Raw genomic sequence first — 57671 nt, forward strand, 5'->3', positions numbered from 1 at the left:
TTTTATATGGATTATAAAGATGCCAAAATTTAGGCATATTGATCTTAACCCATATACCTTGCCAGTCCACGCTTGTAACCTTGTTTGTAACACAGGAAAGCGCTTCTGTCTTCTCTTGTATCGCTTCAGCATATTAGACTGACTGCCAGATTACCAGAAATCAGGCAGAAGAGTTGGTTTTATTGATTTTACATTTATATACCTATCGTCTTTCAAGATGTGTTTTATACGCATTAAACTTCAAGCTGCAATTTACAACACGATATGAAACCTGATTTCTCCCCGCTTCGCGGGGGAGAAATTACATGCATCTTGGAGTGAGATTGGTATACAAGGAAAAAATTTTGTCACAAAAAATAACCTGCTTATTTAAATAAAACAGGTAACATTATTTTTTGTTACCTGTTTTATTAAAAATTAAATAGAGATTAAATTACGAGATTTTTTTGCCTTCCAGTAATTGTTTAACAAGCGGTGCCATAATTAATTCCATTGCCAACCCCATTTTTCCACCAGGAACAACGATAGTATTTATGCCGGAAATAAATGAACCCTGAAGCATCGCGAGCAAATAAGGGAAATTAATTTGCGTGAGTCCACGGAAACGGATCACGATAAAACTTTCGTCCAGAGAGGGGATCGCTTTGGCAGAGAAGGGATTGGAGGTATCAACGGTAGGGACACGTTGGAAATTGATATGGGTACGTGAAAACTGAGGAGTGATGTAGCGGATATAGTCATCCATTGAACGAACAACGGAATCCATAACCGCTTCTCTGGAATGCCCTCGCTCGCCCGTATCTCGGATGAGTTTTTGTATCCATTCTAAGTTGACGATCGGTACAACGCCAATTAGCAGATCAACATGACTGGCGACATTGTGTTGTGGCGTGACAACTCCCCCGTGAAGTCCTTCATAAAATAGGACGTCCGTATTAGATGGCAGAGCTTCCCACGGGGTGAAAGTACCTGGTGATTGGTTATAGGGGACGGCTTCATCATAGGTATGAAGATATTTTCGGCAGCGGCCATGGCCTGTTTCCCCATACTCAAGGAATGTTTTTTCCAGCATACCGAAATCATTGGCTTCTGGCCCAAAGTAGCTGATATGTCTGCCTTGTTCTCTTGCTTTCCGTATCTCGGCATCCATTTCAGGACGAGTATAACGATGGAAACTATCCCCTTCTATCAGTGCAGCTGTTACGTCAAATTGCTGGAAAATCTTGCGAAAAGCGACACTGGTTGTGGTTGTTCCTGCTCCACTGGAGCCAGTGATTGCGATAACGGGGTGTTTGGCAGACATGAACAGACTCCTTAATTAATAAAATTGGCGAATCAGTCAATTAGAATGAATCAAACAAGTTGAGTTTTACGGGCGGAACATCTCTTTAGGCAAGATATTAACGGTTCCATGTAGTTCAGACCATACCAACAGAACTTCACCTCGTTCAAGTTGACGTTTGACGTCTTGCACTTTTTGCTCGAGCGTTTTTTCCTGTTCGCCGTAATCAGTACCTTCCCGCAGGACAAAACTTTCAATTAAGTTGTGGAGTGTATCGGCTTCCAATTGTTGCCACGGGATAATCATTGTGATTGCTCCTGAAAATACTGTCATTCATCATCGGGTAAACATCGTCGTTGCTAATGGAGTTGTAGTCTACGATTCATAATGAATTTGAATTGATTTCATGATTAGTTATCTTGTATGTGAAATAACATACTGTTATTTTTCTTGAAAAGAAATGTTAACCACCAGGGTGGGAGGGGAATCTACCCATGACTTTAAGCCTGATATTCTCGCTTAGTATATTTATGTTTATTTCCGCTGTCACACCGGGCCCAAACAATTTGTTACTGACATCATCGGGAGCTCATTTTGGTATTCGCCGTTCTGTCCCGCTTTGTCTGGGTATTATTCTGGGAATGCAAACCATTTTGCTGCTGTCTGCGTTTGGTGTTGCTGCGCTACTGCTGATTTATCCTGCTTTACATACGGGGCTGAAAATACTCGGATGTCTGTATTTATTATGGCTGGCCTGGAAGACAGCCACTTCGCATTATAAACGGCTGGATACTACAGCATCGGCAAGAGAGCCAATCAAAATTTATCAAGGCTGGCTATTGCAGTTCTTAAATCCCAAAACCTGGTTGATGGGATTGGGCGCAATCAGTAGTTACAGTCTGGCTGGAGAGCTGTATAACTATTCCATTTTTGCCATCAGTATAGTGATGTTAATCGTCAATATCCTCGGCAGTGTAATCTGGTTGGTTCTTGGTTCACTGATTGGTCAGTTACTGAAAAGCCGTCGCGCGTGGTTTACATTCAATATCGTAATGGGTGTCCTGACTGCCGCTTGTGTGCCTTTAATCTGGTTTGGGTGACTGCTCCCCCCTTTTACGACACCCTCGCATTGGGCGAGGGTTTACGGCGGATTTTGCTAAAGAGATAGTGATTATCGGTCTGTTGAGATAGCTGGCCGGATAAGCCCATGATGTTTTGCCAATAATGCGTTGGCTTCTTCGGCGTTAATACCCGATAAGATCATGACAATTGCGGTTTTGCAATGCCCACCACAGGCGTTTAACGCCTGTTCTGCCATTTCTCTGCTGCACTCCGTGGCGGCCATGACAATATTTTTCTGGCGTTCGATTAATTTGGCATTAGTGGCTTCTACGTCAACCATCAAATTACCATATACCTTGCCAATACGGATCATGGCACCTGTCGTGATCATATTCAGTATCAATTTTTGTGCCGTGCCTGCCTTCATGCGGGATGAGCCTGTTATCACTTCTGGCCCGACGACGGGCGTGATAGCAAGATCAGCCAACTGCGTCATTGGGCTATTTGGATTGCAGCTGATACAAGCGACAGTAGCACCAACTGATTTGGCATATTCCATTGCACCTAATACATAGGGTGTCCGGCCACTGGCAGCGATCCCTACCAGAACATCTCGTTGAGTAAAGTGTAACGCCTTAAGATCTTCTGTACCTAATTGCCGATTATCTTCCGCATTTTCGACAGATTGCAGAATGGCTTGGTGCCCGCCGGCAATTAAGCCGATTACCTGTTCTGGTTTTGTACCATAAGTGGGTGGGCATTCGCTGGCATCCAGGATACCTAAGCGCCCAGATGTGCCAGCGCCACTATAGATTAAGCGCCCACCCTGTCGAAATGCTTTGGCAACTTTATCAACCACACAGGCAATTTGGGGCAGTGTTTTTTCGACAGCAATAGCCACTTTTTTATCTTCATCGTTGATGACGTGCAGCATATCGAGTGTTGAAAGTTGATCAATGTGGGTACTGGCGGGATTACGACTCTCTGTTATCATATTGCTCAAGTCGATTTTCATCATTTTTCTGCCATATTTTATTGAAACTAAGAAGTGATTTATATGCGTCAGTTTATCTTACTGAGCATTTAATAGGAAATATACAGTGACTGCTCCCCGCCCTGTCGGGCGAGGCTTCCCACTTCCTAGGCCGCAACCGTCTGTATGACGGATTTACGCTGGCCTCCATGGGCAGATTGCACGACGAGTCCCGCCGCACATAATTCCCGTATGCCCTTGCGTTCGATGTTGATTGCCGCGTTGATATCGCGGTCATGTTCAACTCCGCATTCAGGACATTGCCAGATTCGCTTATTTAACGGCATTTCCGGCATTTTGTGGCCACAACAGTGACAGGTTTTTGAACTGGCAAACCAGTGATCCAGTTTCACCAGATGCACCCCTTTCTCTGCGGCCTTATATTCCAGTTTTATGATGAACCCAGACCATCCGGCATCACCGATAGCACGTGCCAGATGATGATTTTTCATCATATTTGCTGCTTTCAGTGTCTCCACAATTACCGCTTGGCTTTCGTCAACAATTGTGCGGGAGAGTTTATGCTGGAAATCAGCACGGGTATTGGCTACCCGTTCATGCACACCCGCAAGCTGTATACGGGCTTTGCGACGGTTCGCACTCCCCTTTTTCTTACGGGACAACGCTTTCTGTTTACGTCGCAAGTTGCGACTGGCATTGATGAGAGGGCGGGGATTCGGGGTTTTGTCACCATTCGATTTAATGGCGTAGTGCGAGAGTCCCATATCAATACCCGTAACATGTGATATCAATGTGGGTTTCGCCGGCGCTTTTGTCCCGTCATCGCAGAGTATTGACGCATAATATTTCCCCGTTGCGCTGCGGCTCAGCGTGATACTTTTCAATGAGCCCGTCATTTCACGATGTAAACGCGCTTCAATCGGTGAAACTTTCGGGATCTTGATCGCGCTATCAAGCACTTTAACCCCAACGCAATGATAGCTTGATTGTTTTCCATGCTTACTTTTAAATACCGGAAAACGCGCTTTCAGTTTCGGATTAAAAAAATGGGAAAAAGCCACATCAAGATTAATGACCGCCTGCTGCAATGCGATGGAATCATACGCTTTGAGCCAGGCATATTTACGGGATTTTTTCGCGACTGCCAACAGCGGTTTCAGATCCTTACGGGGGCTTAAACTGACACCGTGGCGCTGGTAAGCCTGTTTTTTGATGTGCAGAGCTTTGTTGTACGCAAAACGAACTGCGCCGAACTGGGCATTGAGAAACTCAGCCTGTTCCGGTGTCGGATAAATGCGTACTTTTGTGGCTCTTAACATGGTCAGCGCTCATTGATATAATACTTTTATTTTAACAGGTTAATGGAGTATATCAATTGAGTAATCACGATGATTTACTGGCAGGGTTCCTCCGTAAACGACATAGTGTCAGCAAACTTGTTGTGCATCTGATTTTTACGACAAAATACCGCCGTAAACTGTTTGATGGACGAATGATAGAACAGTTGCGGCATGCTTTTGCTTCTGCTGCCGCAAAACTCGAATGTGAAATTATTGAGATGGACGGAGAACCAGACCATGTGCATCTGCGGGTTGCCTATCCGCCAAAACTTGCTGTCAGTGTGATGGTCAACAATCTCAAATCCGTGTCGTCGCGCCTGCTGCGCCAGCAAAACACGCATTTACGGATGCAGAGTAAAACGGGGCTTTTATGGTCAAGATCATACTTTGTCTGTAGCTCCGGAGGAGCAACGATTGAAATGCTCAGAGCCTATGTTCAAAGCCAGACCACGTCTGATTGATTTTTAAAGCCCTACGGGCTTTTCGCCTTATATCCCCGCCCGCATTGAGGGTGTCGTAAAAGGGGGGAGGTCATTTTTGCAACGCGTTAAGTTGAGATCCTCTCCCATTTTTCAGTGCCTGTTATTTGAACCAATAACAGGCTGAAAATCATCCATAATATCAGAGCCACTGCTCTTGATAAGTTATAGGCCATCGCATGCAGGGTAAATTCCAGCTTTACCGCTGATAATCCTCTACGCCGAAAGCGCTCCAGTCCCTGAATTCCCCGCAAAGCTGAAAATACCGGTTCTACTCTGCTTTTTCGTTGACTCAATATCCGTTTTGACTCAGGGTTAGCCATATGCAAACGCAGTTCATCCCGCTTTTCATCTTCCCGATAGCGTTTTATTTTTCTTCCACCTTTGGCCCGTGTACATTGGGTTTTTTGCCGGCATTGAGTGCCATTGGCACTGCCATAGACCCGATAGCCTCGCGCTTTTTCTGACGCGGCCACGGTGCTTTTCAACGATAATGAATGATGGGCCGGGCAGAGATAAGTGTCTTTCTCAGCCTCATAGATAAATAACGATTTGGGGTAGATTGTTCGGGGGCTCTGCCGGGTTGAATTTTCAGAGCAAAACAGCGGGATCTGATATTTTTGTGCCTCAGCCATCACCGCGTCATGGAAATAACCGGCATCCAACAACAATTTGTCCGGATGATATCCCGATAAATTGAAATTCTGCACCAATAAATCCGCCATTACCCGTGTCTCACTGGATGGATCTACGGTTTGGGCGACGATAATACGTCCTGTGTTGACTAAAACAGACGGTTTATAGGCTGTTGAAAATCCCTTTCCCCGCTTGAGTTTCTGGACGACAGCGTCTGGCTCTGTGGGATTAATACGTAACTGGCTACCATCTTTCCCCTTTTTTGCCCGGTTTTCTTGCCGGCGTCGTAATACTTCTGTGCCCTGTTCCAATTGCTGAAGACGTTTCTCTGTCTGCCCCGTGGCAGGCGCTGCACTGAGGGTCTTTTTTTCGCGGGAAATGGCTGCCTGAGTCAAAAGATGATAATGAGAACACATGGCCTCAATCACTGTCCCGTCACCCGCCAGACACGAAATACCGGATTGACTGCGGCGCAAAACAGATAAGGTCAGCTCTTTAAAAAACATCCCCGTCAGGACAGTTTGATGCTGATAAATGAAACGTCCAAGACTGGCATGATCAGGGGTAATTCCCTGACTGACCCAAATACAGCCCAAATCTAAACGCGCCAAGCGTTCAAGTGCTCTGAGCGAACGCTGTCCTTTCATGATCCCATAAAGCAGGCTCCCCATCATGGCGCGGGGAGAATAAGGAGCCCTGCCTGTTGAAGCATAATGACGTTCGAAAGGTCCCCAGTCTTGTTCATCCAGGATCTCCGCGACAATAAGTGCACTGTGTTCTCCCATTTGCTTGAGATAATCCCCAAGGGAAAGAGAGCCATCCAATACAGGTAAATGCTGCGCTTTGACAAATTGACGTTGGGTGTGAACAGACGATTCCAGTTTTCGGGTGAATAAGGTCATAAAAGATCGGCGCCTAAAGGAAGAGCGCCGATCTTAATAGATAACATGAGCTTTTACGACACCCTCGCATTGGGCGAGGGTTTACGGCGGATTTTGCTAAAATAGATTAAAAACACGATTTTCGACTTTCTCTTTTATACGCATTAAACTTCAAGTTGCAATTTACAACACGATATGAAATATCACACGTATCTTGAAGTTAGATTGGTATACTATATTGGTCGGTAATTCGGCTCTGTTTGTATTCCTGGTGTTTTCGGTAAAAATCAACATACTTTATCCATAAAATGACATACCAATACAGAATATTCTGATATAAAAAATATCAGAAACTTGTTAGGAATAAGTATATATGCCAATTTCTTTTCAATATGTGTTTTATATCTCCCCCGCGAAGCGGGGAGATATAAACAATCGCATTGATTTTTAAGCTGCAATTTGAAGTTGGATTGGAATATATGCATTAAACTTCAAGTTGCAGTTTACAACATGATATGAAACCTGATTTCTCCCCCGCTTTGCGGGGAGAAATTATACGCATCTTGAAGTTAGATTGGTATATTGTTATTAGCAACATACTATAAACCTGTCATTGCCTTATTGTTATTTTTAATATTACCTCTCCTTATTAAATAGGTTTTCATAATACTGAGAGTATCAGATGTTGGAGTTCCTTACCCCGAGCGGAGCGCGGGGTAAGGAATATTCATATCATTTTGAAACGCTATTTAACACGTAATAAGAGTAAATGGTGAAATGACGACAAAAATAACGTATGACTGGGTTATGAATAATGTAATAGCTGTGAACTATCTGCTGTTTGTTACATTATACGAGTAAGTCAGATATATATGCTTTTCTTTCGTTTTCCAATTGAATTATTCACACAATAGTTTCACAATATGATATTTTAACTTTCAATATCGCTGGTATTTGATTTAATCGATTATCAATAAAAGAAAAATTTTCAGTTGTGGATCTGTTTGTATGCTTTATCTCGGATCATAAATATTAATGATGCTGTAGTTTAAGAGAATGAAATAGAGTGATAAATAATATGGATAACATGGAATATATTCATATTGGCAGGATAAAATAAGTTATCCATGAAATAATTTAACGGTGAAATTAAAACATAATTATAATAAATATTTTGCGAATTGTACCCTTATTAACTAACATTTTATTAGTTAACATTTTGACCATTTGACCTGATAAAACCTTTGGCAAAACACTAAGTTAAAATGCTATCACCATGAATCTGTAATGTTTTGTAGTTATTCAACAATCATTGGGCTAAAGAACATGGATATACGCAATCTTGAAGCTTTTATCGTTTTGGCTGAAACGCTTAATTATCATAAGGCTTCTGAGAGGCTTTATCTTTCTCAGCCGGCCTTGACGAAGAAAATCCACGGGTTGGAAGATATTCTTGGTGCGTCACTATTTACAAGGGGACCAAATGGAACAAGGTTGACAGATTTTGGACAGAAGACGTTGGAAAATACCCGGAAATTTTTATCTCATTATGAACAGTTCAAAAGTCAGGTTCATTTCGATTCAAAAGAGGAGATGGTCAGGCACTTATACGTTGGTTCTTGTTTTCCTATCCACAATTATTCGCAAATAGAGAATCAGATCGTGGAAAAAAAAGGGAATGTCGTGCTGTCATTGGTGACTGGACTGTCAGTTGAGCAACAGATAAATTTATTGAATGCAGGGATGTTACATGTTGCAGTGATGCCGCTATCATCTATTATTGCTCAATTAGAGGCAAAAAGGGTGTTTACGGAAAGATTGATCTATATCTTTAAAAAAGGCAGTCATCTGATATCTAGATGCAGAACAGCTTTAAGTCAGTTTGGGAACGGAGTTACTTCGACAAATTCACCAGAAAAGAAAGAGATGACTGAGTTAGCAGATTGTCTCAATGTTTTTCCTGTTTATACTGGTGACAATATGCATTTGCTATTAAAAACAAATGATATCATGTTGATAGTAGAGATGATTACAAAAAATAATGCCTATACCTGTGTACCTAAACGGATTATTCGCTCTATTCCTGAGTATTATATGAATTTTTTAGAAATCGTTGAAACGGATAAAAAAATTGATCTTGGTGTGGTATGGGCAAAATCCATAGATGAACCTTTGATTGAAGATGCTGAAAACTTTTCTGCTTTAGTTGCTAATATATAACTCATTGATTATGACTTGTTTTATACGAAATATCATTTTGTTTTTTATTATAATCAAGCTTGAGGTGTAATTTGTAAAAGTTTTTTCAGTAAGGAGCGAAAAATGAGCTTCTGAAACATTTTTCAATTATAAATAATCGCCTGCATAATTGATGAGTTATTATTTTTTTACGGTGAGTATTCTGGTTGTTTGCAAACAGTTCTCTATTTTTTTCTTTGTAAACAGGGAATAATCGGGCATTGAATGACAATACCCGATTATATACTTACAGGTTTATACCAATCTAACTTCCAAGATGCGTGTGATTTCTCCCCGCAAAGCGGGGAGGCATCAAGTTTCATATCGTGTTGTAAATTGCAACTTGAAGTTTAATGCATATATATCTGAAAAATTAGCTGACTCCTTGACTCGCATTAAATTCTGCTGTCATGTGTTCGAGCTGTTCCTGAATGTCTAACCATTCCATTTCAGTATCTTCCAGTTTGGATTTTGTTTGCGTTTGCTGATGCAGGCATTCAGTCAGTTCAGTTTTACGATCATGGTCGTAAAGTGTGTTGTCTGACAGCTTCTCTTCTAATTCCGTCAATGCCATTCCCAGTTTTTCCATCTGTTTTTCAAGGGTGGCAAGCTGTTTGCGCAATGGCTGCGTTTGGTTACGGAATTCAGCTTCACGCCGTTTTTGATCTTTACGCTCTTGGGCACTGTAATTTTGAGTGCCATTCGTTGAAGATTCGATTTCTGATTTTTCTTTTTCCTGACTATCCCGCATTTGCTGGCGTTGCAGTTCAGTGAGCCATTGCTGATAATCTTCTAAATCTCCTTTAAAAAGTTCTACTTTTCCATCATGCACCAGATAAAGCTCGTCTGTTGTAGAACGCAGTAAATGTCTGTCGTGCGATACGACGACCAATGCACCTTCGAAATCAATCAGTGCTTCAGTCAATGCCTGTCTCATGTCGAGATCAAGGTGGTTGGTCGGTTCGTCAAGCAAAAGGAGGTTTGGGCGTTGCCAGACAATCAGAGCCAGTACCAAACGCGCCTTTTCACCACCGGAAAAACGTCCGCTTGGATCGGTCACTTGATCGCCTTTGAAGCCAAATCCTCCCAGATAATCCCGAAGCTGTTGTTCCGTTTCTTGGGGAGCGATTCGGGCTAAATGTTGTAATGGAGATTCATCTGCCCGTAGGTATTCCAGTTGGTGCTGTGCGAAATAACCCAGTTTAATGCCTTTTGATAAGGCAATGTCTCCGTGCTGAGGTGCCAGCTCTCCTGCCAGCAATTTGATCAGTGTGGATTTACCCGCACCATTGCGACCTAGCAGGCCGATCCGTGAACCTGGCACCAAATTTAATTTGATCGAGTTCAATACCGTTTTCTCACCGTAGCCAGCACTGACTTTATCCATGTTTAAGAGAGGATTTGGCAGGTTGTCCGGCTGGCGGAAGCTGAAATGGAAAGAGTTATCGACATGCGCGGGCGCGATAAGCTCCATACGTTCCAGCATTTTGATGCGGCTTTGTGCCTGTTTCGCTTTAGAGGCTTTGGCGCGGAAGCGGTCAATATAGCTTTGTAAATGGGCCACTTTTTCCTGTTGGCTTTGGTATAGCGCCTGTTGCTGGGCAAGTTTGGCCGCGCGTTGCCGTTCGAAGGAAGAGTAGTTACCGGTATATTCGTATAGATCCTGCTGCTCAATGTGCAGAATTTTATCGATGATTGGATCGAGAAAATCGCGATCGTGGGAAATTAGGATCAAGGTGCCGGTATAACTCTTCAACCATTTTTCCAGCCAGATAACTGCGTCCAGATCAAGGTGGTTGGTCGGTTCGTCGAGTAATAGCAAATCAGAGCGGCAGATTAACGCTTGTGCCAGGTTGAGGCGCATACGCCAACCACCAGAGAATGAACGTACCGGCTGTTCTAGCTGAATCTGGGAAAAACCTAATCCGTGCAACAAACTAGCGGCGCGGGCGCGGATTGTCCATGCCTGAATAGTATCAAGTAAACCATGAAGATGAGCGATAGCATGGCCGTCATTTTGTTCGTTGGCGATTTTGAGTTTTTGCTCCAATTGCCGGAATTCACGGTCACCATCGATGACATATTCCAATGCTGATGTTTCCAGGGCTGGCGTTTCCTGATTAACCCAAGCCAGTGCCCAGTTGTTAGGGAAGGTAACGGAGCCATTTTCAGCTTGAAGTTCATCTTTCAGTAATGCAAGCAGGGTAGATTTACCACAGCCATTTTTACCAACTAATCCGACTTTTTGTCCAGGATTGATGGTTGCGTTGGCGTTATCCAGCAGGACGCGAATGCCACGACGGATTTGCAGTGAAGAGAAAACAATCATAGATGCCGTCTATATATAATGTGTTAAGTTAATTAATATACCCATCTCACTTCAAGATGCACATTGTTTCTCCCCCGCTTCGCGGGGAGAAACAATGAGTTATGTTGTCTTATAATGAGCAACTTGAAAGGTAACGCGTATAGTTAGATTTATATATCCTTCATCTTTCAAGTTGCTGCTTTGTTGACTGCGTTCCCCATACCAATCGTATATTGTGCATAGTGGCCGTTGATGCGTATAGTGATCGAGGTGCCGCAATTTGAAAGCTATTGGGTATATGTATGCAATTTTAAGTGTCTGGTGTGCATGGTAGCGGAAAATAGAGGTTCTGACACGTCTTAGGGGGGAATTATGTCAATCAGTCGTAAGCGTTTTATTGCAGGAGCGGTTTGTCCGAAATGCCAATCACAGGATACGCTGGCAATGTGGCAGGAGAATAAGGTTGATGTTGTTGAATGTGTCCATTGTGGTCATATACAGCGGCAGACGGATGAAGCTGTCACCTCGCATGTCAGAGAGCAGGAACAGGTCATTGGCATCTTTACACCACAGTAACTCAATACATATACAATGAATTGTGGATAAATTTTGCTATTTCCTAGGTACAGTAACGTAGAATTCCGTTACAATTGGCAGCATTTTTTTAAGCAGTAAAAATTTTCCCTCACGGGTTTTCCCCTCGGGTATGTAGGAGTAGTCATGAAAGTAGCAAAAGACTTGGTGGTCAGCCTGGCTTATCAAGTAAGAACAGAAGACGGTGTTTTAGTTGATGAGTCCTCGGTGAGTGCACCGTTAGACTATCTGCATGGCCGTGGTTCTCTGATCAGCGGATTAGAGAAAGCACTGGAAGGCCGTGAAGTGGGTGAGCGTTTTGATGTGAGCGTAGAAGCAGCAGATGCATACGGTCAGTATGATGACAATCTGGTTCAGCGTGCACCAAAAGATGTGTTTGTTGGCGTTGATGACCTTCAAGTTGGTATGCGTTTTCTGGCTGACACGGATCAAGGGCCTATTCCAGTAGAAATCACTGCGATAGAAGGTGATGAAGTGGTTGTTGATGCGAACCACATGCTGGCTGGTCAAAACCTGAAATTCAATGTTGAAATTGTCGCGATCCGCGAAGCAACCGAAGAAGAATTGGCTCATGGTCATGTACACGGTCAGGGTGGCTGTGGTGATCACCACCATGATCACGATCACGGTGAGCATGGATGCTGCGGCGGTAGCTGCCATTAAGATTTAAGTAAAAAAGGGAAGCGAGTTTTAAGCTTCCCTTTTTTATTTTGCTTTTAGCCTTCCTTGGCAAAGCGCTTTCCTGATGAATATCAGTAATGGGGGGGCGGTGTTTCTTCAGAAAGCGGTGCAATGATGGATGCCTGATGAATATCAGTAATGGGGGGGCGGTGTTTCTTCAGAAAGCGGTGCAATGATGGATGCCTGATGAGTTTTCAGACGTTCAGTGATTAATTTGAGTTGTTCTTTCAATCTGTCAGTTTCGATCTGTTGCTTTATCACTTCCTGATTCAATGCCTCAATGGTGGCTTCTTGATAAGCCAGCTTGGTTTCTAGTTGCTCAAATCTTTGTTCAAATTCAGATAACTCCATTATCTTTCCTCCTGCCTCTGAATCAATTAATTTAAATGACGGACCGATGATGCGGTCAAGATGCCACTATAATGCTCATATATCCAATGAAATAGGATCGTACGAAACGAAATCTCTTTGCTTTAATGTTGTCTCAACGATTTTTGTGGCAAGGTATAGCAAATATTGTCATTGGTTTCCTTAGGCGGTTATAGTAAACGTTATATGACCGATGCTGATGGTAACCCCACCCAAACTTATTGGAGAATAGGATGAAATCATTGTTTAAAACAACTCTGCTGGCAACAACTCTAGCGGTGGCATTTAATGTACCTCAGGTTTTGGCTGCTAACACCGAAACCAAAGACGAAGTAAAACTAAATAGTGCTTTTAAAACAGCAGAACAGCAAAATTCTTATGCTTTGGGTGCTTCTCTGGGGGGCTATATGGCCAACTCATTGCAAGAACAGAAAGCGCTTGGTATCAATATAGAAAAAGAACAATTGCTGGCCGGTGTTGAAGATGCATTAAATAATAAAGCCAAACTGACGGACAAAGAAGTTCAGGAAACGCTGAAGTCCTTTGAATCTAAAGTGAAAAGTGCTGCCTTGGCCAAGATAGAAAAAGAAGCCAATGAAAATGGTGAAAAAGGGGCCAAATATCGCAAAGAGTTTGCTAAGCAAGCTGGTGTAGTGGAAACCAAAACTGGGCTTCTTTACAAAATTGAAAAAGAGGGTACTGGTAACGCACCTAAAGAGACTGATACTGTCGTTGTTAACTACAAAGGTTCTTTGATTGATGGTCAGGTTTTTGACAGCTCTTATGACCGTAAAGAGCCTCTGACAATTCGTTTGGATAGCGTTATTCCAGGTTGGAAAGAAGGTATACAGCATGTGAAGAAAGGTGGAAAAATCACATTAGTTATTCCTCCTAAGCTGGCTTATGATCAGGCAAATTTACCTAAAATTCCAGCGAACTCCACTTTAGTTTTCAATGTTGAATTACTGGATATTAAGCCTGCTGCCAAGGCAAAATAATTCCTGTAATTAAAAGATGTTAGCAGGGGCTTATGGCTCCTGCTTTATCAATCACATATTTCTTCCACCTTTCGATTTGCTGCTGATATTTACCTCTATTTGATTAGTAATAAGCGTGGATAAAGAATAATAAATTTATTTGCTTATTATTTTCCACGGTATTAAATGAGATATTGCTTTCCGTATTTCAGGTGAATTCGGTATAAAGCTGTGATAGAACCCCACGCTATACTCAGCAAGAGCTTGACGGCGGTTCGATGTGGTTTTAACGTCACTATTCTGAATAGTCCGAATAGAATAAATATAGAACAAACATTTTTAACTGTTTGTTTTTAGCGCTTATCACATAGGGCTATTTAACTTTTTTGTAGCAACAGGTGTTTGCCGAAGTAGATACTGAGTTGCAGTAATGTGATTTTATAATAAATCTTGCCCTGATGTTTTTGGTGAGGCAAAGTCAGAATTTGAAGGATGGTGTATTAATGTCTACCCCACTATTAACTGGTGATAATATCTCTAGTGAGAACAGTGATATTGATTTACTGGAAAACCAACCATTTAGTGAAACAGATCACGAAATTTTAAAATCTTACGAAGCTGCTGTTGATGGCCTGGCTATGTTGATTGGTGGGCATTGTGAAATAGTTCTTCATTCACTGGAAGATCTTAAATGTTCAGCCGTCAGAATAGCTAATGGTGAGCATACGGGGCGTAAAATTGGCTCTCCGATTACTGATCTGGCGTTGCGAATGCTGCATGACATTACGGATGAAGACAGTAGCGTTTCCAGGGCGTATTTCACACGGGCTAAAAGTGGCTCGTTGATGAAATCTGTCACGATTGCTATCCGCAATCGTCAGCGTCGAGTCATTGGGCTTTTGTGCATCAATATGAACCTTGATGTGCCTTTCTCTGAAATTATTCAGACCTTTATCCCGGAAAAAACTCATGAAGTTGCTTCAAACGTCAATTTTGCCTCTTCCGTGGATGATTTGGTCGCACAAACGCTGGAATTTACTATTGAAGAAGTGAATGCTGATCGCAATGTTTCCAATAATGCGAAAAACAGGCAGGTAGTGTTGAACCTTTATGAGAAAGGTATCTTTGATATTAAAGATGCTATCAATCAGGTCGCTGATCGTTTGAATATCTCCAAGCATACGGTATACCTCTATATTCGCCAGTTTAAAAATGGTGAATGTGCGGGTTCGGAGAAGTAATGTTGTCACTGTCTTATTGTTTGCTGGTCACTGGGCCAGCTTACGGTACTCAACAAGCCAGCAGTGCTTACCAATTTGCTCAGGCGCTGATCGCCTCAGGTCATAAACTGAATAGCGTGTTTTTTTATCGCGAAGGTGTCCAAAACGGCAATCAATTGGTTGCCCCTGCCAATGATGAGTTTGATTTGGTCAGATCCTGGCAGATATTGGCAGTCCAACATCAATTCGAACTGTTTATCTGTGTTGCCGCGGCATTGCGTCGTGGTGTCGTAGATGAACAACAAGCCCGTGAATTGAATCTGCCTGCCGCTAATTTAGCCGAAGGGTTTGAATTGAGTGGGTTGGGATCATTGGCAGAAGCCATGATGTTATGTGATCGTGTCATACAATTTTAATGCTGGTTAGGTTTGGGAATCTTCGTGGGTATCGATGAAAAAAATTGCCTTTGTTTTTACTGAAGCTCCTCACGGCTCTTCTGCCGGCAGGGAAGGGCTGGATGCACTGCTTGCGACGTCGGCATTGACTGAGCAGATCGGTGTATTTTTTATTTCTGATGGCGTATTTCAATTATTAGCCAATCAGCAGCCGGATAAAATCCTGTCCCGTGACTATATCTCAACCTTTAAGATCTTACCGCTTTATGACATTGATAAATGCTACGTTTGTCTGGATGATTTGGTGATTCGGGGAGTCAGCCCAGCAAACAATTTTGTGCTGGACGCTGAATTTCTTTCTGCCGCTGCAATCCGAGAATTGTTGGCGGGTTATGATTTTGTGTTGAAATTTTAATCTATTTCAGGCGGGTAACATGTTATATACTGTCAGTCGCTCACCTTACCATGATGACTTCAATGCAATGCTTAGCCTTGTATCTGATACCGATGATGTTTTATTGATGCAAAATGGTGTGTTATTGGGTATTAATGATAACCGTTATTTGGCTGAGTTGCTCCGTACGGGGGCAGGTATTTATGTTTTGAAGGAAGATCTCGATGCACGTGGGCTGATTGAACAAATTTCAGACCGTGTAAGGGTGATTGATTACAATGGCTTTGTTAGCTTAACGGTAAAGCATCAGCAAAGTTTTACCTGGTAAAGGAGATTGGTAGATCTGAATTACATTTTTCAATAACTTTACCAGCCCAACGCTTTACTGGCAGTACCTTACCGATAATATTTTGCCGATTTTGCCGATGATATAGAAAAGCTGTATATTTCTTGACACCTCGTCAAGTCAGCAATAAAATTCGGCGTCCTCTTGTTTTGTCATAATGACAGAGAGAGGGTAAAATCCGTGTTTACGAAGCAAAAAACCAGGAGCTTTTTTAATAATGGCAACTATTAATCAGCTGGTTCGCAAATCTCGTAGCTCGAAAGTTGTGAAAAGCAACGTTCCTGCTCTGGAAGCTTGCCCGCAAAAACGTGGCGTATGTACTCGTGTATATACCACCACTCCTAAAAAACCAAACTCCGCACTGCGTAAAGTATGCCGTGTGCGTTTGACTAACGGTTACGAAGTTTCTTCCTACATCGGTGGTGAAGGCCACAACCTGCAGGAACACTCCGTTATCCTGATCCGTGGCGGTCGTGTTAAAGACTTGCCAGGTGTGCGTTACCACACCGTTCGCGGCGCTCTGGACTGTGCCGGTGTTAAAGACCGTAAACAAGGTCGTTCTAAGTACGGTGTGAAGAAGCCAAAGGCTTAATGGTTCTCCGTTAAGTAAGGCCAAACATTTTTCACATTAATGTCAAAATAAACTCGTAGAGTTTTGGACAACCCTGAAATTCGAAACGGAGTATTTCCATGCCACGTCGTCGTGTAATTGGTCAACGTAAAATTCTGCCAGATCCAAAGTTCGGATCTGAACTGCTGGCCAAATTTGTAAATATCCTGATGGTAGACGGTAAAAAGTCTGTCGCAGAAGCAATTGTATATGGTGCGCTTGAGACCCTGGCTCAGCGTTCTGGTAAAGATCATCTGGAAGCATTCGAGCTGGCACTGGATAACGTGCGCCCGACTGTCGAAGTTAAGTCCCGCCGTGTTGGTGGTTCTACTTATCAGGTTCCAGTTGAAGTTCGTCCGGTTCGTCGTAATGCTCTGGCAATGCGTTGGATCGTTGAAGCTGCTCGTAAACGCGGTGATAAGTCCATGGCTCTGCGCCTGGCAAATGAATTATCTGATGCGGCTGAAAATAAAGGCGCTGCTGTGAAGAAACGTGAAGACGTTCACCGTATGGCAGAAGCTAACAAGGCGTTCGCACACTACCGTTGGTAATCCCTTATTGGGTATTTCATCGGCAGTGAATATGTTCCGGGTGGCTATCTGGCTACCTGTTCTCTAAATTGAACGCCCACGAGAGAGGAAAAAATGGCTCGTAAAACCCCTATAACTCGTTACCGTAATATCGGTATCAGTGCGCACATTGACGCGGGTAAAACCACTACCACCGAACGTATTCTGTTCTACACTGGTGTAAGCCACAAGATCGGTGAAGTTCATGATGGCGCAGCGACTATGGACTGGATGGAGCAGGAACAAGAGCGTGGTATTACCATCACGTCCGCTGCGACTACCGCATTCTGGTCTGGTATGGCTAAACAGTATGAGCCACACCGTATCAACATCATCGACACCCCAGGCCACGTTGACTTCACTATCGAAGTAGAACGTTCTATGCGTGTTCTTGACGGTGCAGTAATGGTTTACTGTGCAGTTGGTGGTGTTCAGCCACAGTCTGAAACTGTATGGCGTCAGGCGAACAAATATAACGTTCCACGTATCGCGTTCGTTAACAAAATGGACCGTATGGGTGCGAACTTCCTGCGCGTTGTTGAGCAGATCAAAACTCGTCTGGCTGCCAACCCTGTTCCTCTGCAATTGGCAATCGGTGCAGAAGATACCTTCACCGGTGTTATTGATTTGCTGAAAATGAAAGCAATCAACTGGAACGACGAAGATCAGGGTATTACCTTCGAATACGAAGATATTCCGGCTGACATGCTTGAGCAGGCTCAGGAGTGGCATCAAAACCTGATCGAATCCGCAGCAGAAGCATCAGAAGAACTGATGGATAAATACCTGGGCGGTGAAGAGCTGACTGAAGAAGAAATCAAGGCAGCTCTGCGTAAGCGTGTTCTGGCTAACGAAATTATCCTGGTTACCTGTGGTTCTGCATTTAAGAACAAAGGTGTTCAGGCAATGCTGGATGCAGTTGTCGAATATCTGCCAGCGCCAACAGATGTTGAATCCATCAAAGGTATGCTGCCAGACGGTAAAGACACTCCAGCAGAACGTCACTCCAGCGATGAAGAGCCGTTCTCTGCACTGGCGTTTAAAATCGCGACTGACCCATTTGTGGGTAACTTGACGTTCTTCCGCGTTTACTCTGGTGTGGTTAACTCTGGTGATACCGTACTGAACCCGGTAAAAGACAAAAAAGAACGTTTTGGCCGTATCGTTCAGATGCACGCTAACAAACGTGAAGAAATTAAAGAAGTCCGTGCAGGCGACATCGCTGCTGCTATCGGTCTGAAAGATGTAACTACCGGTGATACTCTCTGTGACATGAACTCTCCAATCATTCTGGAGCGCATGGAATTCCCAGAGCCAGTTATCTCTGTTGCTATCGAGCCAAAAACTAAAGCTGACCAAGAAAAAATGGGTATCGCTTTAGGCCGTCTGGCTCAGGAAGACCCATCTTTCCGCGTGAGCAGTGATGAAGAGTCTGGTCAGACTATCATCGCAGGTATGGGTGAGCTGCACCTCGACGTTCTGGTTGACCGTATGCGTCGTGAATTCAACGTTGAAGCGAACGTAGGTAAACCTCAGGTTGCTTACCGTGAAACCATTCGTGCTTCTGTTGAGCAGGAAGGTAAACACGCTAAACAGTCCGGTGGTCGCGGTCAGTACGGTCACGTTTGGCTACGTATCGAGCCTCTGGAAGCCGGTGGTGCTGGTTACGAATTCGTGAACGAAATCGTTGGTGGTGTTGTTCCTAAAGAATACATCCCAGGTGTTGACAAAGGCGTTCAGGAACAGCTGAAGAGCGGTGTTCTGGCTGGTTACCCAATCGTTGACGTTAAAGTTGCCCTGTTCGATGGTTCTTACCATGACGTTGACTCCTCAGAAATCGCCTTTAAAATTGCTGCATCCATGGCATTTAAAGAAGGCTTCATGAAAGCGAAACCAGTTCTGCTGGAACCTATCATGAAAGTCGAAGTGGAAACACCAGAAGATTACATGGGTGACGTCATCGGTGACCTGAACCGTCGCCGTGGTATGATCGATGGTATGGATGATATAGCTACGGGCAAAATTGTTCGTGCTCAAGTACCATTGTCTGAAATGTTTGGTTATGCTACTGACCTGCGTTCTCAGACCCAAGGTCGTGCTTCTTACTCCATGGAGTTCTTGAAGTACAACGAAGCGCCTAGCAACGTCGCTCAGGCTATTATCGAAGCTCGTAAATCTAGATAAGTTTTCGAGTTTACTATCTTTTTAGCTCCCTCATCTTTGTGACGGGGGAGCGGTATTAAGGAATAGAGTCGTGTCTAAAGAAAAGTTTGAACGTTCAAAACCGCACGTTAACGTTGGTACTATCGGCCACGTTGACCACGGTAAAACTACCCTGACTGCTGCAATCACTACCGTTTTGGCAAAAACTTACGGCGGTAACGCGCGTGCATTCGACCAGATCGATAACGCACCAGAAGAAAAAGCGCGTGGTATCACCATCTCTACTTCTCACGTAGAGTACGATACCCCAACTCGCCACTACGCACACGTTGACTGCCCAGGCCACGCCGACTACGTGAAAAACATGATCACCGGTGCTGCTCAGATGGACGGCGCGATCCTGGTAGTTGCTGCAACTGATGGCCCAATGCCACAGACTCGTGAGCACATCCTGCTGGGTCGTCAGGTTGGCGTTCCTTACATCATCGTGTTCCTGAACAAATGTGACATGGTTGATGATGAAGAGCTGCTGGAACTGGTGGAAATGGAAGTCCGTGAGCTGCTGTCTCAGTACGATTTCCCAGGCGACGACACCCCAATCATCCGTGGTTCTGCGCTGAAAGCGCTGGAAGGCGATGCTGAGTGGGAAGCGAAAGTTATCGAACTGGCTGAAGCACTGGATTCTTACATCCCAGAACCAGAGCGTGACATTGACAAGCCATTCCTGCTGCCAATCGAAGACGTATTCTCTATCTCTGGTCGTGGTACTGTAGTTACCGGTCGTGTAGAGCGTGGTATCGTTAAAGTTGGTGACGAAGTTGAAATCGTAGGTATCAAAGAGACGACTAAAACCACTTGTACCGGCGTTGAAATGTTCCGCAAACTGCTGGACGAAGGCCGTGCGGGTGAGAACGTGGGTGTTCTGCTGCGTGGTACTAAGCGTGATGACGTTGAGCGTGGTCAGGTTCTGGCGAAGCCAGGCTCTATCCACCCACACACTCAGTTCGAATCTGAAGTGTATATCCTGAGCAAAGATGAAGGTGGTCGTCATACGCCATTCTTCAAAGGTTACCGTCCACAGTTCTACTTCCGTACAACTGACGTAACCGGTACTATCGAACTGCCAGAAGGCGTAGAGATGGTAATGCCAGGCGACAACATCAACATGAAAGTGACTCTGATTGCGCCAATCGCAATGGACGAAGGTCTGCGTTTCGCAATCCGTGAAGGTGGCCGTACTGTAGGCGCCGGTGTTGTTGCTAAAGTGATCGCATAATTTTTTTAATGTGTTCATTTTGGAAGGGCATCGATAGATGCCCTTTTTATACGTTGTCTTAAGAAGAACCTATCTCATCAATAGTTGTTCATTGTTGGCCAATTAAAAGCAGATAAATTGCTATTTGATTGCTATCCTTAATTATTGGTGAGATAGGCTCTGATACAACGGATGGGCTTAAATATCATTAAGATACAAAAGTCCTGCTGAATTAAGGTGCCGAGTCAGATACAATTACAATTATCTTTGGGTTCGGTCTGATTTGTTTTGCTCTTGCGAGGCAAGCTGGCTATCTATTTACATCATAGTTACTTACATATAGTTACAGGTTGGTTTATGAGTGCGAATAGCGATGCTCAAGAAAGCGGGCGTGGTCTTGATATAGCAAAATGGCTATTGGTGGCAGTGCTACTGGTGGTTGCTATTGTGGGTAATTACTATTACCGAGAGTATAACCTGCCTCTGCGCGCGATAGCCGTGGTTGCTATTGTTGCCCTTGCAGGAGCAGTTGCATTGTGGACTGTAAAAGGTAAAGCTGCATTAGCCTTTGCCCGTGAAGCCCGCATTGAAATGCGTAAAGTCATTTGGCCAACTCGCCAGGAAGCACTGCATACGACTTTAATTGTTGCAGCTGTGACGGCTGTCATGTCTCTTATTTTGTGGGGGCTTGATGGTATTCTGGTGCGTTTAGTTTCATTTATTACAGGCCTGAGGTTTTAAAAAATGTCTGAATCCCCAAAAAAGCGTTGGTATGTCATCCAGGCATTTTCTGGGTTTGAAGGTCGCGTCGCTCAATCTCTGCGTGAACATATCAAATTACAAGAGATGGAAGATTTTTTTGGCGAAGTGATGGTGCCGACAGAAGAAGTTGTTGAGATCCGCAGTGGTCAGCGCCGTAAAAGCGAGCGTAAATTCTTCCCTGGCTATGTCTTGGTACAAATGGTAATGAACGATGCGACTTGGCATTTGGTTCGTAGTGTACCTCGCGTAATGGGTTTTATCGGTGGCACCTCTGACCGCCCAGCACCAATCAGCGATAAAGAAGTTGATGCGATTATGAATCGTCTTCAACAGGTTGGTGATAAACCACGGCCAAAAACTCTGTTCGAACCAGGCGAAATGGTTCGAGTCAGCGATGGCCCGTTTGCAGACTTCAATGGTGTGGTAGAAGAAGTCGATTACGAGAAGAGCCGCTTGAAAGTATCGGTTTCTATCTTTGGTCGTGCTACGCCTGTTGAGCTGGATTTCAGCCAGGTAGAGAAAGTCTAATCTGGTGATTAAGTAAGCTTTTATGCTTGCAAAGGGTGTGAAATTAGCATACAATTTCGCGCCTTTTGTTTTTTATCCAAGCATCATTTTTAGATGATACTTAGATAATATTAGGTTAGTTAAAGTTTTAGTGACCTGGTCTTTAATAGACGGGGTTCAAATCGTCAGGGGAGCCTCATTTTGAGGCGATAAGACCCGCATAGAGGAAAAATAAATGGCTAAGAAAGTACAAGCCTACGTTAAGCTGCAAGTTGCAGCGGGTATGGCTAACCCAAGCCCACCAGTTGGTCCAGCTCTGGGTCAGCAGGGTGTTAACATCATGGAATTCTGTAAAGCATTCAATGCTAAAACTGAAAGCATTGAGAAAGGCTTGCCAATTCCAGTTGTTATTACTGTTTACGCAGACCGTTCTTTCACTTTCGTTACCAAAACCCCACCAGCGGCTGTTCTGCTGAAAAAAGCAGCAGGCATTAAATCTGGTTCTGGCAAACCGAACAAAGATAAAGTTGGTAAAGTAACCAGCGCTCAGATTCGTGAAATTGCTGAAACTAAAGCTGCGGACATGACTGGTGCTGACGTTGACGCGATGATGCGTTCAATCGAAGGTACTGCTCGTTCCATGGGCCTGGTAGTGGAGGGTTAATCAATGGCTAAACTGACCAAGCGCATGCGCACTATCCGTGAAAAAGTTGATGCAACTAAACAATATGACATCAACGAAGCTGTTACTCTGCTGAAAGAACTGGCGACTGCCAAATTCGTAGAAAGCGTTGACGTAGCTGTTAATCTTGGCATTGATGCTCGTAAATCTGACCAGAACGTTCGTGGTGCAACTGTATTGCCACACGGTACTGGCCGTTCAGTACGTGTTGCTGTATTTACTCAGGGTGCAAACGCTGAAGCGGCTAAAGCTGCTGGCGCAGAACTGGTAGGTATGGAAGATCTGGCTGAACTGGTTAAGAAAGGCGAGATGGACTTCGACGTTGTTATCGCATCTCCAGATGCAATGCGCGTTGTTGGCCAACTGGGTCAAATCCTGGGTCCACGCGGTCTGATGCCAAACCCGAAAGTAGGTACTGTAACTCCTAACGTTGCTGAAGCTGTACAGAACGCTAAAGCGGGTCAGGTTCGTTACCGTAACGACAAGAACGGTATCATCCACACCACTATCGGTAAAGTTGACTTCGACGCTGACAAACTGAAAGAAAACCTGGAAGCTCTGCTGGTTGCGCTGAAAAAAGCAAAACCATCTTCTGCTAAAGGCGTTTACGTTAAGAAAGTTAGCCTGTCTACTACCATGGGTGCAGGTGTTGCGATCGACCAGTCTAGTCTGAACGCATCAGCTTAATGATTTAAGCTGAGAATAACGCTTTACCTTAGCGTCAGATTTGTCTAAAATCTGACGCTTCAAATTTGCCTGATCAGTGTGTTTTATAACACACAGCTTTTGAAAAATAAGGCAGTATCGGCAAATAACAAGTTTTCGGTTGGAGCTTGGCCTCATCCAAGCCCCGTCCAAGACCGCAGGCGTAAGTAATTACTTAATATCCTGCGTAGACGGTGACAGAGCCAAATGAAATTTATTTTCTGGATTCTGCTCACCGTGTTTCAGCGCTCAGGCACATTTGGTGTTTTGAGTGAAGTGAGTCCCGGGTTTGCCCGGTTAATCCAGGAGCAAGAAGCTAATGGCACTAAATCTTCAAGACAAACAAGCGATTGTTGCTGAAGTCAGCGAAGTAGCCAAAGGCGCGCTGTCTGCGGTTGTTGCGGATTCTCGCGGCGTTACCGTAGATAAAATGACTGAACTGCGTAAAGCAGGTCGCGAAGCTGGCGTTTATATGCGTGTTGTTCGTAACACTCTGATGCGCCGTGCTGTTGAAGGTACTGAATTTGAGTGCCTGAAAGAAGCGTTTGTTGGTCCAACCTTGATTGCTTTTTCTAACGAACATCCGGGCGCAGCTGCTCGTCTGTTCAAAGATTTCGCGAAAGCGAACCCAGCATTCGAGATTAAAGCAGCAGCCTTTGAAGGTGAGTTTATCCCAGCGAGCAACATCGATCGCCTGGCAACACTCCCAACTTACGAAGAAGCAATCGCACGCCTGATGTCAACCATGAAAGAAGCCGCTGCAGGCAAACTGGTTCGCACTCTGGCTGCGCTACGCGATCAGAAAGAAGCTGCTTAATTGCTTATTTCCTTCGTTGCTTTTTAACGTATAAATTTTTTCTGAATTTTAGGAACACTTGTTATGTCTATCACTAAAGAACAAATTCTGGACGCAGTTGCAGAAATGTCTGTAATGGACGTTGTTGAACTGATCAGCATGATGGAAGAAAAATTCGGCGTTTCTGCTGCTGCAGCTGTAGCTGTAGTTGGTGGTGCTGCTGAAGCCGTTGAAGAAAAAACTGAATTCGACGTAATCCTGACTGGCGCTGGCGCTAACAAAGTTGCTGTAATCAAAGCAGTACGTGGCGCAACTGGCCTGGGTCTGAAAGAAGCGAAAGACCTGGTTGAAAGCGCACCAGCAGCTCTGAAAGAAGGCATCAGCAAAGAAGACGCTGAAGCTCTGAAAAAATCTCTGGAAGAAGCAGGTGCTTCTGTTGAGATCAAGTAAGATCTGTTTGAAGTTCGCAGCCTGATTTTTTAAGGCTGGCGGCTGGCGGTTTTTTAATCGCCAGCCTTTTTGCGCTGTAAGGGCATTATCTGAAAACCAGATTTGCCTGAAAGGCATTAATAGGGAGTTAGTAGCATTTCACACTGTTTGGCTGCTAATAAACCCAAAATACTTCTTCCTATTGACGACTTAATATACTGCGTTCTCAGCTACGATCCACTCGGGTAGCTCGGTAGTAAAGGTAACGCAATGAAATGATTTAAGAGTAATAGTAATGGGTATTACGGAAAATATTCTGTTTTCTGTTCGAAAAAATAGTGTTGCAGAGTGCTGTCCTTAAGGGCGGACAGAGTGGGTCACTTATCAGCGAGCTGAGGAACCCTATGGTTTACTCCTATACCGAGAAAAAACGTATTCGTAAGGATTTTGGTAAACGTCCACAAGTTTTGGATGTTCCATACCTTCTTTCTATCCAACTTGACTCGTTCCAGAAGTTTATCGAGCAAGATCCTGAAGGCCAAAATGGACTGGAAGCGGCCTTCCGTTCAGTGTTTCCAATTCAGAGCTACAGCGGCAATTCAGAGCTGCAATATGTAAGCTATCGTCTTGGCGAACCTGTCTTTGATGTCAAAGAGTGTCAGATCCGTGGCGTGACTTTCTCCGCACCTCTGCGTGTTAAGTTGCGTCTGGTGATCTATGAGCGCGAAGCGCCAGAAGGTACAGTTAAGGACATCAAAGAACAAGAAGTCTACATGGGTGAAATTCCACTCATGACTGATAACGGGACTTTCGTTATCAACGGTACTGAGCGCGTTATCGTATCTCAGTTGCATCGTAGCCCAGGCGTTTTCTTTGACAGCGATAAGGGTAAAACCCATTCATCCGGTAAGGTACTGTATAATGCACGTATCATTCCTTACCGCGGTTCGTGGTTAGATTTCGAATTTGATCCAAAAGATAACCTGTTTGTGCGTATCGACCGCCGCCGTAAATTGCCGGCTTCGATTATTCTGCGTGCGATGGATTATTCTTCTGAAGACATCCTAAATCTGTTCTTCAAAAAAACCGTTTTCGAAATTCGCGACAATAAATTGCAGATGATCCTGATTCCAGAACGTCTGCGTGGCGAGACAGCTTCATTTGATATTGAAGCAAACGGCAAGGTTTATGTTGAAAAAGGCCGCCGTATCACTGCTCGTCATATCCGCCAGTTAGAAAAAGAGCAGGTAGACCGTATTGAGGTGCCTGTTGAATATATCGCGGGTAAAGTTGTAGCAAAAGATTACATCGACCAGAACACAGGTGAAATCATCTGTGCGGCTAACATGGAACTCTCTTTGGATCTGCTGGCGCGTTTAAGTCAGGCTGGTTACAAATCTATCGAGACCCTGTTCACCAATGATCTGGACCACGGTGCTTATATTTCCGAAACTCTGCGTGTTGACCCAACCAATGATCGCCTGAGCGCATTGGTTGAAATCTATCGCATGATGCGTCCGGGTGAACCACCAACACGTGAAGCCGCAGAAAACCTGTTTGAGAACTTGTTCTTCTCTGAAGATCGTTATGATCTGTCTGCGGTTGGGCGTATGAAGTTCAACCGTTCACTGGATCGTGAAGAGGTTGAAGGTTCCGGTATCCTGAGCAAAGAAGACATCATTGACGTGATGAAGAAGCTCATCGATATCCGTAACGGTAAAGGTGAAGTCGACGATATCGACCACTTGGGCAACCGTCGTATCCGTTCCGTTGGTGAAATGGCTGAAAACCAGTTCCGTGTCGGCCTGGTTCGTGTAGAACGTGCAGTGAAAGAGCGTTTGTCTCTGGGCGATCTGGATACCCTGATGCCACAGGACATGATTAACGCCAAACCAATTTCTGCGGCGGTGAAAGAGTTCTTTGGTTCGAGCCAGTTATCTCAGTTCATGGACCAGAACAACCCACTGTCTGAAATCACCCATAAACGCCGTATTTCTGCGTTAGGTCCAGGCGGTCTGACCCGTGAGCGTGCAGGCTTTGAAGTTCGAGACGTACACCCAACTCACTACGGCCGTGTATGTCCAATCGAAACGCCTGAAGGTCCAAACATCGGTTTGATTAACTCATTGTCCGTTTATGCGCGTACCAATGAGTATGGTTTCCTGGAAACCCCTTACCGCTTAGTTCGTGACGGCGTGGTGACTGATGAAATCCACTACCTGTCTGCAATCGAAGAAGGTAACTACGTTATTGCTCAGGCGAACACCGTATTGGATGAAGAAGGCCATTTCGTTGAAGAATTGGTTACTTGCCGTCATTACGATGAATCCAGCTTGTTCAACCGTGATCAGGTTCAGTACATGGACGTTTCGACACAACAGATCGTGTCCGTCGGTGCTTCTCTGATCCCATTCCTTGAACACGATGACGCCAACCGTGCATTGATGGGTGCGAACATGCAACGTCAGGCGGTTCCAACTCTGCGCGCTGATAAGCCGCTGGTTGGAACAGGTATGGAGCGTGCGGTAGCGGTTGACTCCGGTGTAACCTCTGTGGCTAAACGCGGCGGTGTGGTTCAGTACGTTGATGCATCTCGTATCGTTATCAAGGTTAACGAAGATGAAATGTACGCAGGTGAAGCGGGCATTGATATCTATAACCTGACCAAGTATACCCGTTCAAACCAAAACACCTGTATCAACCAGACACCATGTGTTTCTTTGGGTGAACTGGTAGAACGCGGTGACGTGCTGGCTGATGGTCCATCCACTGACTTGGGTGAACTGGCTCTGGGCCAGAACATGCGTGTGGCGTTCATGCCTTGGAATGGTTATAACTTCGAGGACTCCATCCTCGTCTCTGAGCGTGTTGTTCAGGAGGACCGTTTCACCACTATTCACATTCAAGAACTGGCTTGTGTGTCTCGTGACACTAAACTGGGGCCTGAAGAGATTACGGCTGACATCCCTAACGTGGGTGAAGCTGCGCTGTCTAAACTGGACGAATCCGGTATCGTTTATATCGGTGCGGAAGTGAAAGGTGGCGACATTCTGGTTGGTAAAGTGACACCGAAAGGTGAAACTCAGCTGACTCCAGAAGAAAAACTGCTGCGTGCGATCTTCGGTGAGAAAGCGTCTGATGTGAAAGATTCCTCACTGCGCGTACCAAACGGTGTTTCTGGTACTGTTATCGACGTACAAGTCTTTACCCGTGATGGCGTAGAAAAAGACAAGCGTGCGTTAGAAATCGAAGAGATGCAGTTGCGTGAGGCTAAGAAAGACCTGACCGAAGAACTGCAAATTTTCGAAGCTGGCCTGTTTGCGCGTATCCACTCTGTATTGGTTGCCGGTGGTGTTGAAGCGGAAAAACTCAGCAAACTTCCTCGTGCGCGTTGGTTGGAGCTGGGTCTGGCTGATGAAGAAAAACAAAATCAGCTGGAGCAGTTGGCAGAACAGTATGACGAACTGAAAGTAGAGTTCGAGAAAAAACTGGATGCTAAACGCCGTAAGATCACTCAGGGTGACGATCTGGCACCAGGTGTGCTGAAAATTGTCAAAGTGTACCTGGCGGTGAAACGTCAGATCCAGCCTGGTGACAAGATGGCAGGTCGTCACGGTAACAAAGGTGTTATCTCCAAGATCAACCCGATCGAAGACATGCCTTACGATGAAAACGGCACACCAGTGGACATCGTCCTGAACCCGCTGGGCGTACCATCACGTATGAACATCGGTCAGATTCTGGAAACTCACTTAGGTATGGCGGCGAAAGGCATTGGTGACAAGATCAATGCAATGCTGAAACAGCAACAAGAAGTTGCCAAGCTGCGTGAATTTATCCAGAAAGCGTATGATCTGGGTGATGATACCCGTCAGAAAGTTGACTTGAGTACCTTCACCGATGAAGAAGTGATGCGTCTGGCAGAAAACTTGAGAAAAGGTATGCCGATCGCAACACCTGTCTTTGACGGTGCAAAAGAGACCGAAATCAAAGAGTTGTTGAAACTGGGTGGCTTGCCGACTTCCGGTCAGATCACGCTGTTCGACGGCCGTACAGGTGAACAATTCGAGCGTCAGGTAACCGTTGGTTACATGTACATGCTGAAATTGAACCACTTGGTTGATGACAAGATGCACGCCCGTTCTACCGGCTCTTACAGCCTGGTGACTCAGCAACCGCTGGGTGGTAAGGCACAGTTCGGTGGACAGCGTTTCGGTGAGATGGAAGTGTGGGCATTGGAAGCATACGGTGCGGCGTACACCCTGCAAGAAATGCTCACCGTTAAATCCGACGATGTTAACGGTCGAACCAAGATGTATAAAAACATCGTGGATGGTAACCACCAGATGGAACCTGGCATGCCGGAATCTTTCAACGTATTGCTGAAAGAAATCCGTTCGTTGGGTATCAACATCGAGCTGGAAGACGAATAAATCGTTTTTCCGCTGGTACTGCCCGATATAAGAATGTCGGGCGGCTTACCGGCCAGTGGTTATACTGGTTATAGAGGGGAGTGGCATGGGCCACTCACCTAACAGGTCTAACTCCGACAGGAGCCATTTCGTGAAAGACTTATTGAAGTTTCTGAAAGCGCAAACCAAGACCGAAGAGTTTGATGCGATCAAAATTGCTCTGGCCTCTCCAGATATGATCCGTTCGTGGTCATTCGGGGAAGTAAAAAAGCCGGAAACTATTAACTACCGTACGTTCAAGCCTGAGCGTGACGGTCTTTTCTGTGCGCGTATTTTCGGGCCAGTAAAAGATTACGAATGCTTGTGTGGTAAATACAAGCGTTTGAAACACCGTGGTGTGATTTGTGAGAAATGTGGCGTTGAAGTAACCCAGACTAAAGTTCGTCGTGATCGTATGGGTCACATTGAACTGGCATCTCCAACCGCTCACATTTGGTTCCTGAAATCTCTGCCATCCCGCATCGGCTTATTGCTGGATATGCCTCTGCGCGATATTGAACGCGTACTGTACTTCGAATCCTATGTGGTTGTTGAAGGGGGGATGACCAGCCTTGAGCGTGGACAAATCCTGACTGAAGAACAGTATCTGGATGCACTGGAAGAGTTCGGTGATGAATTTGACGCAAAAATGGGTGCAGAAGCCATCCAGGCTTTGCTGAAAAGCATCGATCTGGAAAACGAATGTGAAACCTTGCGCGAAGAACTGAACGAAACCAACTCTGAAACCAAGCGTAAGAAGCTGACCAAGCGTATTAAACTGCTGGAAGCGTTCATTCAGTCTGGCAACAAACCAGAGTGGATGGTTCTGACCGTTCTGCCAGTTCTGCCACCGGATTTGCGTCCACTGGTTCCACTGGATGGCGGCCGTTTCGCAACTTCAGACCTGAACGATCTGTATCGTCGCGTGATTAACCGTAACAACCGTTTGAAGCGCCTGTTGGATCTGGCAGCGCCAGATATCATCGTACGTAACGAAAAACGTATGTTGCAGGAAGCGGTTGATGCGCTGCTGGACAATGGCCGTCGCGGTCGGGCAATTACCGGTTCCAATAAGCGTCCACTGAAATCCCTGGCAGACATGATCAAGGGTAAACAGGGCCGTTTCCGTCAGAACTTGCTGGGTAAACGTGTTGACTACTCAGGTCGTTCGGTTATTACCGTAGGTCCATACCTGCGTCTGCATCAGTGTGGTCTGCCTAAGAAGATGGCACTGGAGCTGTTTAAGCCATTTATTTACGGCAAACTGGAACTGCGTGGCCTGGCGACGACTATCAAAGCCGCCAAGAAAATGGTTGAGCGTGAAGAAGCGGTGGTATGGGATATCCTGGATGAAGTCATCCGTGAGCACCCTGTTCTGTTGAACCGTGCACCTACCCTCCACCGTTTGGGTATTCAGGCATTTGAACCCGTTCTGATCGAAGGTAAAGCTATTCAGTTGCACCCACTCGTGTGTGCGGCATATAACGCCGACTTCGACGGTGACCAGATGGCTGTTCACGTACCGTTGACACTGGAAGCTCAGTTGGAAGCGCGTGCGTTGATGATGTCTACCAACAACATCCTGTCTCCAGCGAGCGGTGAACCTATCATCGTTCCATCTCAGGACGTTGTATTGGGTTTGTACTACATGACCCGTGACTGTGTTAACGCGAAAGGCGAAGGCATGGTTCTGACTGGTCCTAAAGAAGCAGAACGCGTATACCGCGCAGGTCTGGCTTCTCTGCACGCCCGTGTCAAAGTTCGTATCACAGAAGAAGTGAAAGACGGTGAAGGTAATGTCACTGTCAATACAGGATTGGTTGATACGACCATTGGCCGTGCCATCCTGTGGATGATTGTACCGCGTGGCTTGCCATACTCATTGATTAACCAGCCACTGGGTAAAAAAGCTATCTCCAAGATGCTAAATACCTGTTACCGCATACTGGGTTTGAAGCCAACCGTTATTTTGGCTGACCAGACCATGTATACCGGTTTTGCTTACGCTGCTCGTTCAGGGGTATCCGTAGGTATTGACGACATGGTTATTCCTGAGAAGAAAGAAGGCATCATCGCGGAAGCAGAAGCGGAAGTGGCCGAAATTCAGGAACAGTTCCAGTCAGGTCTGGTAACTGCTGGCGAACGTTATAACAAAGTTATCGATATTTGGGCTGCGGCGAACGAACGTGTTGCTAAGGCGATGATGGAAAACCTGTCTTCTGAAACAGTGATTAACCGTAACGGTGAAGAAGAACAACAGGTTTCCTTCAACAACATCTTTATGATGGCCGACTCCGGTGCGCGTGGTTCTGCTGCTCAGATCCGTCAGTTGGCGGGTATGCGTGGCCTGATGGCAACGCCAGATGGCTCCATCATCGAAACCCCAATTACTGCGAACTTCCGTGAAGGTCTGAACGTACTCCAGTACTTCATCTCAACCCACGGTGCTCGTAAAGGTCTTGCGGATACCGCATTGAAAACGGCGAACTCCGGTTACCTGACCCGTCGTCTGGTTGACGTTGCCCAAGACTTGGTTGTAACTGAAGATGACTGTGGTACTCACGACGGTATCCTGATGACCCCAGTTATCGAAGGTGGTGATGTTAAAGAACCACTGCGTGAGCGTGTATTGGGACGTGTAGCGGCGGAAGACATCCTGAAGCCAGGCACAGCGGACATTCTGGTTCCACGTAACACGCTGCTGAACGAAAAATGGTGTGATCTGTTAGAAGAGAACTCCGTTGACAGCGTGAAAGTACGCTCCGTAGTAAGTTGTGAAACTGACTTTGGTGTTTGTGCGAACTGTTACGGCCGTGACCTTGCTCGTGGTCACCTGATCAACAAAGGTGAAGCGATCGGTGTTATCGCAGCACAGTCAATCGGTGAACCAGGTACACAGTTGACGATGCGTACGTTCCACATCGGTGGTGCGGCATCTCGTGCGGCAGCAGAATCCAGCATTCAGGTACGTAACAAAGGTCATCTGAAACTGATCAACGCGAAATTCGTTACGAACTCAGCAAGCAAACTGGTTATTACCTCTCGTAATACCGAATTGCGCCTGATCGACGATTTCGGTCGTACCAAAGAGAGCTATAAAGTTCCTTACGGCTCGGTATTGACGAAAGGTGATGGTGAGACAGTAGCTGGCGGTGAAACCGTTGCAAACTGGGATCCACACACCATGCCAATCGTGAGTGAAGTATCCGGTATTATCCAGTTCTACGACATGGTTGATGGTCAAACCATTACCCGTCAGACGGATGAACTGACTGGCCTGTCTTCACTGGTGGTTCTGGATAGTGCAGAGCGTACTGGTAGCGGTAAAGACCTGCGTCCGGCACTGAAAATCGTAGACGCTCAGGGTAACGACGTTCTGATCCCAGGTACAGATATGCCTGCTCAGTACTTCCTGCCGGGTAAAGCGATCGTTCAGCTGGAAGATGGTATGTCCATCTCTGCGGGTGATACATTGGCGCGTATTCCTCAGGAATCTGGCGGTACTAAAGATATCACCGGTGGTCTGCCACGCGTTGCGGACTTGTTCGAAGCTCGTCGTCCGAAAGAGCCTGCTATCCTGGCAGAAATCAGCGGTATTGTTTCCTTCGGTAAAGAAACCAAAGGTAAGCGCCGTCTGGTTATCACTCCGCTGGATGGTGGTGAACCTTACGAAGAGATGATCCCTAAATGGCGTCAGCTCAACGTGTTCGAAGGTGAGGTTGTTGAACGTGGTGACGTGATCTCCGATGGTCCAGAATCTCCACATGACATTCTGCGCTTGCGTGGTGTTCATGCTGTTGCTCGTTATATCACTAACGAAGTACAGGAAGTTTACCGTCTGCAAGGCGTTAAGATTAACGATAAACACATTGAAGTTATCGTTCGTCAGATGCTGCGTAAAGCAACCATTGCGAATGCGGGTAGTTCCGAATTCCTTGAGGGTGAGCAGGTTGAATACGCACGCGTTAAGGTTTCGAACCGCAAACTGGAGCAGGATGGCAAAGTACCAGCTCTTTTCCAGCGTGACCTGTTGGGTATCACCAAGGCATCATTGGCAACAGAATCCTTCATCTCTGCGGCATCGTTCCAGGAAACAACCCGCGTTCTGACTGAAGCAGCTGTTGCTGGTAAACGTGATGAACTGCGTGGCCTGAAAGAGAACGTCATCGTTGGTCGCTTGATCCCTGCGGGTACAGGTTATGCTTACCATCAGGATCGCATCCGTCGTCGTCAAGAAAATGAAGTGGTTGAAGCGCCACAGTTTAGCGTTGACGAAGCCACTGCAAACCTTGCTGAATTGTTGAATGCAGGTTTTGGTAGCAGCAGCGATAACGAGTAATCGTGATGCATAGCATACCCTATATAGTATAGCTAGTCGTAAAATGCCCTCTCCTGGTAGAGGGCATTTTTTATTGGATGGAAAATTAAAATGAGACGAATTATTTATGTTCTTACAAAAGGTCTCTTAGCACTTTTGATATGTTTTTCTAATCAGGCTTTATCGCAATACCACGATTTCCCACATTATCATTACATGGAAGTGACTAAAGAGAGTGAAATTTATTCTTGGGTAGGTGAGCATATCATTAAGGTTGGTTTATTCAAGAAAGGGCAAGTCCTTAAAGTTGCTGAAGAAGAAGGGGAAGAAAATGGTCACTATGTGCTTCATTTCGGAAATGGAAGAGGTTATATAGATAAAGAAAATTTAAAGGAAATTAAGCAATCTGCATTCCCCAGTGATCCCTTTAGCATTGATCCCTTTCACAAAAAAGCAGCCCAAAACTTGATGATAATTAAGGCAGCTCAAGTTTATAGCACACCTGATACGGATAGCCAACCAATTGCCGTTTTGAGGGAAAATCTCCGCTATCCGGTTTTAGATAAATTACAAGATCCTTTCCATCATACTTGGTACGAAATTAATTTGGGTGATCGATTAGGTTACATTAGTGATCGGGATGCTGAACTGGATAATGGTATTCCTTTATTAACCTATCATCATATTCTTAAAGATATTAAACGTTTTTTACATAGCTCAACAACAACATCCTTGACTGCTTTTCGTGAGCAGATGGCGTATTTGAAGCGAGCAGGTTATATCACAATTTCATTCTATGAATTAGAAGGCTACCTAAATGGCTCCATTAACTTGCCGGCAAAAGTGGTTGGTTTAACCTTTGATGATGGGTTGAAATCCGTTTATCGTTATGCCTATCCCATTTTGAAAGAAAATGGTCAGAAAGCTACACTCTTTATTATTTCATCCAGAATTAAACGCCACCCGCAAAAATGGGATCCGGATACCTTGCAATTCTTGAGCCTCCCAGAATTGTATGCCATGCAAGATGTATTTGATTTTCAATCTCATACCCATTTCTTGCATCGTTTTAGCAAGAAGAATCAAAAACCCATACTATTAAGTCGGTCATATCATAATATCCTGTATGATTTCAAACGTTCCAAACGGGTATTATCGCAATTCAATCCGCATGTGTTTTATCTCTCTTATCCTTTTGGTAGATATAATTTAAAGGCAATGAAAGCGGCTAAACAAGCTGGATTTCATTTGGCCGTTACCACGGTAAAGGGAAAAGTTAAATTGGGAGATAATCCCTTTTCTTTGAAACGGTTATATATATTGCGCACAGATCCGATTGAGAAAATGGCAAAAATGATTGCTAATAAACCTATTTAACGCCTCCACTATCGCTTAGTAATTGAATGTATACCAATCTAACTTCAAGATGCGTGTGATTTCTCCCCCGCAAAGCGAGGAGAAATCACATTTGATATAGTGTTGTAAATTGCAACTTGAAGTTTAATGCCTATAGGAAGGATTGTAAGATCATGTAATTGCTAAATAGCAAGAGAATGTTTTAATATGATATTTTTCATTGAGGATAGAAGTGATGGATTTCTTGGGATTAATATTGGAAATCTTTTATAGGATCATAAAGTGCACTATTAAGTTTTTTGCATGGATATTTAAGATTACCATGAAGGAAAGAGTAATTTCATTACTTTCCATAGGGATTTTATTTTGTATTATATTTTCATTCATAATACCTAGATTTATTTTTGGTATTTTACTGTTACTCATGTTTATCTATTTGATTTATAAATTTCGTGGAAAAATAAATAATTATCTGAGTAAGAAAGGGATTATGGGTTACTTTAAGTAAGTATGATGTTGGTAATACTATGTAATGAAAATTTATCCAATAAGGATAATGAACGTATTTTTTAAGAGCCTATTCCTTTAGGCTCTTAAGTTTAATATCTCGCTATAATGATTTGATGAATTTATTTTTTGTTTTTTATCGCCTTAATAAAAGTTTCCCGCGCAGTTGGAGAACCAAGTCGTTCTGCTTCATCTAACAGTTTCAATGCCTTATCAACATCACCATTGTTAATAGCGCTTTTGATAGCGTCATTGAAATACCGTTCGGTATCGTTCAGTACAGGTTTAACTACTGGGGCATCAGGCGGGGTTGTCCTTATCGGCGATGCAGATACTGTTTGTGTGGAACCAACTGTGACGGGTTTAGGTGAAGGAGAAGAAAATACCTGGCCTATCAGGATATTACCTGCATTGCTTTCTGATTGCACTTTCAGCGTCAGTATCCCTGTTGCTGTATGGCGAGCGATCGGATCTGGAATATCCGGCACAGAATTACCGACACCTTTGGCATAAGCCTTAGCAGGATCAACCATTTGTGTCGAAGCTTGTACATCAGAACGAGTAGTGTAAATCAGCAAATAGATGCGTTGTTGTCCCAATGCTGGTGTCAGCTTTAACACCCCTTCAAGCCTATCGGTGGACATAATACTGGGTTGTTGATAGCGGAAGTAGTGGCTTGGATAGAAAGCCGCAGGGTGGAGTTGTTCATCAAGAACTAAAACATTCGGTGAGTATACCTGCTTATCTTTTATCAGACTGTTCAGAGTAATTTCCAATGAACCCTGATTGGCTGGTAAAGCAAATGTAGCTACCGCACCCTGAATATGGCCATCATTAAGCTGCTGTGATGTGCTATCAAGAATAATAGTCTGTGTGCTATGAGTATTAATGGGCTGCCACTGTAATTTCTGCAAGGTTGGCAAGGACAACGTTGGGGCAGAGTTGGTTGTCTCTATGCCAGATTTAGCTGTGTCAGACAGTGCAGCATCTGATGTAGCATAACCCGCCGGAATTAAGTTGCAGAGCAGGGCACTGAGACAAAGTGAGAGTAATTGCTTTTTCATTACCACCAAGCCTCAAATTGGGCGCCAAAGGTAAACTCATCGCTGTTCCCACGACTGAATTGATGGGCTGCTGTATCTTTGGCGGCAATGCCACCGTCATAACCCCATTTTTCATTCCATTTGGAGTAAGAAGTAAATAAACGGATAGCCGGACGTGACCAGATGCTATCACCCGCTTGCCACTGTTGAGCCAAAGTAATCTTGAACTGATCGTTATTTGCTTTGGTTCGTTGTGACTTCACATGATCATAACCTACTTCCATTAAGGTACTCATTATTGGCGTCCATTTATACATTGGGCGGACACCCACGGTGTACCATGTGTTGCCATTGTTATTGTCGAGGTCAATGTTTTGATACATGGCGGCATACATGAGATCCCATTTCTTGGTGATACTAATAGCACCATGATTCAGAACGCGCAGCATATGCCCGTCATTATTCACATTAGCACCTTCGGCACGGCCATTGCCGCTAGATGTCATAGCGTCGGTTGCGTACTGTAAGACAAATTTGTTGAAACCACCTAACAGGCTTTGGGTATGTTCGGCAGTCAGCATCACACCGTCTTTAGGTGCTTGTTTATCAAGATGGTATTCCTTACGTGTATTCGCACGTCCATAATCAATACCAAGTTCCAGTGTACCGCCAGCATTAACGGGTAAGTTGGCTAACCGTATATCAAAAATGTCATTTGAAGTGTTTGGGGCTTCCTTGCGTTTATCATCAATCCACCCATATGAACCGCCTTCTTCTGTATTGCGGGTTACGGCGAAGGAAAGCTTACCAAACCCAAGGTCAATATTTTCCAATCCTGCACCAGGACCGGAAATATCCCAGTAATAGAAGTCGATCATATGTACATCGTGACGCTGGTAGAAACGTTTACCCGCCCACAGTGTTGAACCAGGCAACCAATCAATAATATTGGTTGCTTTCACGTTGACTTCACGAAAACCAGGTTTGGTATCTTCCCAGTCTTTTTGTTGGCTGACGGAATAGGCTAAATTGGTATCAAAATAGAAACTTTTATTCCCTTCTTTCCATAACTCTTGTCCTAACTTAAGTTCGGCGTAGGTTTCACATTCGTTACCGAGACGGTATTTACTTGGCGCACCAGTGACTTTGGCACATTTCTGTTCACCGCCATTACCAGTCCAGCCAATTCCTGAACGGGCATAGCCATGGAAGTCAATAGCAATAGCTTGCGTGGATAATAAACCAGTCGTTAGCATAGCCAATGAGAGAGACAATATACGCATAATGATTCTCCTGTTATTTTTATGGCCGCGGATCTAGATTCCGGGTTCTTTATGTAAACGCTGACATGCAGTTCCATCTTCACGGAAAAGATGACATCGGTGGGGAGCGAGTCCGATAGAGAAATCTGCACCTTCTTTAACGAGAACAATATCAGGTTGGCGGTAAACCAAGTTTTGATGAATGGCTGGTATGCGGATGTGAATCTGAGTTTCGTTCCCCAGTTGTTCCACGATCTGTACTGTCCCCTCTAACGTAACATCGGCTACATCATTAGGCAAAAGATGTTCGGGGCGAATTCCCAAAGATACATTACTCCCGACAGTTAGCCCTTTGCTTTCAACAGGTAACCAAACGGGCTGACCGTTAGGCAGGATGATCTGTACCTGATCAACAGCCATCGCTGAGACTTTGACTGGCAGGAAATTCATTTTCGGTGAACCAATGAAACCTGCGACAAAGCGGTTGGCGGGATAGTGATAAATTTCAAGTGGCTTACCAACCTGAGCAATATTGCCCCCATCCAGAACCACAATTTTATCTGCCAGAGTCATGGCTTCGGTTTGGTCATGAGTGACATAGACCATCGTACGTTGTAGTCGCTTGTGTAGACGTGAAATTTCAATTCTCATCTGTACACGCAGAGCCGCATCCAGATTAGAAAGCGGTTCATCTAGCAGAAAGATATTGGGTTCAGCAACAAGTGTTCGGCCAATGGCAACTCGCTGGCGTTGACCGCCAGATAATGCCTTGGGGCGGCGATCCAGTAGATGGGCAAGCTGGAGAGTTTCTGCAACTTGTTGCACTCGCTTTTGGATATCGCTTTTTTTGACACCTGCCAGCTTCATACCGAATGACATATTGTCTGCAACAGAGAGATGGGGATATAACGCATAAGATTGAAAAACCATGCCGACACTGCGTTTGGCGGGTGGAACATCATTCATTCGCTTTCCGTCTATCAGCAAATCACCAGACGTAACGTCTTCCAACCCCGCGATCATCCTTAGCAGCGTCGATTTCCCACATCCTGATGGGCCGACAAAAACGACGAATTCTCCTTCCTGAATATCAAGATTAAGATTTTTGGAGATGACTGTTTCACCATATGATTTAGATACATTGCGGAATGTGATGCTAGACATTTGTTCCCTCCCTCGGATTTACCGCCTCAGTTTTCTGTTCGTTTCTTATGAGTCTTCGTTTTCTATTTATCGCAGCGAGAAACTTAATGGAAAACTGATGGCTGGATTGTGTATAAAACACCAAGCGCGAAAATCCTCCATTCCATAATTTTTGATGGTGGAGGAGTCAGGAGGACGAGCTTAATGTGATTGAGAAAGGAAGAAGAAAATTGTCAGATAAGATGTGATTTAAATCGCAAAAAAGGGCACCGTCTTGGTATTAAGGTTCTGATTTCAATTGTTTTTGTAAGCAAGTTCACACTCATACAGTATGAGGCGTAGAACAGGGGAGGATGAGTCTTTTTTACATTGATTGCACACTGGTGCCATTTTATCACGATGTAACAAAGATAATTATCTTAAACTAACAAATGAAAAAGGCGGAATGATGACCAAGAAAATTTTAAAAGTAGGGACTCGTACCCTGATGCTTTCCGTTCTAACAACATGTGTATTGTCTGCTTCGGCTTTTGCAAAGCCGGAAGAAGGGAAGTTGGTCATTTGGATCAATGGTGATAAAGGTTATAATGGACTGGCACAGGTTGGTGAGAAATTTGCAAAAGAAACGGGAATTCCTGTCACTGTTGAGCATCCTGACAAGCTGGAAGAGAAATATACCCAGATTGCAGCCAGTGGAGATGGGCCGGATATTATTTTCTGGGCACATGATCGTTTTGGTGGCTATGCCCAGTCAGGATTAGTGGCTGAAATCACGCCTGATAAGTCATTTATTGATAAGCTATTTCCTTTTACATGGGATGCCGTTCGTTATGACGGAAAATTGGTAGGATACCCTGTCGCAGTTGAAGCTCTTTCTCTTATCTACAATAAAGACTTAATTAAATCTCCGCCCAAAACCTGGGAAGAAATCCCTGCCTTAGATAATGAGCTGAAAAAGCAAAATAAAAGCGCAATTATGTTCAATTTGCAGGAACCGTATTTTACTTGGCCGCTGATTGCTGCTGATGGTGGATATGCCTACAAGGCAGAAAACGGGACTTATAATGTTAAAGACAGCGGAGTGAATAATACTGGCTCTAAAGCGGGGCTGACATTTTTGGTTGATTTAGTCAAAAATAAACACCTCAATGCGGATATCGATTACTCCATTGCCGAAGCTGCCTTTAATAAGGGCAAAGCAGCAATGACGATTAATGGTCCCTGGTCATGGGCGAATGTCGATAAAAGTAAGATCAATTACGGTGTTGCACTATTACCAACTTTTAAAGGAAAGCCCTCTAAACCTTTTGTTGGCATTTTAACGGCGGGAATTAATGCGGCCAGTCCTAATAAAGAGTTAGCGAAAGAATTTTTGGAAAATTACCTGCTTACCAATGAAGGATTGGCAACGATGGATAAAGATAAGCCGTTGGGAGCAGTGGCTTTGAAATCCTATCAGGAGATCCTGGCGAAAGATCCGCGTATTGCTGCCACGATGGCAAATGCCCAAAACGGCGAAATTATGCCGAATATCTCCCAAATGAGTAGTTTCTGGTACGCAATGCGTAGTGCTGTGCTTAACACAGTCAGTGGGCGCCAGACAGTAGAGGCTGCTCTCAATGATGCTGAAGCGAGAATGACAAAATAAACGAATGACAGGCTCCTAAGTTTAAGGAGCCTTCGCCCTTATTGTGATAGGTGTTGGATAATCACAATTGTTGGTAACAGGAAGTGCAAGATGTCAGCGACATTAGAAAAAACAGTATGGTGGCAGCATCCTGCCCTGAAATGGTTTGCTGTAGGTTTTTGCCTACTTTTTACAGGTTATCTGGTTGTGCTGATGTATGCACAGGGAGAATACCTGTTTGCTATGGTGACACTGGTATTGTTGGGAAGCGGTATCTATGTTTTTTCCAACCGGAAGGCGTATGTTTGGCGTTATACCTACCCTGGAATTGCTGGAATAGGGATATTTATACTGTTTCCGCTTATTTGTACGATTGCTATTGCTTTTACAAATTATAGCAGTACCAACCAATTGACGTTTGAACGCGCCCAAACGGTATTAATGAGCCGCCATTATCAGACAGGAGAGCCATTTAATTTCAAACTCTATCCGGTATCTGAACAGTGGGTTTTGGCGTTGAGCGTCCCCGATAGCACTCATTCATTGATCTCTGAGCCTTTTTCTCTTGCGGGAACGGAAGAAATTATTCTGCCTCTCCATGAACAGGAGCAAAAATTGGAAGGCAATGCTGCGACGTTGCGTACTATTACTCAGTATCGGCAGGCATTGAACCAACTGGTCGTTGTTCTTCCTGATGGTAGTAAACTGAGAATGAGTTCCTTACGTCAGTTCTCTGCTATAAATCCTCTTTATTCCCTTGATGAAGATGGCGTTACGCTGATCAATAACCAAACGGGTATAAGATACCAGCCGAATATGGAGACGGGGTTCTACCAATCCATTAATGCTAAAGGAGAATGGGATAAGGAAACGTTAAGCCCTGGATTTACTGTTTCTATTGGTTGGAAAAACTTCTTACGGGTGATACAGGATGAAGGTATCCAAAAACCTTTCCTGTCCATTTTTGTTTGGACCGTGGTTTTCTCCCTATTGACAGTGGTATTGACGGTAACATTGGGGATGATTCTCGCTTGTATTGTGCAGTGGGAAGCGCTTAAAGGACGAGCAATTTACCGTGTACTGCTTATTTTGCCCTATGCTGTTCCCTCGTTTATTTCCATTCTGATTTTTAAAGGATTATTTAACCAGAGTTTTGGTGAAATTAATTTGGTGCTAAACGGATTGTTTGGTCTTAAACCGGACTGGTTCACAGATCCGACACTAGCTCGAACTATGTTGATTATTGTAAACATGTGGTTGGGCTATCCCTATATGATGATTCTTTGCATGGGGTTGCTGAAATCTATCCCTGATGATCTTTATGAAGCATCGGCGCTTGATGGTGCAGGGCCATGGCAGAATTTCACCAAAATTACCTTTCCATTATTGATTAAGCCATTGACTCCATTAATGATTGCCAGCTTTGCTTTTAATTTTAATAACTTTGTTCTGGTTCAACTGCTAACTACTGGTAAACCTGATCATATTGGTACATCGACACCGGCGGGTTATACCGATCTTTTGGTGAATTACACCTACCGTATCGCATTTGAAGGTGGTGGTGGACAGGATTTTGGTCTGGCTGCCGCAATTGCAACATTGATCTTCTTATTGGTGGGTGCATTAGCCATCATCAATTTGAAAACTGCCCGCATGAAATTTGATTAAGGAGGAAAGAAAATGGCGATGGTACAACCAAAATCGCAACGATGGCGGGTATGGGGGACACATATATTGATGCTGGCTTTTATTGCCCTGATTTTGTTCCCCTTGCTGATGGTCATTGCAATTTCTTTACGTCCGGGTAATTTTGCTACGGGTAACCTGATCCCAGATACCATTTCATGGGAACACTGGAAGCTGGCATTTGGTTATAGCGTGGAATCTGCTGATGGACACGTTATGCTCCCCCCATTTCCGGTCATGCAATGGCTTTGGAATTCTGTCAAGGTTGCCTTGATTACTGCCACTGGTATTGTGGCATTATCAACGACGTGCGCTTATGCATTTGCTCGAATGCGCTTTCGTGGAAAAAGTACCTTACTCAAAGCGATGTTAATTTTTCAAATGTTTCCGGCGGTACTTTCTTTGGTGGCACTATATGCATTGTTTGATCGATTAGGAGAATATATTCCTTTCCTTGGTCTCAATACCCACGGTGGTGTGATTTTTGCCTATTTGGGTGGAATTGCTTTGCATGTATGGACGATAAAAGGTTATTTCGAAACGATAGATCGTTCTCTGGAAGAAGCCGCTATGTTGGATGGAGCGACATCGTGGCAAATTTTCCGTTTGATACTGTTGCCACTTTCTGTACCTATATTGGCGGTGGTATTTATTTTGTCGTTTATTGGCGTGATCACCGAAGTACCTGTTGCATCTCTGTTATTACGTGATGTGGACAATTACACGCTGGCGGTGGGAATGCAGCAATACCTTCACCCACAGAACTATCTCTGGGGGGATTTTGCTGCGGCGGCTGTGCTTTCTGCTATCCCTATCACGGCAGTTTTCTTACTTGCCCAACGTTGGTTAGTCGGTGGATTAACGTCGGGAGGTGTGAAAGGCTAATCCTCTTCCCCAATCATATTTATCTATACGCATTAAACTTCAAATTGTAATTTACAACACTTTATTAAATCTGATTTCTCCCCGCGAAGCGGGGAGAAATCACACGCATATTGAAATTAGATTGGTATAGATATGATTGGGGGTGTTTCTTGCTACTTGGCTACATATAACTGTGCGCTGAGTCAGTTATTAACCCTGTTTTCGGCACTCTCCAATTGTTTTTAACAAGTCATTGATATGAGCATCCGCAAACATCGTTTCCAACGTGGAAGTCAGTTTTCGTCGCCAGTTGGGATACTCCTCTGTTGTGCCAGGGATATTAACGGGACGTTCCATATCCAGCCAATCTTCAGGTTGTAATCCTAACAAGGCACAGGCGCTATGGGCTATATAGCGGTGTATGCTTTGATTTATAGCATGTGACATCGGATGTTCAGCTGGTGCCTGTGATATCGCTCCCTGCAATGGGAAGAGGGTATCTGTTTTGGGCGATAAATAGCCGTGACGATTTAAACTGGTTAATAACGCTTGCTTGCAGCGTTTGCGTTCCGAATATAAATCAGCAAGAAGAGCTTTATCAGGGTATAAACCGATGGAGTCTCCTAAAGTGAGATCTTCATTTTGCCAGAATCCACGTAAGGTAGGTAAATCATGGGTTGTAATAGTTGCCATTGCTTGCACGGGATATTCATCGGGGGAACGGTATTCACCTTGCTCATTGCGTTCGAAATAAAATACCTTATAGGAATAAACACCTCTGTCCCGTAACTTATCGACAATTTCTGCCGGTACGATCCCCAAATCTTCGCCTATCACCAGGCAATGATTGCGCTGGCTTTCTAATGCCAATATTGCCAGCAGATCGTCAACTGGATAATGGACATAAACGCCTTTATCGGCAGTTTCTCCTTGTGGTATCCACCAGAGTCTGAGCAATGACATCACATGATCGATACGCAATGCACCGCAATGACGCATATTGCTACGCAATAATTCAATGAAAGGTTGATAGGCTTGCGCTTTTAATACATGGGGATTCATTGGCGGTAGCCCCCAGTTTTGTCCCAGAGGTCCCAGAATATCGGGTGGTGCTCCGACGGATGCCTTAGTGCAATAGATGCTTCGGTTACACCAGGTTTCTGAACCCCCTTGCGCTACTCCAACGGCAAGATCACGGTAAATGCCAATTGGCATGTGGTGGGTTTGGCTGGTAGTGAAGCACTCGGCAAGCTGAGTATCAGCCAGCCATTGCAGCCAAAGGAAAAACTCTATCTCCTGTGGATATGAATGGCAGAATGCCTTAACTGCGTCATTTTCTGGTTCACGGTATTCGTCCGGCCATACAGGCCAGCCCCAATAAACATTATTTTCCCCATATAACTTATGGTGTAGGGCATCGTAAGCAGCTTGATAATAAAGATTCTTGCCTCCTTTGGTTACAAACTGTTGGAAAGCGATCTGTTGGGGATCATCGCCAGAACGGTGCTTAAATTGCGGATAAGTCAGACGCAATGCAGCCATTTTTAGAGACATGACTGTGGTGTAATCAACCCATTCCGCCTGGCGGGCTTGCTGGAGTTTGGATTGTGTTTCCGTTGAATGCCACCACTTTTGTGCTTCGATGCTATAACTAAAATCTTCTACTTGGTGCACGGCAATATAGATGATATTGAGCCAGTGGCGAGAAGATGGACTGTAAGGGCTGGCATTTTCCGGCATTGCGGGATATATGGCATGAAGAGGATTTAGGCCAACAAAGGCACCACCACGCTGTGCCAGTTCTTGCAGCATATATCTCAGATCACCAAAATCACCAATTCCCCAGTTATTTTCCGATCGCAGGGTATAAAGCTGGACACAAGCACCCCAAAGTTTTTCCCCACGTGTTATGGCATCGGGTTCGTAACAACGTTCAGGGGCAACAATAAGTTGTATAACGTATTGCCGACAGTCAGTTTCTGGTTTTTCCTCCAATATCAGGTTCAGCGTGTGGTATCCCAAAGGGAGATTGGCGGGCAACGTGAGTTGATGTTGGCAGTGGCCATGAAATATCTCCCCTTGTTCAGTATGTATTTGCCACTGGTAATTATTTGTATCTTCCAGAGGCAAGGTTATCCTTTGTGCCTGAATAACCACCTTAACATTAGGTAGGGGAGAAGCATGTAAATGAGAAACCGGCCTCCCGACCGGTATATCTGTACTCATGGCTTCCAATATTTGATGCCTGATTTCAGCGGGGATCGCCTGGGGTTTTCCATAGGCATTAATATATTCGCTGACAATGCCGGCCTCAGTTGCCAATTCATTGAGGCAGTTTTTTTCCATACTAAACCCTTATTTGGTTTGCCAGATACGTTGTTGATAATCCTGAATAGCGCGATCAGAACTAAAGTTACCCATTCGAGCGGTATTGAGTACAGTACTGTACGTCCAGCCTTGGGTATCGCGATATCGAGCATCAATTTGCTTGTGAGCGTGGCAATAAGAGGCAAAATCAGCCAGAACTAAATAAGGGTCACCACCGTCAGTCAGGCTATGTAACATAAGATCAAATGCGTGCGTATCTCCGTGGCTGAATTCACCCTTAGCAAGGGAACCAAGGATATCTTTCAGATGCTGATCCTGTTGAAGTATATCTTGCGGATTGTAGCCACTGTTTAGTAAAGCCTTAGCCTCTTCTACGGTCTTACCGAAAATAAAGATATGGTCGTTTCCAACTTGTTCGGCTATTTCGACATTCGCGCCGTCCAGTGTCCCAATGGTCAGTGCGCCGTTTAAGGCCAATTTCATGTTACCTGTACCAGAGGCTTCTTTGCCTGCTGTAGAGATTTGTTCTGACACATCGGCTGCCGGGATCATCAATTCCGCAGCGGAAACATTGTAATCGGGGATAAAGGCAATTTTGATGCGATCACGGACAAGCGGATCATGGTTGATTTTTTCGGCGGCATGATTGATGGCAGAGATAATATTTTTCGCCAGATAGTAACCGGGAGCCGCTTTGGCACCAAACAGGAAAACACGAGGATGAATATCCAAGGCCGGATTTTCCTGGATTTGTCGATAAAGTGACAAGATATGGAGTAGGTTCAGATGCTGACGTTTGTATTCATGCAGTCGTTTTATCTGTATATCGAAAATGGCATGGGGATCAATTTTGAGTCCCATGACCTTGTTGACATAGTTGGATAGGCGAATTTTATTGTTTTGCTTAACGGTTCGATAGGTGTCACGGAAGGCAGCATCATCGGCATAAGGTTCGAGCTGTTTTAAGGCGGCAAGATTATTTACCCATTCCTGACTTAATGTTTGGTCAATTAATGAAGAGAGTGCAGGGTTGCACTGTTTTAACCAACGACGTGGAGTTACCCCATTAGTCACATTGTGGAATTTAGTTGGCCACAATTGATGATATTCAGGGAACAGATCGGTCACGATCAAAGATGAATGCAGGGCTGCAACTCCGTTGACGGCAAAGCAAGCGACAACACACAGGTTAGCCATTCTGACTTGATTGTCATGGATAACTGCCAATTTTTCCCAGACTTGTTGGTTATCAGGCCAAATTTGCTCTACGGTTGTTTTAAAGCGTCGGTTAATTTCCTGGATGATGCGATGATGGCGTGGCAGAAGATCACTCATCAATTGTTCATCCCAACGTTCCAAGCCCTCTGGTAGCAAAGTATGGTTGGTATAGGCGAAAGTTTTTCCTGTGATTTCCCATGCGGTTTCCCAACTTAATTGGTATTCATCAAGCAGAAGACGCATCATTTCAGGGATTGCGATAGTGGGGTGGGTATCATTCAGTTGGATAACTTCGTATTGTGCTAGTGCTTCTATTTTTCTCCCTGCCTGTTGGTGGCGGCGCAGAATATCTGCCACGGCACAAGCACACTGAAAATATTGTTGCATCAGGCGCAGTCGCTTACCTGCCTGATGATTATCATTTGGGTAGAGAACTTTGGTCAGGCTGGCGGCTTCAATGCCTTGCTGTTCGGCATGTAGGAACTGCCCATCATTGAAGAGTGACAGATCAAAGGGGTTATCGTATGTGGCCTGCCACAAACGAAGTGGCTGGGTTACGCCGTTGTTATACCCAATCACGGGTAAATTCCAGGCTTCACCAATGAAAGTAAATGCGGGGAGCCACTTTTCATCGCCATCGGCCGTTGTCACGATCTCGCCACCAAAATTGACGCTCACTTTTAATTGCGTGTTATGGCGAAGCCACGGATAGGAGCTACGTTCCCAATCATCAGGCATTTCAATTTGTTGCCCTTTTTTAAAGGATTGGCGGAAAAGACCATACTGATAATTAAGACCATACCCAATAGCAGGTTGGTTGAGTGTCGCCATTGAATCGAGAAAACAGGCAGCTAATCTTCCTAGTCCACCATTACCCAATGCGGGATCGGTTTCTTCTTCCAGCACGTCACTCAAAATGATGCCATATTCTGCCAGATAAGACTGAATATCGTCATACCAACCAAGATTCAATAAGTTGTTGGCTGTCAGTCGGCCTATCAGAAATTCCATCGAGATATAGTTCACGTGGCGTTGGTTGTCACAGGATGGATTAGCATGGCTTTGCTGAGTGGATAGGGGGAGTAATTCAGAGACGGCGGCACTGATAGCCTGCCACCACTGATGTGGCGTCATTTCCTGAGCTGAGTTGAGACCGAAATATTGCCATTGGCGTGTGAGCGCGGCCTGAAATAAGGCTTTATCGAGTTTCGGGTTTTTATCTAATGCAGATGTTTTCAATGTAGATAGTTGCATGGCGTTGCATCCTGTCACTAACTGAGGAAAGTTTGGTGAATTATTTACAGGGATATGCTGAAGGTTAGTGGCTTGGGAAACATCATCCCGTGAAAATATTCGCGGGGGAGGAGCGCAAGGGCGTAGCTATTTCTTTCGAGCTTTTTCGCAATTTCATAGAAAAATAGCAAGGTTGCAAGCAAAGAATGTGACAAGGTGCAATTTAACACAATGAAATTAATCAACTTGTTTGCAAAAGATGGGCGTTTCTCTACATTTGTTGGTCGTAAAGGAATGTTAATGTGTAAGTGACTTAATAGTGTCAAACAGAATTCAGGTATCAGTTTTATACGTATAAAGCTTCAAGTTGCAATTTACAACACGCTATGAAGCCTGATATCTCCCCGCTTCGCGGGGGAGATATCACATGCATCTTGAAGTGAGATTGGTATATTCGTTGCTTTTATGCATTACGTGTGAGGGGAGAAATTTAATGCTTATCCCATCGAAACTCAGTCGCCCTCTTCGACTCAATAATATGGTTATGCGGGAGCGCCTGTTGGAAAAGTTCAATGAAATTCAGGATCATCGACTGGTATTGATAACCAGTCCCGCAGGGTATGGCAAAACGACCTTGATGTCACAATGGGCTGCCGGACAGGAACATCTAGGATGGTATTCTCTTGATGATAGTGATAATCAGCCAGAACGTTTCGCTAGCTATCTGATTGCAGCCATTCAGCAGGCAACGCAGGGACACTGTGTGAAAAGTGAGATATTGGCCCAGAAACATCAATATGCCAGCTTATCTGCACTGTTTGCGCAATTATTTATTGAACTTAGCGAATGGCAGCAACCGATTTTTCTGGTGATCGATGATTATCATCTGATCGTGAATGGGATTATTCATGAAGCAATGCGCTTTTTTCTCCGCCACCAACCCGAAAATTTAACATTAGTGGTTCTGTCACGCCATTTGCCCTCGTTGGGAATTGCCAACTTACGCGTGCGTGAACAGTTATTGGAGATTGATAGCCAGCAGTTGGCTTTTGATTATCAGGAAACCCAGCAATTTTTTGCCAAGCGGTTAGCCAATCCATTGGCGCCTGAACACTGCGAACAGTTATGTAATGACGTTGCTGGGTGGGCAACGGCCTTGCAACTGATTGCCCTTTCTGCCCGTCAATCCGGTAATACGACTGAAAGTTCAGCAAAGCGACTGGCGGGAATTAATGCCAGTCATCTTGCTGATTACCTTGTGGATGAAGTGTTAAACCGAGTGGATCAGAAGACACGGAATTTCTTGTTGCATAGTTCTATTCTGCGTTCCATGAATGATGGGCTGATTAATTGCCTGACGGGAGAGGAAAATGGTCAGCAACGTCTGGAAGACATTGAACGGCAGGGGTTATTTATTCAGCGAATGGATGATTCTGGTGAGTGGTTTTGTTTTCATCCCTTGTTTGCTTCATTTTTGCGCCAACGTTGCCAATGGGAAATGGCAGCAAAATTGCCCGAATTACATAGAGCAGCCGTGCAAGGATGGCTGATGCAGGGATATCCAGGGGAGGCGATTCATCACGCCCTGGCAGCAGGAGATACTATCTTGTTACGGGATATTTTGTTGCAACATGCCTGGGAGTTATTTAACCACAGTCAACTTTCCCTATTGGGGGAGTGTATGAATGCACTGCCGTATGAACAATTACTGGAAAGCCCTCGCCTGGTACTGTTGCAAGCGTGGTTGGCGCAAAGCCAGCATCGTTACTATGAGGTAAATGCATTATTGAATCAGGCAGAGCAATCACTAAGGCAGAAGCAAATCGCCATAGAGCCGGAATTATTGGCAGAGTTTGATGCTCTGAGAGCGCAAGTGGCGATGAATGATGGGCGCCCCGCAGATGCCGATGTTTTGGCCGAAAAAGCGTTAGCGAACTTACTTCCAAATAATCAATATGGCCGTATTGTGGCGATGTCAGTAAAAGGAGAGGTTTTGCATTGCCATGGTCAGTTGGTCAGCGCATTGGCATTAATGAAGCAAACGGAGCAGCTTGCCCGCCTTTGTCATGTTTATCACTATGCTTTATGGGCGTTATTGCAACAAAGTGAAATTTTACTGGCACAAGGTTATTTGCAAGCGGCTTATGATACCCAGTCCCATGCTTTTGATTTAATCCGTGAACAGCACCTGGAGCAGTTGCCGATGCATGAGTTTCTATTGAGGATCCGTTCACAACTTTTATGGTGTTGGGCTCGTATTGATGACTCAGAAGAGGCCGCGCGTCAAGGGTTGGAAGTGTTGGCCAATTACCAGCCACAGCAGCAATTACAATGTCTTACCCAACTGGCGAAATGCTCTTTAGTTCGGGGTGATATTGATAACGCTCGCCGTTACTTAACCCGTTGTGAAAATTTACTGAGTAATGGACAGTATCACCGCGATTGGCGAACAAATACTGACGAGTTGCGTGTCATTATTTGGCAGATTCTGGAAGATAGTGATTCCTTGACTCAATGGTTGGTACAGGCAGAACGACCAGAGAGCTTTTGTAACCATTTCAATCAAAATCAATGGCGCAACATTGCACGGGCTAAAATCTTACTGGATCAGCATGAGGAAGCTGAATCTATTCTGGTGAAACTAAATGAATATGCCAGAAAATTGGCATTGGTCAGCGATTTGAATCGTAATCTGCTGTTGTGTAATTTGCTTTATTGGCAGCTTGGACGTAAGGCAGAGGCTCAGGATGTTTTGATGGAAGCCTTGAATTTGGCTAACTGTACAGGCTTCATCAGCCATTTTGTTATTGAAGGTGAGTTGATGGCGTTGCAATTGCGCCAGCTTATTCAACTGAATATCTTGCCTGAAATGGAACAACATAGAGCACAGCGTATTCTTCGGGAAATCAATCGACAGCATCGGCATAAATTTGCCCATTTTGATGAAACGTTTGTAGAACAATTGCTCACTCATCCTGACGTACCTGAGCTTATTCGTAATAGTCCACTTACTCAGCGTGAATGGCAGGTGCTAGGGTTAATTTATTCTGGTTACAGCAATGATCAAATTGCTACAGAACTGGATGTCGCAGCGACCACGATAAAAACGCATATACGTAATTTATATCAAAAAATGGGAATTGCTCATCGACAAGAGGCGATTCAGCAGGCCCAGAAATTAATGCGAATGATGGGATTAGGGGTTTAATTATTAATTTCTAAATGTAATTTGTCCTGCATTTAATATAATCAATAGATATTAATGAATAACTATATGATTTTTCAAATTTAAATTAAATTTTAAATTTGCTTAATATTTTTTATGGTATTTTCGTGATCGAAATAAAATTTGGATGTGCTTAATCTAGTCTCATCACAGTAAGTAGGGTTTTTCGTTGTTTTATATAACGAGTCGTTTAATGTAACTAATAGTGGTGAGGCATTATGGAAAACAAAAACCATCTTGAAAGCATGCTTTCTCGTTTTATCGGTCATGGCCCTTATTTGATCATTGATGGTGAAAAATATATTGACGCGGCATCGGGAACTTTTAATTTGCCGCTCGGCTATACAAATCATCGGATTGCAGAAAAACTGAAACAACAGATTGATAGATGTACACATTTAAGCTCGGCTTATACACGTGAAATGTCGCAATATATTTTAAGTAAATTAATTAAATATACACCTAAAGGTGTTGATCGCATCTGGCTGCGAGATGTTTCTGGATCGGGGGCCGTTGAATGTGCTATCCGCATAGCGCAAAAATCAACGGGACGCTCAGGCGTTATTTCACTTTTCCTTGCTCATCATGGGCAATCTCTTGCTACAGCTCAAATTTCTGGCAATGCATTCAGAATTAAAGACTTCCATATAAATATTGATGGTTCAATAAAAATTCCTACGCCAGCCAGTGTCCTGGCAGGGCAATCGCAGCCGAGCGAAGAACAATTTGTCGATTTAGAACAGTTTATTCAATTAGGCTCTAATGACAATATTGCATGTCTGATTATTGAACCGATTCAGGGGAATGGTGGCAACATGGTTTTCCCTGTGGCTTTCTACCGGAAGCTTAGAGAAATCTGTCACCAGCATGGCATTATCATTATTGCGGATGAAGTACAAACAGGTTTTGGCCGTACAGGTACGTTCTTCGCATCGACGGGTTATGCCAAAGAATTGGAACCAGATATCATCGTCTTTGCCAAAGGTGCAGGGGGTGTCGGTATTCCAACAGGGGGGGTATTGATGCGTCATTCACTGGATATCCTGGAATCATTCGAACATTCCAGTACCTCTGGTGCTAACCCGCTCTCTTTAGTTGCCCTCAATGAAATCATCGACATTATTGAAGATGATCACGTTTTGGAAAATGTGCAGCAAAATGAAGCCTATCTGCGTGATGGTTTATTGAAATTACAGGAGCAATATCCCGAAATCACGGGAGTGAGAGGTGTGGGATATATGTATGGTTTTGATACACCAAACCCAGATTTTGCAGCGCAGGTGATTGCTACTGCTAACCGTCATCACTTGATCTTGCGTGGCTCTCGTTATGGTAAAGGCAAGGCAATCAAAGTTCGCCCACCACTGATTTGTACACAGGAGCATTTGGCAGAAATTCTCCATAAACTGGAACTGACTTTCTCAGAATTAACCACTCTCGCACAGGTACATAAGGAGGCGGTATCATGTTAGCACTTAAATATCATCAAACCTGGGATGTTGAAATCCAGCGAGTTGAACCTTTATCTTGCACTGAACCCGATGATGTTGTCGTTGATATTGCAGTGTGTGGTATTTGTGGCACGGATGTGGGCATTATCACGGGTGCTTATCCTGTTGCAATTTCAGGAACCACTTTGGGGCATGAAACCACTGGCGTGGTATCCCAAATTGGCAGTGGTGTTACTCAATTTCAGGTGGGTGATCGTGTTGTTGTTAACCCAACTTACTTTTGTGGGCATTGCCGCATGTGTCAGACGGGTAGTCCTAACCATTGTGAGAGAAAACTGGGAACAGAAGCCGGAGTTTCTTATGATGGCGCGTTCGCAGAGCAATATTTGGCAAAAGAAAATTTGCTTATCAAGCTGGATGATCATGTCAGTATGGAGGAAGCCTCACTGACTGAACCACTAAGCTGCACAATAACTGGCGTGGATAAGCTGGGGATCTCTCATACTAATATTCGTGCGGCAGTGGCAGGTGCTGGCCCGATGGGGATGCTGTACATTTGGGCGTTGCATGAGCGGGGTGTAAAAGCCTTTATGGTCGAAAAGAATGAAAACCGAATTCAGTTTGCAAGAGATAATTTGCCGCCGGAATGCCGGTTGTATTCTGACTTTAATGAAGCATTAATGCAGGAATATGGTGATACGTCAGCCCTGATTGATTTATGTGTGGATACGACGGGGCAATTGACTGAATATATTTTTGATCATCTGGCACCGGGTGGAAAATTATTAAATGTTGCGCTGAAAGATAAACATGCCAATTTGGATATTATGAGAATTGCAGATAAAAGTCTTTCAATAATAGGTTCCATTGATTCCCTGAATAATAGTTTTGAACGTGCCTATGCCATGATCCGGGATGGTGTAATCCCTGTTAAGCGTTTTATCAGCCAGATTTTTGATTTCAAAGATTACCAGCAAGCTTTTCTGACTGTCGGTTGTGATATTGCATCGAAAACACAAGTTCCTCTCAGTGCACCAAACTGCAAGGTATTAATTCGTATTTCTGATCTAAAATAATGGATTATTTTGAAGGACGACTTCGATGAATAGATGCAATGTTATTTTTGATATCGACGGAGTTATTGTCGATAGTGAACAACTGCATTTTGATGTATTGCTTGATGTCTTAAGTAATGAATTAGGAGAACAGGCACCTACTCAAATAAGTAATATCCAACCTCAGCAATTAATTGGACTAAGTTTGGTGGAAACCTTAGATAAAGTTGGTGTTCCTCCCGCAATGCATCAAGATATTACCGAGAAAATTATTTCGCGTTACCAGGAAAAATTGTCTATACGCTATTTGCGTCCCGGAGTTACTGATTTAATTGCCGCCTTACAACAAGATGGCACTAAATTTGGATTTGTTTCTACCGCGCCACGTAATGTGTGTCTGGCCAATCTTAGTTTGTTGGATCTCCATGAACCACCGGCTTTGATTTCTGGCGATGATGTGGAAAGAACTAAACCCTTCCCTGATCCTTATTTGGCTATGCTGAAATTGAAAAAGATGGATGTTCAGCAAACGTTGGTGATTGAAGATACCGATTTGGGGATCGCGGCGGCAAAGCAGGCGGGTATTCCGTGGATATATGCCTGGCCCCATGCATTGTCAGTAGCAGAGCAGTATGAACAGGCTTCCTGTGTTATTGAGAAATTAATGGATATTCCCCAGTTTTCAGGAACAAATATAAAGTGATTTTTTATTGAAGACCACTATTTGGCGCTTTCCGCCAGAACGGGTGGAAAGCGTTGTTTTAAAGGGTGTGGTTTGAAGGAATAGTTTGGAGGAGTCAAATTGTCTGAAGAATATGCAGTCTCTTCAATAAAGCAGCCTATCATGGCAACGCGAATTTCGTTTTTTATTGCAGGATTCAGTATTGCGAGCTGGGCGCCGTTGATCCCATTGGTGAAGGAACGACTGGGTCTGGATGATGGTTCAATGGGGCTTCTGATACTGGTGTTTGGTATTGGTTCTTTCATTATGATGCCAATAGCGGGAATGTTGGCTACTCGCTTTGGTTGCCGGAAAGTTTTTACCTTTTTTGCCTTGTTAGCTGTTTTGATATTACCAGGGCTAAGTGTGTTCTCAGCCCCGCTGACATTGGCTTGTGCTTTGTTTGTCTTTGGGATGGGAATTGGGGCGACAGATGTGGTGATCAATATCCATGCGGTCAATATTGAGAAAAGAGTACATCAACCGATTATGTCGGGTTTTCACGCATTATTCAGCCTGGGGGGAATTGCGGGAGCCGGTACTGTCAGCCTATTGTTGTTTTTGGGGATCTCACCCTTTCAGGTTACCCTTGCCGTAGGGGTATTCGTTATCCTGTTATTGTTGCCAACATGGAATGGCATGTTGGATAACGCCGAAACGGAGGAAACGCCATTTTTCGCTTTGCCTCGTGGCATTGTTATTCTGATTGGCTCTCTCTGTTTTGTGGTTTACTTGATGGAAGGCTCCATGCTGGATTGGAGCGGGATCTTATTAAGTAGTGTGCATAATATGAGTAGCCATCAGGCGGGTTTTGGTTATACGCTGTTTGCCATCACCATGACTGCGGGGCGATTTTTGGGTGATAAAATTATTGCAGCATGTGGATATCGGCGCGTATTTTTAGGCAGCGCGATTTTGGCGACGTCAGGTTTTGTCCTGATCTATCTGGCAACCAACACGATCCAATTGGGAATTTCTTTCCTGATGATTGGGGCGGGATTATCCAATTTGGCGCCAATGTTTTTCACTGCTTCAGGCCAGCAGAAGGTGATGCCTGATGCGTTGGCAGTTTCTGCCGTTTCTACGATGGGATATTCAGGGATTTTGCTTGGGCCGGCAATTATTGGTGGTTTGGCACATCAGGTAACATTACATGGTGCTTTTGCCTGTATTGCTGTGCTTTCCCTTTCATTGTTAGCGGGATATGGTTTGATTAATCCCACCAGAAAATAACAGGGTAAATATTGATGAATTTGCAGCAATGCCATTGGTTGAATGAACCTGCTTTATGGCGGTGTCAGGATAATGAACTTCATGTCACGACAGACAATAAAACCGATTTCTGGCGTGATACATGGTATGGTTTTCAGCGTCATAGTGGTCATGTATTTGGTGGCTATGTTGATGATTTTAAACTTGAAGAAGGTTTTACTTTCCAGTTTTGTATCGAAGGCCAGTTTGAACAATTATATGATCAGGCTGGTGTTATGTTGTTGGTGGATGAGCAACATTGGCTAAAAGCGGGCGTTGAACATTCTGATGGACAGGCAACTATCGGCAGTGTATTGACAAATGGCTGTTCTGACTGGGCTATGGGGATCTTTCCCGGTAATCCAGAAAAGTTTTGGCTACGGCTGACTTACCATGATGGGGCTATCAGGTTGCAGTATTCTACAGATGGGGCGACATGGCCGTTACTGAGATTGTCTCCTTTTACCGTTGACAGTCAGCGGATTTTTGTCGGGGCGATGTGTTGCTCACCAGAACGTGAAGGATTGCAGGTGAGGTTTTCCGATTTTAGTCTCACGTCATCGTTGAAAAAACACCTGCATGATTTAAGTTAGCTTTCTATTCGTTATAACCATAATGTGCATTTTCCTGCACATTAATGGTTCTTTTGCCTATATATGGTCATATTTTTGCATCTTATAAGAAGGTATGCCGCGATTGCAGCATACCCAAATACCTAAAATTATCGACCTAGATAATTGTCCCAGTCTTTCCAGACGGGCTGTAAACCCGATTTAATCAAAGATTCAGCAACCTGAAAAACAGAACGATTGTCGTGGGGTGCGAATTGTTCCAACTCGTGGTGCTCATCGGCATAACCGCCTGGCTGGGTTTTTGAACCTGCACTGATATTGTTGATCGCGAGAGGGACAACGTGATCACGGAAAAAGGGGGATTCACGAGTGGACAGGGACAGCTCTACATCCGGTGCCAATAGGCGAAAAGCGCAAATCAGTTGTACCAGTTCAGCTTCATTCATTAAAGAAGCGGGTTCTATGCCACCTGTACAGGGGCGCAGGCGTGGAAAAGAGATGGAGTAACGGCTTTTCCAGAACTGTTTTTGCAGGAAAAAAAGGTGCTCAGCCACCATATAACAATCTGCTCGCCAATTGTGGGATAACCCAATCAAGGCGCCTAGCCCAATCTTGTCAATTCCCGCCCGACCAAGGCGTTCCGGCGTTTCTAATCGCCAATGAAAATCCTGTTTTTTGCCTTTCAAATGATGCAGTTGATAACTGGGTTGATGATAGGTTTCCTGATAGACCATCACGCCATCCAATCCCAATGTTTTCAGTTCAGCATATTCCTCTTGTGCCAGTGGCTGGACCTCCATTGAGACAGAGCTGAAATGGCGGCGGATCAGGGGAAGGTAGCGACGAAAATAATCCATGCCAACTTTGTTTTGGTGTTCCCCTGTGACCAACAGAATATGCTCAAATCCCCGTTTTTTCAGCGCGAGGCATTCCGTCTCAATCTCCTGTTCATTGAGTGTCTTGCGCTTAATGTGATTGCTCATGGAGAAACCACAATAAGTACAGTCGTTGGCACATAGATTGGAAAGGTAGAGTGGGATAAAAAATCCCACGGTATTACCAAAACGCTGGCGAGTCAGTTGTTGTGCACGTTGGGCGAGCGGTTCAAGATAAGGCAGTGCAGCCGGAGAGAGCAGGGCCATAAAGTCATCCAGCGTCAAGCGCACATTGTTTATTGCACGTTCAATGTCCCGTGATGTTTTACTGTTGATGCGTAGGGTGATGTCATCCCAATCCAGTTGTTGCCAGTGTTGGCTGAATGTTCGGTTTGTCATAGTACCCCCAGAAAATCGGTCAGTGGGCTGGAAGCCTCAGCATGGGATTTCTGGCTGGCAACGCCTGCCTGATGTGAAAGTTCGCCGGCTTCAATGGCAGCTTTGAATGCCTGCGCCATCTTAACGGGATTGCGGGCAACAGCGATGGCGGTATTAACCAGCACAGCATCCGCCCCCATTTCGATAGCGGCCAGCGCATGGCTCGGTGCGCCGATCCCGGCATCTACAACAACGGGCACGTTAGCCTGTTCGATGATGATTTGTAAAAAATCGCGAGTCAGTAATCCCTTATTGGAGCCAATAGGGGCGCCCAATGGCATCACGGCAGCGCAGCCGACTTCTTCCAAGCGGCGGCACAGGACAGGATCAGCGCCGCAATAGGGCAGAACAATAAATCCTTCTTTAACTAGC

General features: G+C 44.5%; 46 protein-coding genes (1 of these 46 only partly in view). 32 read left to right on the forward strand and 14 right to left on the reverse strand.

Features of this window, described 5'->3' with window-relative positions; translation table 11 throughout:
- Positions 1-433 precede the first annotated feature (433 nt).
- Both WDV75_RS01580 and WDV75_RS01585 read right to left on the reverse strand, forming a co-directional pair.
- On the reverse strand, positions 434-1303 hold the full coding sequence (locus tag WDV75_RS01580) for a phosphoribulokinase (protein WP_273557550.1): 870 nt from the start codon (positions 1301-1303) through the stop codon (positions 434-436).
- 66 nt (positions 1304-1369) lie between these two features.
- Positions 1370-1588, reverse strand: a complete 219-nt coding sequence (locus WDV75_RS01585; RefSeq protein WP_074020044.1) for a YheU family protein — start codon at positions 1586-1588, stop codon at positions 1370-1372.
- Positions 1589-1776: 188 nt separating this feature from the next.
- Here WDV75_RS01585 and WDV75_RS01590 point away from each other — a divergent pair, with 188 nt between their 5' ends.
- A complete protein-coding gene (locus tag WDV75_RS01590; RefSeq protein WP_273557551.1) occupies positions 1777-2382 on the forward strand; it encodes a LysE family translocator in 606 nt (201 codons plus the stop codon).
- Positions 2383-2453: 71 nt separating this feature from the next.
- Here WDV75_RS01590 and murQ read toward each other — a convergent pair whose 3' ends face one another.
- Together murQ and WDV75_RS01600 are read right to left on the reverse strand one after the other, a co-directional pair.
- Positions 2454-3359, reverse strand: coding sequence for an N-acetylmuramic acid 6-phosphate etherase (murQ, locus tag WDV75_RS01595; protein WP_273557565.1), 906 nt, complete (start codon positions 3357-3359; stop codon positions 2454-2456).
- Positions 3360-3484: 125 nt separating this feature from the next.
- Positions 3485-4657, reverse strand: a complete 1173-nt coding sequence (locus WDV75_RS01600) for an RNA-guided endonuclease InsQ/TnpB family protein (RefSeq protein WP_273557552.1) — start codon at positions 4655-4657, stop codon at positions 3485-3487.
- A 56-nt stretch (positions 4658-4713) separates the two neighbouring features.
- On the opposite strand from WDV75_RS01600, the gene tnpA reads away from it, so the two are divergent.
- Positions 4714-5139 carry an IS200/IS605 family transposase gene (tnpA, locus tag WDV75_RS01605; protein WP_338860576.1) on the forward strand — a complete coding sequence of 142 codons (426 nt, stop codon included), beginning with the start codon at positions 4714-4716 and terminating at the stop codon, positions 5137-5139.
- A gap of 86 nt (positions 5140-5225) precedes the next feature.
- On the opposite strand, the gene WDV75_RS01610 is transcribed toward tnpA, so the two are convergent.
- Positions 5226-6695: a transposase gene (locus WDV75_RS01610; RefSeq protein WP_338860578.1), complete on the reverse strand. Its 1470-nt coding sequence runs from the start codon at positions 6693-6695 to the stop codon at positions 5226-5228.
- Between the two features lie 1305 nt (positions 6696-8000).
- On the opposite strand from WDV75_RS01610, the gene WDV75_RS01615 reads away from it, so the two are divergent.
- Positions 8001-8894 carry a LysR family transcriptional regulator gene (locus tag WDV75_RS01615; RefSeq protein WP_189759334.1) on the forward strand — a complete coding sequence of 298 codons (894 nt, stop codon included), beginning with the start codon at positions 8001-8003 and terminating at the stop codon, positions 8892-8894.
- Positions 8895-9285: 391 nt separating this feature from the next.
- Here WDV75_RS01615 and WDV75_RS01620 read toward each other — a convergent pair whose 3' ends face one another.
- Positions 9286-11241, reverse strand: a complete 1956-nt coding sequence (locus WDV75_RS01620; RefSeq protein WP_273571902.1) for an ABC transporter ATP-binding protein — start codon at positions 11239-11241, stop codon at positions 9286-9288.
- 351 nt (positions 11242-11592) lie between these two features.
- On the opposite strand from WDV75_RS01620, the gene WDV75_RS01625 reads away from it, so the two are divergent.
- On the forward strand, positions 11593-11796 hold the full coding sequence (locus tag WDV75_RS01625) for a YheV family putative zinc ribbon protein (protein ID WP_189759332.1): 204 nt from the start codon (positions 11593-11595) through the stop codon (positions 11794-11796).
- Between the two features lie 144 nt (positions 11797-11940).
- Complete coding sequence (gene slyD / locus WDV75_RS01630) at positions 11941-12477, forward strand: peptidylprolyl isomerase (protein WP_273571903.1); 537 nt, start codon at positions 11941-11943, stop codon at positions 12475-12477.
- A gap of 150 nt (positions 12478-12627) precedes the next feature.
- Here slyD and WDV75_RS01635 read toward each other — a convergent pair whose 3' ends face one another.
- Positions 12628-12846, reverse strand: coding sequence for a SlyX family protein (locus WDV75_RS01635; protein WP_273571904.1), 219 nt, complete (start codon positions 12844-12846; stop codon positions 12628-12630).
- A 251-nt stretch (positions 12847-13097) separates the two neighbouring features.
- On the opposite strand from WDV75_RS01635, the gene fkpA reads away from it, so the two are divergent.
- From fkpA to WDV75_RS01725, 18 genes are all read left to right on the forward strand, one after another.
- Positions 13098-13862, forward strand: a complete 765-nt coding sequence (gene fkpA / locus WDV75_RS01640; protein ID WP_273571905.1) for an FKBP-type peptidyl-prolyl cis-trans isomerase — start codon at positions 13098-13100, stop codon at positions 13860-13862.
- A gap of 482 nt (positions 13863-14344) precedes the next feature.
- A complete protein-coding gene (locus WDV75_RS01645; protein ID WP_273571906.1) occupies positions 14345-15082 on the forward strand; it encodes a helix-turn-helix transcriptional regulator in 738 nt (245 codons plus the stop codon).
- Entirely contained in the window at positions 15082-15477 is a 396-nt protein-coding gene (gene tusD / locus WDV75_RS01650) for a sulfurtransferase complex subunit TusD (RefSeq protein ID WP_273571907.1), read from the forward strand. The genes WDV75_RS01645 and tusD overlap by 1 nt, the downstream gene beginning before the upstream one ends.
- Positions 15478-15511: 34 nt before the next feature.
- Positions 15512-15871, forward strand: a complete 360-nt coding sequence (gene tusC / locus WDV75_RS01655; RefSeq protein WP_273571908.1) for a sulfurtransferase complex subunit TusC — start codon at positions 15512-15514, stop codon at positions 15869-15871.
- 19 nt (positions 15872-15890) lie between these two features.
- A complete protein-coding gene (tusB, locus tag WDV75_RS01660) occupies positions 15891-16178 on the forward strand; it encodes a sulfurtransferase complex subunit TusB (protein WP_273571909.1) in 288 nt (95 codons plus the stop codon).
- 235 nt (positions 16179-16413) lie between these two features.
- A complete protein-coding gene (gene rpsL / locus WDV75_RS01665) occupies positions 16414-16788 on the forward strand; it encodes a 30S ribosomal protein S12 (RefSeq protein WP_010848548.1) in 375 nt (124 codons plus the stop codon).
- A 98-nt stretch (positions 16789-16886) separates the two neighbouring features.
- Positions 16887-17357 carry a 30S ribosomal protein S7 gene (rpsG, locus tag WDV75_RS01670; protein WP_047770766.1) on the forward strand — a complete coding sequence of 157 codons (471 nt, stop codon included), beginning with the start codon at positions 16887-16889 and terminating at the stop codon, positions 17355-17357.
- A 93-nt stretch (positions 17358-17450) separates the two neighbouring features.
- Entirely contained in the window at positions 17451-19559 is a 2109-nt protein-coding gene (gene fusA, locus WDV75_RS01675; RefSeq protein WP_273571910.1) for an elongation factor G, read from the forward strand.
- A gap of 70 nt (positions 19560-19629) precedes the next feature.
- Positions 19630-20814 (forward strand): elongation factor Tu, encoded by a 1185-nt coding sequence (gene tuf / locus WDV75_RS01680; protein WP_338804007.1) that lies wholly within the window; start codon positions 19630-19632, stop codon positions 20812-20814.
- Positions 20815-21150: 336 nt separating this feature from the next.
- Positions 21151-21534, forward strand: coding sequence for a preprotein translocase subunit SecE (gene secE, locus WDV75_RS01685; RefSeq protein ID WP_074020841.1), 384 nt, complete (start codon positions 21151-21153; stop codon positions 21532-21534).
- A gap of 3 nt (positions 21535-21537) precedes the next feature.
- Positions 21538-22083, forward strand: a complete 546-nt coding sequence (gene nusG / locus WDV75_RS01690; protein WP_189759071.1) for a transcription termination/antitermination protein NusG — start codon at positions 21538-21540, stop codon at positions 22081-22083.
- A 214-nt stretch (positions 22084-22297) separates the two neighbouring features.
- Positions 22298-22726 carry a 50S ribosomal protein L11 gene (gene rplK / locus WDV75_RS01695; RefSeq protein WP_047684958.1) on the forward strand — a complete coding sequence of 143 codons (429 nt, stop codon included), beginning with the start codon at positions 22298-22300 and terminating at the stop codon, positions 22724-22726.
- Between the two features lie 3 nt (positions 22727-22729).
- Entirely contained in the window at positions 22730-23431 is a 702-nt protein-coding gene (gene rplA, locus WDV75_RS01700) for a 50S ribosomal protein L1 (protein ID WP_273570626.1), read from the forward strand.
- A gap of 337 nt (positions 23432-23768) precedes the next feature.
- On the forward strand, positions 23769-24266 hold the full coding sequence (gene rplJ / locus WDV75_RS01705) for a 50S ribosomal protein L10 (RefSeq protein ID WP_074020846.1): 498 nt from the start codon (positions 23769-23771) through the stop codon (positions 24264-24266).
- A gap of 63 nt (positions 24267-24329) precedes the next feature.
- On the forward strand, positions 24330-24695 hold the full coding sequence (gene rplL / locus WDV75_RS01710) for a 50S ribosomal protein L7/L12 (RefSeq protein WP_189759073.1): 366 nt from the start codon (positions 24330-24332) through the stop codon (positions 24693-24695).
- A 383-nt stretch (positions 24696-25078) separates the two neighbouring features.
- Positions 25079-29107, forward strand: a complete 4029-nt coding sequence (gene rpoB / locus WDV75_RS01715) for a DNA-directed RNA polymerase subunit beta (protein WP_273570628.1) — start codon at positions 25079-25081, stop codon at positions 29105-29107.
- Between the two features lie 130 nt (positions 29108-29237).
- On the forward strand, positions 29238-33464 hold the full coding sequence (gene rpoC / locus WDV75_RS01720) for a DNA-directed RNA polymerase subunit beta' (protein ID WP_189759075.1): 4227 nt from the start codon (positions 29238-29240) through the stop codon (positions 33462-33464).
- 90 nt (positions 33465-33554) lie between these two features.
- Positions 33555-34820: a polysaccharide deacetylase family protein gene (locus WDV75_RS01725; RefSeq protein ID WP_420497543.1), complete on the forward strand. Its 1266-nt coding sequence runs from the start codon at positions 33555-33557 to the stop codon at positions 34818-34820.
- 608 nt (positions 34821-35428) lie between these two features.
- Here WDV75_RS01725 and malM read toward each other — a convergent pair.
- The 3 genes from malM to malK are packed head-to-tail and all read right to left on the reverse strand — an operon-like array spanning position 35429 to position 38775.
- Positions 35429-36370 (reverse strand): maltose operon protein MalM, encoded by a 942-nt coding sequence (malM, locus tag WDV75_RS01730; RefSeq protein ID WP_273570631.1) that lies wholly within the window; start codon positions 36368-36370, stop codon positions 35429-35431.
- Positions 36370-37632, reverse strand: coding sequence for a maltoporin (locus WDV75_RS01735; protein WP_273570632.1), 1263 nt, complete (start codon positions 37630-37632; stop codon positions 36370-36372). Before WDV75_RS01735 ends, malM begins: the two co-directional genes overlap by 1 nt.
- A 33-nt stretch (positions 37633-37665) precedes the next feature.
- A complete protein-coding gene (malK, locus tag WDV75_RS01740; RefSeq protein WP_273570634.1) occupies positions 37666-38775 on the reverse strand; it encodes a maltose/maltodextrin ABC transporter ATP-binding protein MalK in 1110 nt (369 codons plus the stop codon).
- 427 nt (positions 38776-39202) lie between these two features.
- On the opposite strand from malK, the gene malE reads away from it, so the two are divergent.
- From malE to malG, 3 genes are all read left to right on the forward strand, one after another.
- A complete protein-coding gene (gene malE, locus WDV75_RS01745) occupies positions 39203-40402 on the forward strand; it encodes a maltose/maltodextrin ABC transporter substrate-binding protein MalE (protein WP_273570636.1) in 1200 nt (399 codons plus the stop codon).
- Positions 40403-40492: 90 nt separating this feature from the next.
- Positions 40493-42049, forward strand: a complete 1557-nt coding sequence (gene malF, locus WDV75_RS01750) for a maltose ABC transporter permease MalF (protein WP_273570638.1) — start codon at positions 40493-40495, stop codon at positions 42047-42049.
- 12 nt (positions 42050-42061) lie between these two features.
- Positions 42062-42952, forward strand: coding sequence for a maltose ABC transporter permease MalG (malG, locus tag WDV75_RS01755; protein ID WP_189759082.1), 891 nt, complete (start codon positions 42062-42064; stop codon positions 42950-42952).
- Positions 42953-43141: 189 nt separating this feature from the next.
- On the opposite strand, the gene malQ is transcribed toward malG, so the two are convergent.
- On the reverse strand, positions 43142-45277 hold the full coding sequence (gene malQ, locus WDV75_RS01760; protein ID WP_273570639.1) for a 4-alpha-glucanotransferase: 2136 nt from the start codon (positions 45275-45277) through the stop codon (positions 43142-43144).
- Positions 45278-45286: 9 nt separating this feature from the next.
- Entirely contained in the window at positions 45287-47731 is a 2445-nt protein-coding gene (malP, locus tag WDV75_RS01765; RefSeq protein WP_273570641.1) for a maltodextrin phosphorylase, read from the reverse strand.
- 472 nt (positions 47732-48203) lie between these two features.
- On the opposite strand from malP, the gene malT reads away from it, so the two are divergent.
- From malT to WDV75_RS01795, 6 genes are all read left to right on the forward strand, one after another.
- Positions 48204-50918, forward strand: a complete 2715-nt coding sequence (malT, locus tag WDV75_RS01770; RefSeq protein WP_273570643.1) for an HTH-type transcriptional regulator MalT — start codon at positions 48204-48206, stop codon at positions 50916-50918.
- A 236-nt stretch (positions 50919-51154) separates the two neighbouring features.
- Positions 51155-52408 carry an aspartate aminotransferase family protein gene (locus tag WDV75_RS01775; RefSeq protein ID WP_273570645.1) on the forward strand — a complete coding sequence of 418 codons (1254 nt, stop codon included), beginning with the start codon at positions 51155-51157 and terminating at the stop codon, positions 52406-52408.
- Positions 52402-53463, forward strand: a complete 1062-nt coding sequence (locus WDV75_RS01780; RefSeq protein WP_273570646.1) for a zinc-dependent alcohol dehydrogenase — start codon at positions 52402-52404, stop codon at positions 53461-53463. Before WDV75_RS01775 ends, WDV75_RS01780 begins: the two co-directional genes overlap by 7 nt.
- A gap of 25 nt (positions 53464-53488) precedes the next feature.
- Positions 53489-54145 carry an HAD family hydrolase gene (locus WDV75_RS01785; protein ID WP_273570647.1) on the forward strand — a complete coding sequence of 219 codons (657 nt, stop codon included), beginning with the start codon at positions 53489-53491 and terminating at the stop codon, positions 54143-54145.
- Between the two features lie 99 nt (positions 54146-54244).
- On the forward strand, positions 54245-55396 hold the full coding sequence (locus WDV75_RS01790; protein WP_273570649.1) for an MFS transporter: 1152 nt from the start codon (positions 54245-54247) through the stop codon (positions 55394-55396).
- A 14-nt stretch (positions 55397-55410) separates the two neighbouring features.
- Positions 55411-56007, forward strand: a complete 597-nt coding sequence (locus tag WDV75_RS01795) for a DUF1349 domain-containing protein (protein WP_273570651.1) — start codon at positions 55411-55413, stop codon at positions 56005-56007.
- Between the two features lie 128 nt (positions 56008-56135).
- On the opposite strand, the gene thiH is transcribed toward WDV75_RS01795, so the two are convergent.
- Both thiH and WDV75_RS01805 read right to left on the reverse strand, forming a co-directional pair.
- The gene (gene thiH / locus WDV75_RS01800; protein WP_273570653.1) at positions 56136-57260 is read right to left on the reverse strand and encodes a 2-iminoacetate synthase ThiH; all 1125 of its coding nucleotides are present in this window, start codon (positions 57258-57260) and stop codon (positions 56136-56138) included.
- A protein-coding gene (locus WDV75_RS01805) for a thiazole synthase (protein ID WP_273570655.1) crosses the window boundary here: on the reverse strand, positions 57257-57671 show its 3' portion. It continues 356 nt past the right edge of the window; the window shows 415 of its 771 coding nt (coding positions 357-771); its start codon lies off the right edge, out of view; it ends in the stop codon at positions 57257-57259. Before WDV75_RS01805 ends, thiH begins: the two co-directional genes overlap by 4 nt.

It is taken from the genome of Xenorhabdus griffiniae (genome assembly GCF_037265215.1).
Lineage (GTDB): Bacteria > Pseudomonadota > Gammaproteobacteria > Enterobacterales > Enterobacteriaceae > Xenorhabdus > Xenorhabdus griffiniae.

What these genes read in the sequence shown, in the direction of transcription:
- tusC (WP_273571908.1), top strand. Translation starts at nt 15,512, where the DNA reads ATGAAAAAAATTGCCTTTGTTTTTACTGAAGCTCCTCACGGCTCTTCT.
- WDV75_RS01735 (WP_273570632.1), bottom strand. Translation starts at nt 37,632, where the DNA reads ATGCGTATATTGTCTCTCTCATTGGCTATGCTAACGACTGGTTTATTA.
- WDV75_RS01600 (WP_273557552.1), bottom strand. Translation starts at nt 4,657, where the DNA reads ATGTTAAGAGCCACAAAAGTACGCATTTATCCGACACCGGAACAGGCT.
- WDV75_RS01775 (WP_273570645.1), top strand. Translation starts at nt 51,155, where the DNA reads ATGGAAAACAAAAACCATCTTGAAAGCATGCTTTCTCGTTTTATCGGT.
- tusB (WP_273571909.1), top strand. Translation starts at nt 15,891, where the DNA reads ATGTTATATACTGTCAGTCGCTCACCTTACCATGATGACTTCAATGCA.
- rplA (WP_273570626.1), top strand. Translation starts at nt 22,730, where the DNA reads ATGGCTAAACTGACCAAGCGCATGCGCACTATCCGTGAAAAAGTTGAT.
- WDV75_RS01620 (WP_273571902.1), bottom strand. Translation starts at nt 11,241, where the DNA reads ATGATTGTTTTCTCTTCACTGCAAATCCGTCGTGGCATTCGCGTCCTG.
- fkpA (WP_273571905.1), top strand. Translation starts at nt 13,098, where the DNA reads ATGAAATCATTGTTTAAAACAACTCTGCTGGCAACAACTCTAGCGGTG.
- malG (WP_189759082.1), top strand. Translation starts at nt 42,062, where the DNA reads ATGGCGATGGTACAACCAAAATCGCAACGATGGCGGGTATGGGGGACA.
- malF (WP_273570638.1), top strand. Translation starts at nt 40,493, where the DNA reads ATGTCAGCGACATTAGAAAAAACAGTATGGTGGCAGCATCCTGCCCTG.
- fusA (WP_273571910.1), top strand. Translation starts at nt 17,451, where the DNA reads ATGGCTCGTAAAACCCCTATAACTCGTTACCGTAATATCGGTATCAGT.
- tusD (WP_273571907.1), top strand. Translation starts at nt 15,082, where the DNA reads ATGTTGTCACTGTCTTATTGTTTGCTGGTCACTGGGCCAGCTTACGGT.
- secE (WP_074020841.1), top strand. Translation starts at nt 21,151, where the DNA reads ATGAGTGCGAATAGCGATGCTCAAGAAAGCGGGCGTGGTCTTGATATA.
- WDV75_RS01585 (WP_074020044.1), bottom strand. Translation starts at nt 1,588, where the DNA reads ATGATTATCCCGTGGCAACAATTGGAAGCCGATACACTCCACAACTTA.
- rplL (WP_189759073.1), top strand. Translation starts at nt 24,330, where the DNA reads ATGTCTATCACTAAAGAACAAATTCTGGACGCAGTTGCAGAAATGTCT.
- malQ (WP_273570639.1), bottom strand. Translation starts at nt 45,277, where the DNA reads ATGGAAAAAAACTGCCTCAATGAATTGGCAACTGAGGCCGGCATTGTC.
- WDV75_RS01610 (WP_338860578.1), bottom strand. Translation starts at nt 6,695, where the DNA reads ATGACCTTATTCACCCGAAAACTGGAATCGTCTGTTCACACCCAACGT.
- WDV75_RS01590 (WP_273557551.1), top strand. Translation starts at nt 1,777, where the DNA reads ATGACTTTAAGCCTGATATTCTCGCTTAGTATATTTATGTTTATTTCC.
- murQ (WP_273557565.1), bottom strand. Translation starts at nt 3,359, where the DNA reads ATGAAAATCGACTTGAGCAATATGATAACAGAGAGTCGTAATCCCGCC.
- WDV75_RS01615 (WP_189759334.1), top strand. Translation starts at nt 8,001, where the DNA reads ATGGATATACGCAATCTTGAAGCTTTTATCGTTTTGGCTGAAACGCTT.
- WDV75_RS01780 (WP_273570646.1), top strand. Translation starts at nt 52,402, where the DNA reads ATGTTAGCACTTAAATATCATCAAACCTGGGATGTTGAAATCCAGCGA.
- malM (WP_273570631.1), bottom strand. Translation starts at nt 36,370, where the DNA reads ATGAAAAAGCAATTACTCTCACTTTGTCTCAGTGCCCTGCTCTGCAAC.
- thiH (WP_273570653.1), bottom strand. Translation starts at nt 57,260, where the DNA reads ATGACAAACCGAACATTCAGCCAACACTGGCAACAACTGGATTGGGAT.
- malT (WP_273570643.1), top strand. Translation starts at nt 48,204, where the DNA reads ATGCTTATCCCATCGAAACTCAGTCGCCCTCTTCGACTCAATAATATG.
- WDV75_RS01725 (WP_420497543.1), top strand. Translation starts at nt 33,555, where the DNA reads ATGAGACGAATTATTTATGTTCTTACAAAAGGTCTCTTAGCACTTTTG.
- rpoB (WP_273570628.1), top strand. Translation starts at nt 25,079, where the DNA reads ATGGTTTACTCCTATACCGAGAAAAAACGTATTCGTAAGGATTTTGGT.
- rplK (WP_047684958.1), top strand. Translation starts at nt 22,298, where the DNA reads ATGGCTAAGAAAGTACAAGCCTACGTTAAGCTGCAAGTTGCAGCGGGT.
- WDV75_RS01795 (WP_273570651.1), top strand. Translation starts at nt 55,411, where the DNA reads ATGAATTTGCAGCAATGCCATTGGTTGAATGAACCTGCTTTATGGCGG.
- WDV75_RS01785 (WP_273570647.1), top strand. Translation starts at nt 53,489, where the DNA reads ATGAATAGATGCAATGTTATTTTTGATATCGACGGAGTTATTGTCGAT.
- WDV75_RS01645 (WP_273571906.1), top strand. Translation starts at nt 14,345, where the DNA reads ATGTCTACCCCACTATTAACTGGTGATAATATCTCTAGTGAGAACAGT.
- nusG (WP_189759071.1), top strand. Translation starts at nt 21,538, where the DNA reads ATGTCTGAATCCCCAAAAAAGCGTTGGTATGTCATCCAGGCATTTTCT.
- malE (WP_273570636.1), top strand. Translation starts at nt 39,203, where the DNA reads ATGACCAAGAAAATTTTAAAAGTAGGGACTCGTACCCTGATGCTTTCC.
- WDV75_RS01635 (WP_273571904.1), bottom strand. Translation starts at nt 12,846, where the DNA reads ATGGAGTTATCTGAATTTGAACAAAGATTTGAGCAACTAGAAACCAAG.
- malP (WP_273570641.1), bottom strand. Translation starts at nt 47,731, where the DNA reads ATGCAACTATCTACATTGAAAACATCTGCATTAGATAAAAACCCGAAA.
- rpsL (WP_010848548.1), top strand. Translation starts at nt 16,414, where the DNA reads ATGGCAACTATTAATCAGCTGGTTCGCAAATCTCGTAGCTCGAAAGTT.
- rpsG (WP_047770766.1), top strand. Translation starts at nt 16,887, where the DNA reads ATGCCACGTCGTCGTGTAATTGGTCAACGTAAAATTCTGCCAGATCCA.
- malK (WP_273570634.1), bottom strand. Translation starts at nt 38,775, where the DNA reads ATGTCTAGCATCACATTCCGCAATGTATCTAAATCATATGGTGAAACA.
- WDV75_RS01625 (WP_189759332.1), top strand. Translation starts at nt 11,593, where the DNA reads ATGTCAATCAGTCGTAAGCGTTTTATTGCAGGAGCGGTTTGTCCGAAA.
- rplJ (WP_074020846.1), top strand. Translation starts at nt 23,769, where the DNA reads ATGGCACTAAATCTTCAAGACAAACAAGCGATTGTTGCTGAAGTCAGC.
- WDV75_RS01580 (WP_273557550.1), bottom strand. Translation starts at nt 1,303, where the DNA reads ATGTCTGCCAAACACCCCGTTATCGCAATCACTGGCTCCAGTGGAGCA.
- slyD (WP_273571903.1), top strand. Translation starts at nt 11,941, where the DNA reads ATGAAAGTAGCAAAAGACTTGGTGGTCAGCCTGGCTTATCAAGTAAGA.